Source organism: Croceibacter atlanticus HTCC2559, from assembly GCF_000196315.1.
Classification (GTDB): domain Bacteria; phylum Bacteroidota; class Bacteroidia; order Flavobacteriales; family Flavobacteriaceae; genus Croceibacter; species Croceibacter atlanticus.
The window spans coordinates 2,766,885-2,824,555 of record NC_014230.1 but is presented as its reverse complement, the minus strand read 5'-3'; the positions used below and the strand labels follow the sequence as shown (position 1 = coordinate 2,824,555).

The window sequence follows — 57,671 nt, the reverse complement described above, 5'->3', positions numbered from 1 at the left end:
ATTACATAAGGTTATAAAAAACCCAAAATTTCTGATTTATTTACCCACTAAATACAATTTATATAGACTTTATAGTAAGCTATCTATTGCCCCAAGTTTAAGTAAGAAATATATTATTTTCTTTCTACATTTTCAACCGGAAAGAACATCAATGCCAGAAGGTTTGGCCTTTTCTAATCAATGGTTAATAATTAGAATGATTTCAAACACTTTACCGAAGGGATGGAGGTTGCTTGTAAAAGAGCATCCTTCTATATATACAAACCATTTAGATTTTAGGTATAGAAATTCAAAACTATATAAAGACATTAATTCTTTGCACAATGTTGAATTAATTAATTTAAGTTTTGACACCTTTAAGTTAATTGATAATTCACAAGGAATAGCAACCATTACAGGTACTGTAGGTGTACAGGCTCTTATTAGAAACAAACCAGTTTTAACATTTGGTGTGGCTTCTTATCGTAACATTAAAAATGTATATTCTATACAATCAAATAATGATTTAATTTTAGCTTTTAATAAGATTATGGAATACGTACAGGAAGATAACTTTAATAAATTAAATGAAATAAATAAAAAAACTATAAGTGGAATCAATAAAGAAATATTTGAAGAAAATAACTTTTATAAAGCGGAATATAGAATTATTGGGCATCTAAAATTAATTAAGCTCTTATTAGAAACAAACCAATAATGGGCTTTATAAACTTAACAATAAAATGGAATGTAATTAAATATACTTTATATTTTTTGTTAATTCCTATTGGATACTTAAATGCTTCTTTAAATTGGTTAGTTATACTATTAGGCCCTTTTTTACTATATAGAATTCCAAAATCGTTAAAAGTATTTAGGCTTGAGAAAAATTTCCTAATAGCATTATTATTTTTTCTAAGTATAGTTATATTTAGTGGTATAATTTCAATAGATCCTTTATATCCAGTTAAAAATGCATTAAATATAATTTCTATAATATTAGCATGTTATTTTGTTGCCTTACGATTAAAAACTAAAAGTGAACTTTTTGATTTTTTAAATAGTATCTTTTATACATGTGTAGTATTTGCATCTATACTTTATTTTATATCATTTGATGGTTTTACATTTAATTTTATTGAGTCAGACTCCTTTGGTAAAAATTCTTCAGCAGTAATCTTATTCATTGGTTTAGTTGTTAATTTATTAAGAGATCAATTAATTAAATCTCATTTAATTTCCATAGTATTTACGTTATATTTTTATGTTTCTATTTTTTTTACTGCTTCAATTAAATCCATTGTAGTTTCTACGATTTTAATCCTTTCATTTTACGTTTTAAAATCTTCCATAAGTTTAAAAAAAATATTCTTAAATAGTTTTTTTACAGTACTATTTATAATAGTATGTATTTACTTTTTAAAAGATACTGAGTATTTAAATAACTATTCAGTTTTAAGAATAACTTCTAGATTATCTGTGCTTTTTGGAGGTAGTTCTGAAATAGGTTATATTGATTCTGAATACATGACTGGATATAGAAGCTACTTAATTAGTAAGGGGTTGTCAATATTTTATGAAAATCCAATAATAGGTATTGGTTTAGAGAATACAAGAGCTTACCTTGGAACTTATACACATAATAATTTTGTAGAAATTTTAGCTGGAACGGGTATTTTAGGTTTTGGCTTTTTCCTTTATGCAATCTTAACAATATTCTGGTCTACTTTAAAGATTTATAATATCCAATTAAAGGTAATATTAATTATAAGCTTATTTTGTTTTATGTTAATTGCTAATGCCCAAAGAATTTATGATAATAGATTTTTGATGATTTTTATGTTTAGTTTTATATCAATACAAAACGTTATAAATAATGAAAAACAGTAAACACATTGCAATTTTTGTACCTTCATTTCTAGGAGGTGGTGTTGAGAAAATGATGGTTTATCTAGCCAATAATTTTGTCGGCAAAAACTATACTGTTGATTATATAGTAATAAACAATTCTGGGCCTTACAAAAAATTATTGTCAAGTCAAGTTAATATAGTTGACTTAAGAAAAAAGAGGATTTTGAATACAATTTTTCCTCTAACAAAATATTTAAATAATAATAAGCCTGATGCTTTACTTACCGCTATGAATTATGTAAATATTATAGCTATAGTATCATGTATTTTATCCTATAATAAAATTAATATTATTATAAGTGAAAGAGCGATTACATCATTGAATATAATACAATCACGATATTCTTTTTTAATGAAAATATTAATAAAGTTATTTTATAAATATCCTAAAAAAATTGTAGCTATATCTACTGATGTAAAAACAGATTTAGAGAATAATTTTAATGTCAAATCAAAAAAAATTAAAGTGATTTATAATATGGTTAATATTAATAAAATAAATAAAGTTATTCCAGATGAATCGATAAGAAAACAACTAGGAATCAAAACCACTAATAATTTATTAATTGCTATAGGGAGATTAGATAAATATAAAAACTTTCAATACTTAATTAGCTCTTTAGTACATTTAAAAAACTTAAATAATACCCATTTAATATTATTAGGTGACGGTGAAGAAAAAGAATCATTAGTTAATCAAATTAATTTATTGAATTTAAATAAGAACGTTAGTTTGCTTGGATTTGTTGATAACCCAGAATCATATTTAAAAGTATCTAATTTATTTATATCAACGTCTACTCAAGAAGGTTTTGGGAACGTTATAATAGAAGCAATGGCTGCTGGTGTGCCAGTTGTTGTAACTAATTGCTTAGGAGGACCAAGAGAAATCCTGTGTAATGGAAAATTTGGTGAATTGGTACCACTAAATAAACCTCAAATTTTAGCTAAAGCTATAGAGAAATCATTGAGTAGAAAAAAACATCCAGACATTAAAAAAAGATCTAAAGATTTTAGCATCAATATTATAAGCCAACAATATCTTAATTTTTTATTTCAATAATATGTGCGGTATATACGCTACAAATATGAATTTCAAAAATTCTGAAATTCAAGCCAAATTAAAGTCAATTGAATTTAGAGGGCCAGATAATTATGAGATGAAAACTTTCAATAAAGTTAAACTTGCTCATTTAAGACTTTCAATATTAGATTTAGATTCTAGATCGAATCAACCATTTAGTTATAAAAATTTATCAATTTCATACAATGGAGAAATTTATAATTTTAATGATTTAAAAAAAGAACTAGCAAATATTGGTTATACTTTTTACACTGAAAGTGATACTGAAGTATTATTAATTGGTTACTATGAATGGGGTGAGAGAGTTTTAGATAAACTAAATGGTATGTTTGCCTTCGTTATATATGATAGTATAAAAGATACTATTTTTTGCGCCAGAGATAGGTTAGGTGTAAAACCATTTTATTATAAATATTTGGATAATAAATTTGAAATATGCAGTCAAATTCAACCTCTGTTAGATTCTAATAATAAACTTTCTGAAATTGCTATTTCGGTTTACCTAGATTGTGGATACGTTCCATCTCCTTTTTCAATATTTGAAAATATTTTTAAATTAGAACCTGGGAGTAAAATGATTATAGATTTAACAAAAAAGGCAATACTTATAGATAAATATTGGGATATAAAAAAAACTGAGACTTTAAAAATATCCTATAATGACGCAAAAAATAAATTGCATGAATTGCTTGTTGATGCAACTAGAATTAGAATGCAATCAGATGTACCTTTAGGAACTTTTTTATCTGGTGGTATTGATTCAGCATTAGTCACTAGTATTGCAGCAAGTATTTCAGAGAGAAAAGTTAGTTCTTATACAATTGGATTTAATGAAAAGAGATTTGACGAAAGTAGTACTTCTACTGCATTTGCAAAGGCTTTAAAAACAAAACATAAAGTCAAACATTTGGTTACTAATGACTTGTTGGATTTAATACCTAAATTAATTGAAGTGTATGATGAGCCTTTTGCAGATAGTTCTGCATTGCCGTCACTTTTATTGTGTAAAAACACTAAAGAAGATGTAACAGTTGCACTTTCTGGAGATGGTGGAGATGAAAGCTTCATGGGGTATAGAAATTTTGATTACCTATCAAATAAAATACAAGTAAATAAATTACCCAAATGGTGTAGGGCTGCGATGGCTCGACTTCCTTTAGATTATATATTTAGATATAATAAAGCTAGATTAAAATCACTTTTTAAATCTAGTACTGATGGTTTTACGGAAAACATTTTTATAAGTTTTAAAACTTTACAAAAAAAAGATTTAAAAACTAAATGGTTTAGTCATTATGAAAACTATAAATTAAAATCCAATAACCCTTATCAAAAAATGGCCGATTTAAATATAAAACTTTGGCTTGAAAATGACAGTAATGTAAAAGTTGACAGGGCCAGCATGGCTTACTCTATGGAAGTGAGAAGCCCTTTTTTAGATTATAGAGTTATTGAATTTGCAAGGTCCTTGCCTGTTGGTTATAGATATTATAAAGGGAATAAAAAGAAAATATTAAAAGACATACTAAGCGAATACTTACCAAAACATTTATTTGATTTACCTAAAAAAGGTTTTGGTATTCCCCTTTTTAATTGGCTTCAAGGTGATCTCAAGGAAAATGTTCTCAAAGAACTAAATGATGAATTTCTTTTAAGGGTTCCAAATTTAAATGTAAAACTTTTTAAACATCAATTAAATCAATTTTATCAAAATAAAATTGATCATTCAAGTAATATATGGAAATTATATATTTTAGCTCTTTGGTTCAAACGTTACTATAAACAAGAAGATTTATGATTAAAATAATAAACTTTTTAAAAAAAAAGATTTTAAGCCATGAGAATTATGCAAAATCTTTAGGTGTTAAAATAGGTGCAAATTGTAATATTCAAAATGTATCATTTGGTTCAGAACCATACCTTATTGAAATAGGAAATCATGTTCAAATTACTAATGGGACAAAAATCTTTACACACGGTGGCGCTTGGCCCTTAAGAAAGAAATACCCGGATCTAGATTTTTTTGGAAAAGTAACTCTTAAAAATAATATTTATGTTGGTAATAATTGCTTAATTATGCCTGGCGTTACTATTGAATCAAATGTAATAATAGCCTCTGGTTCTGTTGTAACAAAAAGCGTTAAAGAAAATTCCATAGTCGCTGGGAATCCAGCTAAAGTTATCGGTAATCTCAAAGAATTTGAAATTAAAGTTTTACCATACAATCTAAAGTCAAAACAACTAGATTATAATTCTAAGAAAAAACACTTACTTGAGCAAAATGAAAATAGATTTATTAAAAAATAAAATTTAAAGCTATTAAAAAAAACGTATCAATTCTTTTAATAACCTTTGGTAGTGGTGGAGCAGAGAAGTTTGTTAGTTTATTATTACCTAACCTGATAAATGATTATCAGGTTAATTTAGTTTTATTTAATGAAATAATTCACTTTACAATTCCAAAGGAAGTTAATGTTGTTGTATTGAATTCTAATACTAACTTGAATTTAATTAGTAAGATATTTTTATTTCCAAAATTAGTTTTTTTATATAATCGTTTTTTACAACAAAATAATATAGAAATATCATTATCCTTATTAACAAGGCCTAATTTATTAAATGGTCTTATTAAGTTATTTAATAAAAATGTAAAAGTTATTATTAGCGAACGCTGTTATCCTTCTATCGCATATAGTTCAAAATCTTATAGATTAAAACTCTATAAATTTTTAATACCAAAGCTTTATAATAAAGCTGATGTGTTATTTTCTAATTCTTATGAAATAAATAAAGATCTTAATGAAAATTTTGGAGTAAAGTTACCGATGAATGTAATTTACAATCCAGTTATTAAAAAAACATTCAAAACCTCACATAGTACGGAGGCACCAAGTGATTATACATTAATAAATGTAGGGTCATTATATGCTATAAAAAATCAATCTTTATTAATTAATGCTTTAGCGAATATAAAATTTAATTGTAAACTTTATTTTGTTGGTAATGGGGTTGATATGGAAAAACTAAAATTTAAATCTAAAACATCAAATCTTGATTCTAAAATAAATTTTGTTGGAAAGGTTAAGAATGTAGATGATTATTTACTTAAATCAGATTGTTTTATTTTAACATCAAATTCAGAAGGCTTTCCTAATGTTTTACTCGAAGCTATGTCTGTAGGCTTACCTGTGATATCAACAAATTGTAAATCTGGTCCTTTAGAAATTTTAAACGAGAATGAAACAATTGTAATTAAGAAGGGAGAATTTTATTTAGCGAAATATGGAATATTAATTAATATTAATGATTCAATTGCATTAGCTAAAGCAATCGAATATTTTTATGATAATAAATCAGAGAGAGATTACTATGCTAAATTGGCGTATGATAGATCGAAAGATTTTAATTTAGAGAGAATATACCCACAATTAAAAGACATATTATGTTAGATAAAATATATGATTGTTCACCACACTTCATTCAGAATTTATTTGTCAGTGGTTATAATATTTTAGCTTACAAAAAACGTTATGGAGGGAAATATAAAGCCTTTAGAGACTTATATAAATTGAATAGGAGCTTATCACGTGAAGATTTATTAAGATCTCAAAAATCTCGCTATAAAAATTTTATTGAACAAGCTATAGCAAACTCAGAATTTTATAGAAAACTTTATAGTGATATAGAAAATCCTCAAGATTTAGATAATATACAACGCTTGCCTATAATTGATAAAGAGCTATTTCGAACTAATATTAATGATATCACAATTAAGTCAAGGAAAAAACTAGTTAGTTCAAAAACAGGTGGTACAACTGGAAAATCTTTGGAAGTGCATTATAAAGAAGTAAACCTACAAGAACGATTTGCACTTTTGGATGATTTTAGATCTAGATTTGGTTATAAATTAGGAAAAAAGACTGCTTGGTTTTCAGGTAAAAAAATTCTAACTATAAAGGATGTAAATGAAAAAAAGTTTTGGAAATATGATTATTTTAATAAAACGAAATATTATTCAACATTCCATTTAAAAAATAATTTTTTACAATATTATGTAGAAAATTTAATAAAATTTAAACCCAAATATCTTGTTGGGTTTCCATCAACCATAGCAGAAATAGCACGTTATGGTTTAGATAATAATTACTTATTTCCTGATAATACAGTTAAAGCAGTTTTTCCTACTGCAGAAAACTTGACTAAACAAATGAGAGAGTTAATTGAAAAATTCTTCCATACTGCTGTTTATAATCAATATGCATCTTCCGAAGGAGCACCATTCATTTTTGAATGTAAAAATGGTAACTTACATTTAGAATTACAAAGCGGTGTATTCGAAGTATTAGACGAATGTAATAACCCTTCAACCACAGGAAGGTTAGTAGTAACTTCTTTTACTACAGAAGGTACGCCACTAATACGTTATGATATAGGTGATTCTATTACCTTGAAAAACCAAAATTTAATCTGCAGCTGCGGAAATAACAATCCTATCGTAAAGTCAATTAATGGGAGAGTAGCAGACTATGTTTATTCACCAGAAAATGGTAAAATAAATATTGTAAATATAGCAAACGCTATAAAAGATGTTAAAGGCATTATTTCATATCAAATTATTCAAAATGAAATAAACTGTTTGAATTTTAACATTATTATCGATAAGAGTATTTATAACAACGAAGAAGAAAAACTGTTCAAAAAAAATTGGAGAGATAGAGTTGGTGATAACATGGAATTTAATATTAATTATGTCAATAGTATAAATGTTGAGAGTAGCGGTAAACATAGAGTTGTATTAAATAATATAAAGGATTTAATCGAAAAAACTGTATAGTAATGCATAAATTAATCCGTATTACTACAGTCCCTATATCCTTAGAAAAGCTACTAGAGGATCAGCTTAACTTTATGTCAGATTATTTTGAGGTAACTGCTATTTCTTCAGATAAAAACCGTTTAAAGAAGTATGGTGAAAATCAAAATGTGAAAACGTTCTCCATAAATCTTACAAGAAAAATAACGCCGGTTAGAGACCTTTTGGCGGTTTGGAAACTTATTAAATTTCTCAAAAAAAACAAACCATATATAGTACACACACATACACCTAAAGCTGGTATTGTAGGAATGCTTGCAGCGTATATAGCTAGAGTGCCTCATAGGCTGCATACTGTTGCAGGGTTACCATTGATGGAAGCCACTGGCATTAAACGAAAAGTTCTAAATGTTGTAGAAAAATTGACTTACGCTTGTGCAACAAAGGTGTATCCGAATTCTAAAGGACTTCAGGATGTTATTTTAAAAGAAAATTTCACGAAACCTTCAAAATTAAAAATAATTGGTAATGGGAGTTCAAATGGTATTGATACAACTTATTTTGACCCCGATCGTTATACAAAGACGTTTAAAAACGAACTCAAACTAAAATTAGGAATATCAGAAACTGATAAAGTATTTATTTTTGTCGGTCGTCTAGTGTCAGATAAAGGGATTAATGAACTGATAACCGCTTTTAATAAACTTCAACAAAATCATCAAAATATAAAATTATTATTAGTAGGCCCTTTGGAGTCTGATTTAGACCCATTGCACAAGCAAACATTAAATATAATAAAGAGTAATCAACATATAATCAGTTTAGGGTTTCAAAAAGATGTACGTCCATGGTTTGCAATTAGCGACATGCTAACATTTCCAAGTTATAGAGAAGGCTTTCCAAATGTAGTATTACAAGCTAGTGCCATGGGGTTACCTTGCATTGTAACTAATATAAATGGCTGTAATGAAATCATTACAGATAATTTAAACGGAATTATAGTTCCTAAAAAAAACACTGATGCTTTAGCAGATGCAATGATCGTTCTAATTAAAAATCCAATACTATTTAATAAATTAAGAGTCAACGCTAGAAAATTAATACAAGAGAAATATGAACGAAAGGTGTTTTGGAAGGCATTACTACAAGAGTATAAAAGTTTAGATAAACAATAAATAGAGGATATCAAAAATTTTAATAATAAGTGTATAGTAATAATAGTAAGTATCGTGTGCGGTACACTACAATCATTTGGTCAAACTGGTGAGCACGCAGTAATCTCTCAAATCAAAAGTTTTTATTCAAATACAGAGGAATTGCCATATTGGTTTACGCACAACCAAAGAGGAAGAATAAGTGATAGCACTAATGTTTTGGTGTCGACCGATTATAAATTTAACTATGATACTGCTACAAAACATAATTTTTCAGGTGGTGCCAATGTCCAATATGTAAATCAAGCAGCGAGTAAATTTCAAATAGATCAGTTGTACATAAATTATAGTAACAGATGGCTTAATGCAACATTAGGTGCAAAACATCCAAATATTAAGTATAATGGCTTATCATCTAGTAACGGTAATATATTATGGTCAGGAAATACTAGAGCAATTCCTGGGCTACTTTTAAAAGCAAACACACCAATAAAAATCACGAAGGCTATAGCTTTAAATTGGGGGATAGGTCATTATGAGCTTGGTAATGATAGGTATGCTAAAGGTGCTAAAATTCATTACAAAAGTTTAGGTGCTTTTATTAAATTTAATAAAAAAAGCCAATTACAGTTAGGAATTAAACATTATGTACAATGGGCAGGAGACACTGAAGCTTTTGGAAAAGCACCAAGTGGGGTTTCCGATTTTATAGATATATTTTTTGCAAAGAAAGCTGGAGACGAAAATGCAATAGATGGAGAGAAAGTAAACGCCCTTGGAAACCATTTAGGGCTTTATGATATCAAATACAGCTATAAATTTAAAAATTCTAAATTAGAGTTATACCATCAACATTTATTTGAAGATGGTTCTGGGTCTGCATTTAAAAATTTTCCTGATGGCATTTGGGGTGTTAATTTAACGAACAAAGCGTCTTGGTTATCATCAATATTATATGAGTATGTGTATACACTAAATCAAAGTGGTTCAACTGGAATAAGTGGTCGGGATAATTACTTTAGTAATAGTTTTTACAGAACAGGGTGGCGGTATAAAAATAGAGTAATTGGGATACCATTTATAACACCTAACACAATAGAAAATGGCTCGGGAAATAATCGAGTAAAAGCCCATCATATTGGTGCTAAGTTAGATTTTAGAAAATTAGAAATAACAATTAAAGGATCTATTCTAGAACGATTAGGCACATATAGTTCACCAATTAACCCTAAACAAAAAAGTTTATATTCTTATATAAATGGGTCGTACCTAATTTCTAATAAGTTTTTAATGTCCTTATCAGTTGGTGTCGATTATAATTCATATAAAAAAAATGTCTATAGTATTGGAGGTGCTTTGAAATACAATATATTTTAAAATATTGAAATATATTCAAGAGTATTTCCAGGGTATGTAAACACATAAAAATAAGGGATGACAATGGGAAATCAAAAACTAAATATTTATGGCGCAAGCGGTCACGCAAAAGTTATAATAGATATTATTAAATCTATAGATAATAAAACTATAGGTTACATATTTGATGATAACGAAAAGTTAATTGAACTTTTAGGTTGGCAAATCAAAAGGAGTGTAAATACTAAGTTACTTACTAAACATTCAGCAATTATTGCTATTGGAAATAACAAAATCAGAAAAGAAATAGTAGAAAATAAACAAGTGCAAGTTGCAGAGGCAATTAGTCATATCTCGGCCATTATATCTAAGTTAACGTCTATAGGTAAGGGAACTGTTATAATGCCCAATGCTGTTATTAATGCAGATGCTACTATCGGAACGCATTGCATTATAAATACAGCAGCTGTAGTAGAACATGATGTAGTAATTGAAAATTATACTCATATTTCGCCAAATGCAACGGTTACTGGCGGTGTAAAAATAGGAGAAGGTACACACGTGGGAGCAGGTGCAGTAATACTACCAAATTTAAATATTGGTAAATGGGTTACTATTGGCGCAGGAGCTGTAGTAACCAAAAATGTCCCAGATTATAGCACTGTGATAGGGAATCCAGCAAAACCATTACAGAAATAGCGTAAATTATAATGATATAAAATTTCTAGTGTTAAGAAAATCTAGCCATCCCCAATCTAAACGCTTATTTCTAAATAATATTCTAAAGTAGTTGCGAAAACCTAAAACCTAGAGTTTTATAGAAATAATGTATCTTCAGTACTAATAGTACGTTTTAAGACACACGCAATTAGCTTACGATGGAAATAAAATACATTGAAGAAACAACTCTTGAGGACCGCTTAAAATACTTGCCGGAGAATAGTAATGAATTCTGGTCATTTTATATGATTGCATTTGTAAATAAGGCATATAAACAAAATGATTTCGAAAAATACTTTAAAGATTACAAAGACATAGGGAGGTTTGGGCTAGAAGATAATAAGATCGTTCAGCAACTTTTTGACAGCGTAATGCAACGAAGAAATGTAGAGTATTTCCGATATTATAGAGATGATGAAGGCGCTAGTTTTAAATTCTGGGATGTATTTTATGAAGATGAAAAAAAGCAAGCCGAGTTATTAAAAGAAAAGAGTGACCAATTATACTCTTATTTTAATTTCTTGGTAATGAGTGATGTTAAAATTAAAAACATTAGCTTTTTCTTTTATAACAATTCCTATAAAAACAAAAAATCAAATATTGATTTTAAAAATTATGCTACCCCTAAAATTGGTAGCGATTTTATCAATATTGATACCTATCAAAAAACATTCTATACGGTTTTTATAGACATCGATAAACTGTATTATGAAAGTTTATTACAAAATAAAATACCTAATAGTGTAGAGGTCATTGAGATCATTAATAAGTCACTTGACCTTCAAGAGTTGGCATCTCCAATTATTTTTATTGAGTACCCAAAGGAATTGGTAGTATATAAAAAACTGATTAAAAATTGGTTGTTAATGGAAGTGGAAAAGCGCAAACGGCAGTTTATGTGGGAAGAAGGCTACATTCCAATGCCGTATTTAGAAATAACAAAATTTGCCAACCGATTACTAGATCCTGCTGAGAGAGACTACTTAATTAAAGACAGCCCAGAGTATTTTCAATATCCAAAACATATATTTTCAGGGTATAAAGGCTATAAATTATTCAAATATTATAGTAAAGGCATTTACAACCAAACCATGTTAACCTTTATTTATAGAAATATGAGAAGTAATGAAAGAGAGGAGTATAAAATTTTGGCAGATCCTGCACCATTTTTAGAGTGGTATAATAGCCAACGTGAACACGATAATATCTTTCAAATCAATCAACCATTAAGTAAAGTAAATAGTAAAGAACGCCAACAAAATTACAAAATCATCAAATCCCTTATAGAAGAGCTATATCCCACAACCTAAACACTGTTTATTTCAGATCCTTAATGTAATCTTCTTTTACATTTTAAATTTTGAGTTTTACATTTTATATTTCAACTAATCCCAAATCCCCAATCCCAAATCCCCAACCCCCAACCAACAACCAACAACCAACTAATCCCAAATCCCTAATCCCCAATCCCCACTTACCACTCCCCAATCACACCCCATTTAAAATTCTCTCAAACGCTCTAACTTCAATTCCAAGATATGCAGCGGCTTCAGTATTTAATACAAGCTGATGTGATTCTTTACCATAATGCTTTCTTATCGATTTTAATAGCGTATAGGCAGTTGACATGCTAGATTTGGTCAAGTCAGCCAAATCTCGAGCATCTATAATGCGTAGTGCAATGTCAGTTGTTGTTGCCATACTAAAGGGTTAGTGATCTAAGGAAGATTCAAAAAGGGAGAGAGGTATACCATAATAATCTGCGGCATCAAGGTTAGTAACCTGCTGATGTTTTAATTTATTATGAAAATCTTTTATTCGAACCATTTCTTTTTGAGCGGCTCGTAATTTAACGTGCTTGTATAAGCATAAATCGTGGGTGGTAATTAAACGCAATTTAGATGCCATATCAGTTGTTTTTCCAAACCTACAAATCTCCTTTAAAATCAACAACTCGTAGAATTACAGGGATTTATGAAAAATAGAAGATTACATTGTCTAATATTCATAAACAACTAATAATTAATAAAATACAGAATTAGTTATTAACTAGACTGTTGAAAACTAGCAACACTCTACATTTATAAATAATACAATCAACAATCAACAATCAACAATCTCTAATCCCTAATCCCTACTCCCAAATCCCCAATCACCACTCAACTATCCCCAATCAACAATCAACTAATCCCTATTCCCTAATCCCCAACCCTATCTCAAGTATACCTTAAGTATGGGAACTGTATATAAGACATAGGCGTGTAGTTGTAATAAAACGAACTCAAGTGTTTAAAAACGTACAGAAATGGTAAAAACCTAAAATAGCACGAAGATTATAAAAGTTTAGCGGTCAGTATAATAAGCGAATATGGCACTAAAAAATACCCCTAAGTTTGTAAACAAGAAGTAAGTCTAAAAATGCTTAGGCGGTTTTAAAAGGACGAATTAGGTATACCACTTTTTAAACGGCTAGGGCTAAGGCAAACTTTTAGAGTTGATTAATAATTAGAGACAAAAGTCTCATAAAACACAAAAACATGGCAAAGTTAAAATCGTTATTAAAAATTGAAGGCACGTTAGATGGAATGACCTTCTACAAAGGACCAGATGGGAGTTACTTAGTGAAAACCAAAAGTGGTGTTTCTAAAAATAGAATCGCAAACGATCCGGCATTCATAAGAACACGTGAAAACGGGCAAGAGTTTGGGCATGTGGCCACAAGCGGTAAATGGTTTAGAAGAGCAATAGCTACATTACTGTTCGATGTTAAAGACAGGTATAAATCGTCTAGATTAACACAAGTATTGGCTAAGGTTAAGAACTTAGACACCACATCTGTTCGAGGTGAGCGTAAAGTTAACATCGGATTGCAGACTACAGAAGGTAAAGAGCTATTAAAATTCTTTGACTTCAATAAAAATGCAAAGTTGAATAGCATCCTCAGAACTAACTATAGTTTAGATACCGCTACATCTGAGGTGCAAATTCCAGAGTTCAATCCCTTACAACATCTGGGTGTTCCTCAAGGCGCAACCCACGTAGAGATAAGCGCAGCACACCTCAAATTTAATTTTGAAGATGGAGTAGGTGATGTGGTTGTCTCTAATGTAGAGAATTTGCAAATTGAAAATATAGAAACCTCATTAGTATTTACGTTTCCAAATACTCCTGGAGGTACAGGTAATGACTTCTATTTTTTAAAAGTAGCATTCTTTCAAACTATTAATGCCACACAGTACCCACTTAACAATGGTGTCTATAATGCTGTGCAGCTAATTGAAATTGTGTAAATCAGGAATTATAATTTATGGGTGACATTGTAATATAAGTTGCCCATTACTTATAGTTAGTATTAACAATAAAGTGATAAAACAAAACCCCTAACAACTGTTAGGGGCTTTGTTAATTAAAAGAGGTGAGTCTTTAAACCACACGAACATCTATAGCATTTAACCCTTTTTTGCCGTCTTTAAGATCAAAAGCCACGTGATCGCCTTCACTAATACGGTCTATTAAACCTGAAACGTGAACAAAATACTCTTCGCTAGTTTCAGAATCTGTAATAAATCCAAAACCTTTGGTATCGTTAAAAAATTTTACTCTGCCGTTTTTCATTTTAAAAATAATAATAGTTAACACATAAATTTAAAATAAATCTTAAAGAAAAGTCTTACGAGTAAGTTAAATAAATATAATGAAAGTGGTGCGTGTTAGAGATTTACACATTAACATGTGTTATAACTAAGCGTTAAATCCTTACTAAAGTGAAACACATATTTGGGGCGTGCTGTTTATTCATTTAAATTAGATGTTAAACAATAATTAACGAACTAAAATTTTTAAACATGCCATATATAACAAACAAACGCGAAAAAGAAACAGTAGATATATTTTATGAAGATTACGGCGAAGGACAACCTGTAATATTAATCCACGGTTGGCCTCTAAGTAGCAAAGCTTGGGAACAACAACGTTGGAAGATTATTGAAGAAGGTTACCGTTGTATATCTTATGACCGTCGTGGTTTCGGAAGATCATCTGCACCTTGGGACAGTTATGATTACTCAACACTAGCATCAGACTTAGCTGAGTTAATCAATCAATTAGATTTAAAAGATGCAGTACTTGTAGGTTTTTCAATGGGTGGCGGAGAAGTTGTAAGATATCTTACAGACTTTGGTTCAGATAAAATTGCGAAAGCAGCATTAATAAGTTCTATCATTCCGTTGGTAAAGCAAAAAGACGATAATCCAGATGGTGTTCCAGAAGAAGATATTCAAGGAATTTTAGACGCTCTGCAAAGCAACCGTGTAGCATTTTTGAATGATTTTCATAAAAACTTCTACAACTATGAAGATAATAAAGACACTGTGAAAATTCAAAACTTAGGCTATGATTTTAACATAGCAAGCAGTGCGTCTCCTAGAGCAACCATACAAGCAGCAATTGCTTGGGCAGATACAGATTTTAGATCAGAACTTAAAAATGTAACTGTGCCTACGTTAATTGTTCACGGTGATGCAGATAATATAGTTCCTATTGAAACTGCTGGTAATCAAGCAGCAAAAGGTATAAAGGATAATACATTTAAAGTTGTAAAAGATGGTCCGCATGGATTAAATCTTACACATGCTAATGAGTTAAATACATATCTTATTGATTTTTTAAAGTCATAGGGTAAACGCTTAACAAACTAAAAGTCAGACATAAGCCTGGCTTTTTTTATGTCTTTATTTAAAATAATTTAATAGCCAAAAGGACCTAAAACGAATAAAATGCTGTAATTTCGCGCCCTTATTTACGGCTAGAATTAAGATAACGCATCATGAAAAAAATCATCAATTTATTCGATTTTTCACAGAAGGTAAATTATAAGACAGAAATTCTTTCAGGCTTAACAGTTGCTATGGCACTAGTTCCAGAAGCAATAGCGTTTGCCCTTATTGCAGGACTGTCTCCTCTAACCGGACTATACGCAGCATTTGTTCTTGGGTTAATAACCTCAATTTTTGGAGGAAGACCAGGAATGATTTCTGGAGCTACTGGTGCAGTAGCAGTGGTTATAGTATCCTTGGTGCAATCTCATGGTGTTGAGTATGTTTTTGCTACGGTAGTTTTGGCAGGTCTTATACAGGTACTTGCAGGCGTTTTTAAATTAGGTAAACTAATGCGATTAGTACCGCATCCTGTAATTTTTGGATTTGTAAACGGTTTAGCCATAATCATATTTATGTCTCAGCTTACGCAGTTTAAAGATGCTAGCGGAGATTGGCTTACAGGAACGTCTTTATATGTGTTACTTGGATTGGTACTACTTACAATGCTAATTATTTGGGGGCTTCCAAAGCTAAGTAAAGCTATTCCTGCTGCACTTGTAGCTATTTTGGTAGTCTTTGGTTTAGTGGTGGTGTTTGGGTTAGATACGCGCACTATTGGTGATATTGCATCAATTGAAGGTGGTTTTCCGCCGTTTCACTTACCTGCAGTTCCTTTTAATATAGAAACTTTAGCTATTATATTTCCATATGCTGCTGTAGTTGCTGGTGTTGGACTTATTGAAAGTCTATTAACACTAAATATCGTTGATGAAATTACAGAAACTCGTGGTAGTGGTAATAAAGAAGCCGTAGCGCAAGGTGCTGCAAATATATTATCTGGTGTATTCTCAGGAATGGGTGGTTGTGCTATGATTGGACAAAGTTTAATTAACATTTCTAATGGTGCAAGGGCAAGATTGTCTGGAATTGTAGCGTCTGTGATGCTGCTTATATTTATTATGTTTGGCGCTGGTCTTATAGAGCGTTTGCCAATGGCAGCTCTTACAGGACTTATGATTATGGTATCTATAGGAACTTTTGAATGGGCCAGTTTAAGAACATTTAGACGTATGCCAAAATCAGATATTTTCGTGATGGTATTAGTAACCTTAGTTACTGTGTTTTTACACAACCTAGCACTAGCTGTAGTTATTGGTGTTATTATTTCTGCACTAGTGTTTGCTTGGGATAATGCAAAGCGTATTAGAGCTAGAAAGCACATTGCTAATGATGGTACAAAACATTATGAAATCTATGGACCTCTGTTCTTCGGAAGCGTTCAAGCCTTTAATGATAAGTTTGACATTCTTAATGATCCTGAGCAAATTGTAATAGATTTTGCAGAGAGTAGAGTTGTAGATATGTCGGCTATTGAAGCTTTAAATAAAATTACAGAGCGTTATCAAAAGGTAGGGAAAAAGGTACACCTTAAGCATCTTAGTGAAGATTGTAGAACACTTCTTGCAAACGCAGAAGATCTTATTGAAGTGAATGTGTTAGAAGATCCTACGTATAAAGTCCTTACAGATAAGGTTTAAGTATACTATTGGCTTACATATGCTTTTAAACGCTCATTTATAAAATACTGCCAGCCTCCAATGCAACTTTCACGTTTAAATTCTGGAATGTCTTGAGGAAAGTCTTCTAGTGTTTTTGCAGTTACTGTAAGCTTGCAACCTGTTATGGTGGGCGTAATATTAAAGGTTACGGTTGAGTCGCCTTGGTGTTCTTTGTAGTTCCATTGGTAAACTATGGTGTTTGGCTTATCCACTAGGATTATTGTCCATTGGTGTGTAAAACGCCTATTCTCATGTTCAATTAAAAAAGTGGTGCTAAACCCTTTTTCAGCTTTAAAATCTTGTATCTGTTCAAAAAACCAAGATCTCATAAGTTTTGGGGTGGTAATAATTTCCCATAGCTTTTCCGTAGGGATATTAAATTCCTGTGTGGTGATAATTGGTGGGTCTTGAGTTGTCATAGTGAGGGTTTACATATGGTTACCAAAAAAGATAGCGTTCATCAATAGTTTGTTTGTTCCGTACCAAAATGCTCTAAAATTGGTGTTGTCTGTAAAAAGTATGACGTGACCACTACCTAATCTATTGTGTTTAAATGGGACAGTTTCTGCTAAAGCATCTAAATTCTTATCATTAATATAACCGCTTAATAAAGGCGATTTGGTGTATTGTAACGGATTGTTGTAGCTGTCTTTATCGGCTTCAATAAAAATAGTGCTGTTTCTAAATAATGGAATTGTAGTGTTCTTGTATCCAAAATTTATAGGATGACTTCTGTCTTGTTTAGCTTCAAAGATAGCACCGCCAATTCCTTTTGCTCCAAAATAATTGTTACGGTCTTCAAATGAAATATTGCTTGCTGTGTCTTCTACTCGTTTAAACTTAAGAGACATAAATTTTTCAGAATTATAGAAGCGAGCCGCATTTTTAAATCCTATTAACGTACCACCATCCTTAACCCAATCTTTAAGGTGTTGTGCATCTTTAGGCGTTAGTGCTCGACCCCAAGAATTTGGTAAAATAATATCGGTATAGCTACTTAAATCATAGCGGTTAAAATTTTTCACATCTAATTTTGTGATGTTCATAGCGTAGCGCGTATCAAACAAATGCCAAATCTCTCCAGCATCATAAGGAGTAATGCCTTCACCTACAAGTAAGGCAACCTTAGTTTTAGAAATCGGCTTAAATTGTCTGCTGCCTAAATCTATTCCTTCAGTTAATCCTGTAGGTACTCCTGTTAGGGTAAGGTGACTTTTCTTAGAAACATCTGAAAGGAATGTGAAGAGTTCTGTTGAATTTAATTCTTGATTTTGAACTGGAATAAAAATGGTACCATAATCATAGTCTTTGCCATTTAGACTAAATGGTTTCATGGCAACTTTCGCCCTTAGGTCCTTATCTAATAGTTGCTGAAGCGCTTTTGGTGCATAGTAATGATGCCACTGCATAAGATAGCCATAGTTACTTTTTGTAACTACACCTTTTGGCATTTCTAAACTATCTATTTTAGGCCCCAAATGAGAGGTTGAAGCTTCTTCAATAAAATCTAAATTAAAAGCTAACGGAAATGTCCAAGCAGAAATATCATAAAACAAGCTGTCTTGAAATGTTGTACGCGTTTCAAACATAGCTTCAAGCAAGCGTTGTTGTCGCTGATTTTTAGGGACTACATAACTATGTGCTTTTTTAAAGGTTTTGCCGTTCTTAGAAAAGTTTTCTTTAAGTTCATAAACATCAATGTTATGACGTTTTAAAATTTCAGCCAAATGATAGCCAGATGCAGCATCTTTTTCATTCCCGAAAACATAAGAACCCTTAGTAGATTTTGATCTAGCGGTTTTGTAAAAATCACGTTGGTAATCTAAAAGTTCAGTTCTCATGCCAACAGCAGCATCTAAAGTAGATAAGGCTGCTGTAAATTGGTTTCTTATTGTGAATGGAAACGTTAGGACACCATTATCTGTTTCTTGTGCATGACCTCTAGAACTTGCTTGTTCAAACAATATACCTATACTACCATTTATGTCTGGAAATGTAGAGCCTTTACCATAATAAAAGTCATCATAATCCTCTTCGGTATAATATAAAGAACCAATATTATCTAATGCTTTAGCATGATAATTACCAATATTCTTAGTGAGCTCTTGGTTTAATGCTGGCGTGAGTGGATGTGTCCTACTAGGGATACCTGGTTGAAAGAAAAATGATGAATTACTTCCCATCTCGTGATGGTCTGTAAGTATATTAGGATGCCATTTATGAAATGTAGCAATGCGTGCTCTAGATTCTGGAAGTTGTACGGGTAACCAATCTCTATTCATATCAAACCAATAGTGATTGGTACGTCCGCCAGGCCAAACTTCATCATATTCTCTATCTTGAGGGTCTGTATTTATATGTTTGCTTTTATTGGTATTTGCCCAATACGCAAAACGCTGTAAACCGTCTGGATTTAAACTAGGATCAAAAAGTATAACAGTATGTTTAAGAAGTTCATTAATCTTAGGGCCTTGTGCTGCAGCTAAATAGTAGGCGGCAACTAAAGCTGCATTACTACCACTTGGCTCATTACCATGAATTGAAAATCCTTGATACACCACTACAGGCAATTCATTAGTGTTTAGGCGCTCCGAAGCTGTTTCAGTTAATGCTAAATGGTCTTGTCTTATAGTTTCTAAACGATTATGATTTTCTGGTGAAGTAATGGTTAATAAAAGAAGTGGTCTGTCTTCATAGGTGAGACCTTGTTGCTCAATATGAATTCTATCTGAAGCTTTTGCCAAGACCTTCATATACGACACAAGCTTATCATGACTTACATGCCAAGTGCCAGGTACATAGCCTAAAACGTCTTCTGGTGTAGGTATTGCCGTATTGTATGTAACGTCTTCAGGTAAATAATAATCTAATGAAAGTTGATTCTTTTGGGCTTGTAGAGTAATTGATGTAAATAATACTAATAGTAGGATTGAGCGCATATAATAGGTTTATGAACTTTAAAGATAAAAAAAACCGCCTCTGTAGCAGAAGCGGTTTTTTAATATTTTATAGCCTTTTGCAATTAAGCAATATCATCAAAGCTAACGTCTGTAAAATTCTTTACTGTAGACTCTGAGTTTGAAGTGGTTTCAACAACCTCTGTATCTTCTTCATAATCCTTTTTAAAATCACTTTGGTGACGCTCGCTTATTACTTCTTCACCTTTTTCACGTACAATATAGTCTGTCATATCTTCTAAGTTCTCACGGAACCCATCAAAATCTTCTTTGTACAAGTAAATTTTGTGTTTTTTGTAGTGAAATGAGCCATCGTCATTTGTGAATTTTTTACTCTCTGTAATAGTCAAGTAATAATCGTCTGCTTTTGTAGATCTTACGTCAAAAAAATAAGTGCGTCTTCCTGCTCTTAATACTTTAGAATAAATGTCTTCATGGTCATTCTTTCCGAAATCGCTCATAGTATAGTATGGATTGTTTTATTTGTCTCAAAAATCTTAAAAAAAAGCTAACGTGCAAAAAAAAACTTAGATTTCTTTTTCGCTTAGTTGTTTCTCATAAAGCTCCTTGTAGTAGCCATCTTTGTTAATAAGCTCACTGTGAGAGCCTTGTTGCTGTATTTTACCGTCTTCTAAGACTATAATTTGGTCTGCATTTTTTGCTGAAGATACTCTGTGGCTTACTATAATTGTAGTCTTATCTTTAGATATATCGTATAAGTTAGATAAAATTGCTTCTTCGGTTTCTGTATCTACCGCAGATAAGCAGTCATCAAACAATAAAATTTTAGGATCCTGTATAATAGCTCTTGCTATAGAGACACGTTGCTTTTGGCCACCAGAAAGAGTAATACCACGTTCACCCAGAACAGTATCATAGCCATTACTAAAGCCTACAATATTTTTATGTACACTCGCATTTTTAGCAGCTTGCATTACTTCCTTATCTGTAGCTTCGGCTTTTCCAAACTTTATATTCTCTTTAATAGATTCACTAAATAGAAATGCATCTTGTGGTACATACCCTATAGATTTACGTAAACTATTAAGGTTAAGCTGTCTTATATCTGTTCCGTCTATGGTTAAAACACCGCTTGTTACATCATATAGTCTTCCTATAAGTTCAAGTAGGGTAGACTTTCCTGATCCGGTTTTACCAATTATTGCTAGTGTCTCATTTGGACTAACTTTAAAGGAAATATTTTTTAATGCTTCAATCCCAGTATCATCATAAACAAAGGATACATTTTTAAACGCAATGGCACCTGTAATTTTTGAAGGTGCTTCATTAAGGTTTTTAATTTCAGGTTCTTCAACTAAAAACTCATTAATACGTTTTTGTGAAGCTTCTGCTTGTTGTATCATGCTGGTTACCCAACCAATTACAGCCACAGGCCATGTTAGCATATTTACATATAGAAGAAACTGAACTAAGATTCCAAAATTTTCTATAGTACCATTAATAAGCATACGGCCACCAATATAAATCACTAATATGTTACTTACACCAATTAGTAATACCATAAGTGGAAAAAAGAAGGCTTGTACCTTTACAAGGTTTATATTCTTCTCTTTACTGTCATTTGCTAAAGTTGTAAAACCTGTATTGGTTTGCGCCTCTAATCCATAAGACTTAATCACAGAAATACCACTAAAACTTTCTTGTGTAAAAGTGTTTAGTTTGGATAGGTATTGTTGCACCACAGTACTGCGCTTATGAATTGCTTTACTTAATTTGTAAATAGCAAAAGATAAGACAGGTAGTGGTATTATAGTATATAAGGTAAGTGTAGGAGAGAGATAAATCATATAAGGAATAGCCACTAAAAACATCCCGAATGTAGATACGCTATACATATAAGCAGGACCTGCATACATTCTTACTTTAGAGACGTCTTCACTTATTCTGTTCATTAAGTCTCCAGTCCTGTTTTTCTTATAAAAGTTTAAGGATAGGTTTTGGTATTGTCTAAAAACTTCATTTTTCAAATCATACTCTATATGCCTAGACACAACAATGATTGTTTGTCTCATAAAAAATGTGAAAAGAGCAGATAATAATGCTACGCCAATAACTAAAAGAATATTGGTTAAGAGCGCATCATAATAGGTTGAGTCTGATGAAAAGCCACCATTTATACGTTGTTCAATAACATTAGATATATTACCGATAAATCTTGGGACTAATACAGCAAAGACTTTAGCTACCAAAGTAATTATAAGGCCTAAAATAAGCTGCCATTTGTACTTGTAAAAATACTTGTTAAGGTGTTGAAGTTCTTTCATGAAAGGATTTGAAACGAATTCAGAATGAGAATATTGTAAATTAACACATCAAATAAAGCTATACATTGAAATATTCATTATTTTTGCGTGCTATTTTTTTAAATACAATAATTTAATATCTATATATGACTCACGATATCATCTCTGCTAGCGACCTAAAAAAAGTCGCACCAGTATTTGGACAACTTTCTTTTGACGATCACGAACAAATCGTGTTCTGTAATGACAAAGATACGGGTTTAAAAGCAATAATCGGGATACATAGTACGGTACTTGGTCCTGCATTAGGAGGAACTAGAATGTGGAATTACGAAAGCGAATGGGATGCCCTAAACGATGTACTAAGACTATCTCGTGGTATGACATTTAAGAGTGCTATTACAGGCCTTAATTTAGGTGGAGGTAAAGCGGTTATCATTGGCGATGCTAAAACTCAGAAAACACCAGAGCTTATGAAAAGTTTTGGAGAGTACGTTCACTCTTTAAGTGGTAAGTACATTACTGCAGAAGATGTTGGTATGGAAACAGTCGATATGGATTTAGTAAGAGAAGTAACACCTTATGTAACTGGAATTTCAGAAAGTAAAGGTGGAGCTGGTAATCCTTCTCCTATAACTGCATATGGAGTATTCATGGGAATGAAAGCTGCTGCAAAGTATAAATTTGGAGATGATAACCTAGAAGGTAAGCGCGTACTTGTTCAAGGTATTGGTCATGTTGGAGAATCTTTAGTAGAACACATTACCAATGAAGGTGCAGAAGTAATTATAAGTGACATTAACCAAGAACGCTTGGAGTATGTAAGAGATACTTATGGTGCTTCAATTTATGGTGGTTCAGATATTTATAGTGAAGACGTAGATATTTACGCACCTTGTGCTTTAGGAGCAACTGTTAATGATGAAACTATACATAAAATAAAAGCTAAGGTAATTGCAGGTGCAGCAAACAACCAACTTGAAGATGAAAATAAGCACGGTAAGATATTGCAAGATCGCGGTATTGTCTATGCTCCAGATTTCTTAATTAATGCTGGTGGTATTATTAACGTGTATGCAGAACTAGAAGGGTACGATAAAAAAGAAATTATTCGTAAAACAGAAAACATTTTTAATACAACATTAGAAATACTTAACTCTGCAGATGTTAATAAGATAACTACCCATACAGCTGCATTGCAAATAGCGCAACAAAGAATTGCGACTAGAAAAATGGAAAACGAAGGGTAAAATCTTCTAAAAATACATAATTTTGCAGGGCGAAATTCACTAAGGATTTCGCCCTTTTATTTATTAATGCTCTTTTGAATTATTATGCTTACAAGACGTCACATTCGGGTAAAAGTTATGCAATCCTTATATGCATACGAGCAGTCTGAAAATCAAAATTTAAATGCTGAAGAAAAGTTCCTGAAGAAAAGTATGGAGGATATGTACGACCTCTTCCTTCTTATGTTGAACTTAATGATTGAAACCCGAAACCACGCAGAATCCTATTTAGAAAAAACCTCTAAAATGCACTTGGCGACAGAGGAAGAGAAAACACCAAACAGAAAGTTTATTAATAATGAACTTTTAAAGCGATTAGATGCTAGTGAGTATTTTAACAATCTTATTACAGACAGAAAACTTACCAACTGGTCAAGAGATGATGAGTATAAAACCATTATTTGGGAGTCTCTAAGAAATAGCCAGATTTATCAAAACTATATTGAGTCTGATAAGCAGTCTTTTAAAGAAGATAGAAATTTTGTTGCAGAGTTTTTTAGTGAAATCATAGCGCCTAATGAAAAGTTATACGATTACCTAGAAGATCATAAACTTACTTGGCTAGATGATTTGCCAATTGTAAACACAACTATTTATAAGCTTATAGAAAAAGCTAAAAAAGACGATGTAGCCTTTGGTATCCCAAGATTGTTTAGAAATACAGAAGATAGAGATTTTGCTGTGGAACTTATGCAGAAAACCATTCTTAATGATGTTGAATACACATCAGAAATTTCTAAAAAAACACCAAATTGGGATAAAGAACGTATAGCAGAGTTAGATGCTGTTCTTATGAAAATGGCAATATGCGAGTTTGTTAAATTTCCATCGATACCAGTAAAAGTTACAATAAATGAATATCTGGAAATTGCCAAAGAATATAGTACTCCAAAGAGTAGCATATTTATAAACGGAATTTTAGATAAAATAAGTAAAGAGTTTAAAGCAGATGGAAAATTGAATAAAATGGGACGCGGTTTAATGTAGTCTGATATTTTTAGTATTTTTACATCTTAAACAAACTTAATTTAATCATTAAAAGAATACCTAATTATGAAAAAAGGAATTTTAGTAATGTTTGCAGCAGCAGCAATGGTGTTTACATCTTGTAAAGAAAATGCAGCAGACAAAGTAAACGAAGAGAACGTTGCAGCAGCAGCAGAGCGTGATGCACAAGCAGGAGATTTTCCAGTTATGGAATTTTCTAAAACTGAGCACGACTTTGGTACTATAAACGAAGGTGATGTGGTAGAGCATGAGTTTACATTTACTAACACAGGAAAAGCACCATTAGTAGTAACAAACGCTAAAGGTAGCTGTGGTTGTACTGTACCAACTTGGTCTAAAGAGCCTATTGCTCCAGGTGCAGAAGGTAAAATGTTAGTAAAGTTTAACTCTAACGGAAAGCCTAACCAGCAAGTTAAGACAGTTAACATTACTGCTAACACAGAAGCAGGTAAAGAATTAATTAAAATTAAAGCGTTTGTAACGCCTAAGAAAAAAGCAGCTGGTACTCCAGAAGCTAAATAATTATAAATGGGAGATTTAGGAAGTTTTTTGCCAATATTGGCAATGTTCGCTGTAGTGTATTTCTTTATGATTGCACCACAGATGAAAAGACAAAAGAAAGAAAAGGCATTTGCTAAAGAATTAAAAAAAGGAGACCGTATTGTTACTAAAAGTGGTATGCACGGTAAGATTCTAGATTTTAGTGATAAGCTAGGTGCTGTAGTCATAGAAACCGGTGCAGGTAAAATAACTTTTGACCGCTCTGCAATTTCAATGGAAGCAAGCCAAAAGCTTAATGCGCCGCCAGCAGAGAAAAAATAAATCTCTATTATTCTATTTAGTTAGAATATGAAACATAAAAAAAGAGCCTTCAAATTTTGAAGGCTCTTTTTGTATTTAAGAAGCTTAGGTTTTAATCTTCACCTAAGAAAGGATATCTGTAATCTTTAGGAGCAACAAAAGTTTCCTTAATTAACCTTGGAGATACCCAACGTAATAAGTTAAGCTTACTACCAGCTTTATCATTAGTACCACTTGCTCTAGCACCACCAAATGGTTGTTGCCCAACTACAGCACCAGTACACTTGTCGTTTATGTAGAAATTACCTGCGCAGTTTTGTAATGCTTTAGTAGCGTGTGCTGCAGCATGTCTATCTGTAGAGAATATAGATCCTGTTAAAGCGTAGATAGATGTTTCATCAACTAACTTTAAAGTGTCATCAAACTCTTCATCTTCGTATACATAAATGGTAACAACAGGTCCAAATAATTCTGTTTGCATTGTTGTATACTTAGGGTTGTCTGTTACAATTACTGTAGGTTCAACAAACCAACCTTTACTCTTGTCGTAGTTTCCGCCAACAATTATCTCTGCATCTTTATCTTCTTTAGCTTTATCTATATAACTAGCTAGTTTATCAAAAGAGCCTTCGTGTATAACCGCAGTTACAAAGTTCCCCATATCTTCCGGAGATCCCATTTTAAATGATTTTACATCTTCAACAAGATATTTTTTTACATCTGCCCATAAACTCTTAGGGATGTAACATCTTGAACATGCACTACATTTCTGACCCTGAAATTCGAATGCACCTCTTGCAATTGCTGTTGCAACTTGTTTAGCATCTGCAGATTTGTGAGCCATGATGAAATCTTTTCCACCAGTTTCTCCCACAATTCTTGGGTATGTTTTATAAGTATGTATATTGTTTCCAATTGTTTTCCATAAATCTTGAAAAACATTAGTACTTCCTGTAAAGTGTAGGCCTGTAAAATCTGGGTGACTTATTGCAACATCAGAAATCATAACAGGATCTCCCATTACCATATTAATAACACCATCTGGTACACCAGCCTCCTTAAATACTTCCATCACAACTTGTGCAGAGTATACTTGGCTATCACTTGGTTTCCAAAGTGCTACATTACCCATTAATGCTGCACTTGCAGGAAGGTTTCCTGCAATAGCAGTAAAGTTAAATGGTGTAATTGCATATACAAAACCTTCTAATGGTCTGTACTCAACACGATTCCAAGCCTCAGATGTAGATTCTGGTTGATCGTCAAAAATCTGTGTCATATATTCTACGTTAAATCGTAGAAAGTCAATCAACTCACAAGCTGAATCTATTTCTGCTTGAAATATTGTTTTAGACTGCGCTAGCATGGTAGCGGCATTTATTTTTGCTCTATATGGTCCTGCAATAAGCTCGGCTGCTCTTAAAAATACAGCTGCACGTTGTTCCCAAGGAAGATCTGCCCATTCTTGGCGAGCTTTTAAAGAACCTTCAATAGCTTCTTCAACGTTTTCCCTTGTTGCTTTGTGGTAGGTACCTAATGTATGTTTATGGTCGTGAGGCGGATGCATAGTAGCAGTATCTCCAGTTTTAACCTCTTTTCCGTTTATATAACAAGGTACTTCAACAGTACTGTTATATAACTCTTTGTAGGTGTTTAAAACCTCTTCACGCTCTGGCGATCCAGGAGCATAACTCTTAATTGGTTCATTTACCGCTGGCGGCACATGAAAAAATCCTTTTCCCATAATAATATATCTATTTTATTGGTTATTCTTTATCTCTTACAAATGTAAGGATTTGAACTTGTTTTACTATAGAAACACTAGTGTTTAACAAGAATTTACAGGTCTAAAAGTTGAGAGCAGGAAATCATTTATTAATTTTACATAAAAATACGACTATGGGATTCTTCGATAAATTTAAAAGCTCAAGAGACATTGCAAAAGAAGAAATTAAGGAAGTGCCTTGGAAACTACTTTCTGATGTTTCTCAATTGGATAAAATACTAGAGGAATCTAAATCGAAACCTGTAGGCATTTTTAAGCATTCTACACGTTGTGGTATTAGTAAAATGGTTCTTAGAGGATTTGAGCGTGAGTATGATTTAGATGATGAGAAAGCAAGCATCTATATGTTAGACCTGTTAAACTACAGATCTATCTCTAATGAAATTGCTGCTAAATTTCAGGTGTTTCACGAGTCGCCACAATTTATTGTACTTGAAAACGGACAAACTAAGAATCACGCTTCTCACCAAAGTATTTCTGTAGATCAACTAAAATAAATTTAACAATCTTTGTCTAACAGCTCAACTGAAACATCTTCAGTCTCTATTTTAGAAAGAAGTTGTAATTGGTTGTTTTTAAATAAAGAATCTATAGTAGTAATAGAGTAGTCTTTAGTTTTTGGTTTGTAATTTTTGTAGTCTACAAATCTAAGACCATTAACAGTCCTTGCATTATATGCTTCTCTAAATCTAATACCACCACCATTAACCTCATAGGTATACGCTAAATAGTCTATAGTAAAACGTTTTTTATTTATCCAATACATATAAACGTCTTGGTAGTCTGTACCGCCACCATCTTGATTAAACCAAACTTTAATTTTGTAATACTCTGTATCTTTTAAACTAGTTTCTTCTACCAACTCTTTATTTACAGAAGCATCATTTAAGCCATATGGTAAGTGTGCGAAGTAATGAACTGAGTTAATACCGTCACTAATTTTTGCTATAAGAGTATCGTGAACTTTATCTGGTTTACCATCTCTTAAACGCATTAAACCATCATTATCTAGCATATCATGTGTGATTTGCCCTGTAGAGTCTGTAGCAAAACGCTCTAGCATGAATTTGTTGCATTGTCTTGTGCTTTTATACACATTGTCCCTAAAATTAAATGTAATCTGTGCACTCTTATAAAGCTCACCTCCAGAAACTTTTATAGTTTTATCAATTATTTCTTGAGCGGTATAATTTGGTTCGTTATTACATGAAGTTAAAATAAGAGCTAATACACAAAGGAGTAGAGAAGTGCGCATGATATGGTATAGAGTTTTTACAAAGAACGTAAATGCGACTAAAACCAATTGTTAAGCCTAGTATAAATCTCTAAAGATTTTTGTTTCTTCTTTCTTTGTATCGCTCTCTAAAGGTTCTGTTTTTAGTTTGGCTTAGTTTGTTTTTATTCTTTCTATTATTGGCTAATATGATTAGGAATAAAAATGCAAGACCAACAAATACTAAGATGAGTTGGGTAAGTGGCGATAAGTTTTCAAAAAAATCTAACATAGATTAAAAGTACAACCTAAGAACTATAAATTAAAATGATGTGGTTTAAATTACCTATTTCTTGTGTCACTTTCAATAATACCGTCACGAAGTCTTATAACACGATGCGCATGTTCTGCAATATCTTCTTCGTGAGTTACTAAGATTACTGTGTTTCCAGCTTTATGTATATCATCAAAGAGTGCCATGATTTCTACAGAAGTTTTAGAATCTAAGTTTCCTGTAGGCTCATCTGCAAGTATAATAGAGGGTTTGTTAACTAACGCTCTACCAACAGCAACACGTTGACGTTGCCCTCCAGAAAGTTGGTTAGGCTTATGATCCATACGGTCTGCTAAACCTACATCTGTAAGAACCTCACTAGCGCGTTCATTTCGTTCAGATTTTGTGGCGCCTGCATAAACCATTGGCAATGCCACATTGTCTAAAGCAGTGGTTCTTGGTAAGAGATTAAAGGTTTGAAATACAAAGCCAATTTCTCTATTTCTTATATCTGCAAGCTCATCATCTGTCATTTGGCTTACATCTTTTCCGTTAAGTGTATAAGAACCATCTGTAGGAGTGTCTAAACAGCCTAAAAGATTCATAAGTGTAGATTTTCCAGAACCAGATGGTCCCATAAACGCTACATATTCACCTTTCTTTATGTCTAGGTCTATGCCTTTTAAAACGTGAACAGTTTCTTGACCTAATTGAAAATCTCTAATAATATTCCTAATCTCTATGACGTTGGACATGCTTTAGTTTTTTTAATAGGACGCTAGCCTATAATATTTGTTACAATAGGATGTAAGTAAATTTACAGCTTTCAATAATCATACTGTATATTTGTACTTCTGCATAATGCAAAACTATTTTAGCTACTATGGATTCTTCAACACTTTATCCACTTAAATTTAAACCACTTTATAAATATAGAATTTGGGGTGGTGAAAAATTAAGAACTACATTAAATAAAAATTTTGAGGAATCTAATATTGGCGAATCCTGGGAGATTTCTGATGTTAAGAATAATCAAACTTTAGTAAAAGATGGAAGCCTAAAAGGAATGAGCCTTCAAGAACTTGCTGAAACCTTTACTACAGAGTTTTTGGGAACTCATGTATATAAAACATTTGGAACAAACTTCCCTTTACTTTTAAAATATATAGACGCAAAAAAACCATTGTCTATACAGGTGCACCCTAATAATGAGCTTGCTGAAAACCGTCATGATTCTTCTGGGAAAAATGAGATGTGGTACATTATGGATGCCGAGGATGATGCTGAAATAATAGTGGGTTTTAGTAAAGTAGTAACAAAAGAAGAGTATCAAGACGCTCTAAAATCATCTAGCATAACTAAAATCTTAAATAAAGAGTCTGTCACTAGAGGCGATGTATTTAATATTCCTACTGGTCGTGTTCACGCAATAGGTGCAGGTGTATTGTTAGCTGAAATTCAACAGACATCTGATGTTACCTATAGAATTTATGACTACGATAGAGTAGATGCTAAAACTGGAGAGCTAAGAGAATTACATACCGAGCAAGCTTTGGATGCTATTGATTTTGATGTAAAAGATTCTTATAAAACGAGCTATTCAATTAAAGAAAATGCATCTTCTAAATTAATACATACGCCATACTTTAAAACCAACATCTTGGCAATGAATGGAAATCTAAAGAGAGATTTCTCTAATTTAGACTCCTTTGTAATACTTATGAGTGTTGAAGGTTCTTTTATAGTTACTTACAAAGAATATAACTATTCTATAAAATTTGGTGAGACCTTATTAATTCCTGCTTGCATTACAGATATAGAGATAGACGGAAAAGGAAAGCTATTAGAGGTTAACCTTTAAGAAGCATTTACTAAGGCTTCAATTTTTGTAATCATTTCTTTAGCATTTGTTGCGTTAGGATCTAGAGACAATGCTTTTTTATAATTTTTTAATGCCATTTGATAATTTCCTTCTTCTAAATATGCTTCACCTAAACTATCAAAAGGATTAGATGACTCAGGAAACTCTTCAGTATTAAGGGTGAATATTTTAATGGCACCTTGAGTATCTCCACTTCTAAGCACTCTATATCCTAAACTATTTAATGAATTTTCATCTGAAAAGTCATAAACTTCAGGTTTGTTTTCTTTTAATTCTTTATAATAAGTCACACCATCGTTTACATTAGTATTAATGCTATCTTCTATAGCATAAGTGATAGATTTTTTTCCAAAAGGCTTAAGATCATCTACCAAACCTAAAACAACATTATCTAACACATTAGATGCCTTTGCGCCACTAGTATTGGTTGTAACTACAACACCCATATTATATTTAGGATATACATAAACAAAAGTGTTAAAGCCAAAAGCGCCACCATGATGTTCATAATAAATACCGTGGATAGGATGATTTTCTACAGGCCAGAAATAGGCCATATACTCAGCGTCACTAAAGGTGTAAACTTTTTCGTGACTTTTTTGAGCTAATACGTTTGTACTATCTAATTGAAACTCGATATAATTTAAAATATCTGGCACAGTAGATTTAACGCCACCTTCTGCACCCCAAAGATTTTTACCTAATGGTAAAAATGGCATTTTTGTACGTTTATCATTATAACCTTGAGCTAAATTTAAAGAGTCTAGCTTAGTTAACTTAAGCTTACTGTTATTCATATTAAGATTATCAAATAAAACATCTTTCAACAAATTATCATAAGACTTATGATTTACTTGCTCTAAAATATGACCTGTAAGATTAGCGCCAAGATTAGAGTAACTGTAAATATGACCAGGCAACGTATCTAATTTTATCTCGTGTAGATAATTGAAGAAATCGTCTTGGGAATACCCCATTTCAATAGCATTAAACTTAAAAGCAGTACTATCATTAATTGTCTGCATAATTTCAGCAATGCCTTTATTGTTGCCAGGTAATCTTGAGGTATGAGATAATAAATCTCTTATTCTAATAGGAGTGCCGTTGTACTCTAGGTTTGGATAATCTTCATCTAAAAACGTTCTTATATCATCATCTAAAGAAAGTTTACCCTCTAAAACTGCTTGAGCTACTAAAGCACCAGTCATTGTTTTAGTAACAGAAGCTATTTCATAAAGTGTTGAGTCGTTTGGAGTATTGCCAGTATTTGGATCTAGCTCACCATAATGAGAAGTATATTTATTACCATCTTTAAAAATGCCTATTGATATAGCAGTAACAGATTCATCCTTCAGAAATCGAGAAGCATTAGTATTCATAGATTTTTGAACAGCAGTAGCATTTTCATTCTTAGAAGTAGTTTTAGGCTTGTCTTTACAGCTAAATATAAAAAGTGTCATTAATGCTAAAAGGAAAGATGAAGATTTCATAGGTTGGGTTTTGGTAGTAATTAATAGACGTGCCTAATTTAAATATGTTACACTTATCTTTAAATGAGGTGTTTAACTATTACTAAAAAAACACTTACTTTAGCAATTGTAAAACTTAGCCAATTTTGAATACACTCTCTATAGTTGTACCAGCTTACAACGAATCTGCCACCATAGATATAATTTTAAAAGTTCTTGTTAATGTATCTCTTCCGGAAGGCTTAGATAGAGAAATTGTAATAGTGAATGATTTTTCTACAGATGATACTTCTATTAAGATACAAGAATTTATAGAGAACAACCCGCAGACAAAATTTCAATTCTTCAGCCAACCTAAAAATATGGGGAAAGGTGCAGCGCTTCATAAAGGAATTGAAATGGCTAATGGTGATTTTATCATTATACAAGATGCAGATTTAGAGTACGATCCAGAAGAGTATAATAAATTACTTAAGCCTATATTAAATGGTAATGCAGATGTTGTATACGGTTCTAGATTTATGGGTGGTAATCCGCATAGAATCTTGTTTTTTTGGCATACAATAGGTAATAAATTTCTTACATTTTTAAGCAATATGTTTACCAATCTTAATTTAACAGATATGGAAACTTGCTATAAACTCTTTAGAGCAGATATGCTCAAATCTTTAACACTGAAAGAAAGACGATTTGGATTTGAGCCTGAGGTTACCGCTAAAATCTCTAGAATTCCTAAGGTTAGAATTTATGAGGTTGGAATTTCCTATTACGGAAGAACTTATGAAGAAGGTAAAAAGATAAATTGGAAGGATGGTATAAGAGCATTGTGGTGCATTTTGAAGTATAATATTTGGGCTAGATAGTTACACCCTTATTACAAAATGCTCCTTAGCTTGCTCTTTTCTTAAAAATACAAATCCCCACTTAAACGTATCTATAGTTACTGTAACGCTTTCATGATTTTTGATAAGCTCCCAAGCCTTTGTCATATCTTTATTAAGATAAATATCATCAAAAATAAATACAGTGTCGTTGTGGCTTAGCGGTAAAAGTGCTTCAAAATAACGTAGTGTAGCATTTTTGGTATGGTTGCCGTCAATAAAAACTAAATCGAATGTGGATTGTAGTTTTGGTAACACGTTATCAAACTCACCATTTATTAACTCTATGTTCTCAAAGTTAAAGCTGTTAAAATTGTCTTTCGCTAGTTTGGCAGTTTCTGGGCAACCTTCAATAGTTAATACAGATGTATTTTCATTTCCTGCTGCAATAGCAACAGAACCTAAGCCAACTGATGTGCCTAACTCCAATGCTTTTAAAATATTGAGATATCTAACTATCCTGTTTAAAAGTTTGGCGCGTTTTAATTTTGTACCTGCAAACTTTCCTATTTTAGAAACCTTACGCTCTGAAGATTTAAATATGCGAGATCCTGAACCTAAATCTGAAACGCTTATAGTTGCCTTATTCTTTCGAATACGCTTTTTGTAAGACTTTATAATTTCATAAGCTGTATGCTGTTGGCGTTTATAAAAGCATTGTGTTACTAATTGATACACAAATGGTGAATGAACGCCGTGCTGATTTCTAGATGTTCTTAGAAACTTTAAGTAAGATTTAGATTGGTGTATCATAAAAACGCTAGTCTATTCCCAATAAATTTAAAACTTTAAGTCCAAAGATAAAGGCACTTTCTTTATTACCATTTATATTGCTAGTAACGTAATCTACCCGAAAAAAACGAAATTTCCCGAAACCAACATTATCAAACCCAACAGAGTATTCTGTATAAGGTTTATTTTGAGTTGTATTTAGTGTGTGCGCGCCTAGTACCAAGCTAAAGCCCAATGTGTTTACTAAAGGTATTTTATTTAAAATATAGCCTTTAAAATCGTGCTCTAAGTGACCTTCAAAATATGTATCATTAGTGCTTAAAGCATAATATGGTAATAGGTTAAAATTATTAAGATATGTATTACTGGTACCTATTCTTGTTTGGTTACCATTAAAATGTTTAAAATCTAAATAACTAATAGCTTCACCATTTAAAAATGTACCTGTTCTTAGGTTATATCCAAATCTACCTTTATTTCCAATATTAAAAGCTTGTGCAAGTCTGGCTTTAAGATGATGAAAATTATAATCACTTACAGTAGCTCCATAACCACCTTCGTAGCCAAGAAACAAAACGGGATATTTGTCTGGTCTAGTATTGTATTTGCCATCAGGATAGCTGTAGTATTTCTGTCCAAAAACTAGTTGGGCATTAAGGCTTGCTTTTACAATATTATGTTCAACAAATGGAGCGGAATCTTCATTTAAAGGTTGTAATGGATTGTTACTTGTAAATTGCTCATCTTCTCTTGGGTAAAATGTTTGGTCTGTAGTATTAAATAGAGGTATTCTACGTTCATAACTAGCGCCTCCATAAAATCTTAATCCATTAATTAATTCTTGAGAATAACCAATTTGTGCATATTGCCTTTCATATGTTTTTAAATAATTGCGTTCAAAGAAAAGACTAGCAACATCATTTACTATAAGTTTAATAGGCTCTTCGGAGTTTATCTGTTGTGTCTCTGTTCCTGCTTCAAGTGAAAGAATAGGTCTCGATGTATTATTAAATTTTTGTTGATATCCTGCTTTTAACCTAAGTTTCTCATCTGATGTACCATAATTACCAGTTGTATACAAACGCCAATATTTTCGATTAAATTCCTCTTGATTTTTTTGAAAGCTAGCAGTGAGTGAGCCATTCCAACCTTGCACTGTATTGTAGTGTATATTTGTTATTGGAGCACTTATATCAAAATCATATTTTTTGAACGAATTCTTATAGTGATAGCCAAAAAGTACATCTGAAACTTTAAAACGGTTTTCTGCTCGATCTACAGAGTCTAAATAGGTTTTTGAACCACGTATTTCTTGTATGCTGTCTTTTTTAATGTAATCTGTTAGTTCTTCATCTGTAAGCGGTACTGGTCTTACACCTTTCCAGAAAATCGAATCCTTTTTGTTAGCTTCAGATTCATATGTTAATATTTCACTACCAAATGTTTTAGAATCAAATTGAGGTGAAAAATCATAATTACTATAAACAGCGGTAAACCTTCCATTTCCTTTAACCCCAAAAAAAGCAAAACTAAAATCGACTACTTGAGACGTTCTTAACCAAAGTGAATCAATAGTGGAATATTTAAAATTTTGTGTAAACACAAGGGTTTCAATAAAAGGAATTTGAATTGCTTTTCCTGTAATATTTAATGCTGTACCATAAATTTCATAAGTATCTTCAGAAATATAAATTAACCCAGAAAATACAGGATCATTTTGGCGTTTTGGGATAACTTCTATTTTATTAATTAAATGTCCTAAATCGTCATAAAATACACCAACTAGCTTGTAGTCGTAATAGTTAAAAGCATAGTCTGCAATTGGTGAAATTACTTGTGTGTTAAGATTTATAGTATTGTTATAAAAAGAAATATTACTTTCTTGAGCAGTGTTTAAACTAAATCCATTGTCATCTCCACTTACAATAGAGGCCACAATATTTTCCTTAAAATTATCTGGAGCTTTATATTTAATTTCACTAATGGTTTCACTTAAGTAAATAACGCCTTGTCTTGTAGAGTCTAAGCCACCATTAAAATCACCAATTTCCTGACCAAGTATTTTTTCTGGAGCATCTTCAATTCGCCATAAGCCTCTGGAATAAAAATCGGCAGTAAATTCATTTGTTTTAGCAAGGTTTGTTTTCCTGTTTGCTATAGCTTCTCGAATAATCCTATAGGCAGGATTTTCACCAGAGTTTAAAACAACTTCATCTAAACTTGTAGTTTCTTCCTGTAATGTAGCATTTAAAATATATGGCAGTTTAGAAACTTGTACAGTTTTCTTTTCTGGAGTATATCCTATAAATTGAAAACTTATGGTATATGTACCAAGAGCATCTATATTTAATTCATAATTACCATCTTTATTGGTAGTTGTGCCTGTACTGGAGTTATCGATATAAATATTTACAAAAGGAAGTGGCTCGCTCCTGGCATCTGTAACTTTACCAATAATCTGAGAAGAAGCTACCGTGTATAGCAATAAAAATAAAAAAGAGGTATATAGTTTCATAGTACAGATTATAAGTCACGAAAATAGCATAAATAGACTTAAAAATTAATAGACATTAACACAAGTGCTAATGTACTATTGTGCTTAATTATCATTAATTTTATCAAAAAAAGTAAGCAGATGAAGATTTTAAAATCAATTTTAACAGGAATAGGAGTAATAGCAGTAATTGGTGTAAGTATACAAGCTGTTCAAGATGCGCCTACAGCTCCTAAGAATGAAAATACAGAAGTAAAAGTTGTAAATGATTATAATGTATACGCTCTACCACTTCCAGATAATTTAAATTTTGCGGGAGAACCTGTTCCGGTTCAAAATCCAGATATTAAGGAGCGTATGGATAGAGAACTTTTAGTAAATACCTATTGGCAGTCTAACGGTCTTTTACTTTTTAAAAGAGCTAATAAATACTTTCCTATAATAGAACCAATATTAAAAGAAGAAGGTGTGCCAGAAGATTTAAAGTACTTGGCAGTGATAGAAAGTGGATTAACACAGGCTGTTTCTCCTGCTAGAGCAACAGGGTTCTGGCAAATTTTAAAAGAAACAGGTAAAGAATACGGTTTAGAAGTAAATGATAATGTAGATGAACGTTACCATATAGAAAAATCTACAAGAGCTGCGTGTAAATATTTAAAAGCATCTAAAGAACGTTTTGGATCTTGGACACTTGCAGCTGCAGCATATAATGCAGGTAATTATGGTGTTTCTAGAGAAATGGAGCGTCAAAATGTAAATGGTTATTATGACTTATTACTTGGTGAAGAAACTGGACGTTACGTTTTTAGAATTTTAGCATTGAAAGAAATTTTAAGCAACCCAGGAAAATATGGTTTCAATTTTCAAGAAAAAGATCTTTATACAGAAGTGCCTACGTACAAAGTTTCAGTAGATACTGCAGTTTCAGATTTTACAAAATTTGCTGAAGGTTTTGGTATAAACTACAAAATCTTAAAGATTCACAATCCTTGGCTTAGAGAGAAACACTTAAATAATTCTTCTCGTAAAAAATACTCTATAGATATTCCAGAAGAAGGATACTATACAACGCCTTAACTATATGCAATACATACAAGATAACATTTGGATTATTTTATTAATAGTAAATTATGCTGTGGCTTTGGTTACAGCATTTTTTGTCTTGCTGCATAACCGTAATCCTTCTAGGACGTTATCTTATTTCCTAATATTAATTGTGTTGCCGTTTGTAGGCATCTTTGTCTACTATTTTTTTGGTCAAGAGTACAGAAAGGAAAAACTGTTTGATAAGAAAAAAGTTATGAGTAACTCTATTCTTAAAAAATGGGAAAAGCGCCTTTTAGTAGATGATACAGATATTGAAGGAGAGAAAAATGATATTATAGAAAAGCAGTCTAAGCTTATAAAACTCATTCAAAACAAACCAAGAAAGCCACTTACATATAATAATAAAGTAGAACTGTTAATTAACGGTAATAACACCTTCGATGCTATTTTTGAAGCTTTAAGACAAGCTAAAGATCATATACATTTAGAGTACTATATCTTTTCTGCAGATAAGATAGGGAAACAACTTATAAATATACTTTGCGACAAGGCTAATGAAGGAGTAAGTGTTAAAGTCATGTATGATTACGTTGGTAATCAATTAAAATCTCCAAATGTAGAGCAGTTAAAAAGCTGTGGTGTAGAAATACACCCATTTATGCCGGTTTGGTTTCCTAACCTAACTAGAAAACTAAACTATAGGGATCATAGAAAAATTACAGTTATTGATGGTGTTGTAGGTTTTTTGGGAGGCGTAAATATTTCAGACGAGTATTGTAACGGGCAGAATGATGTATACTGGAGAGACACCCATTTAAAAATTGAAGGCGATGCTGTAAAGTCCTTACAGTCACAGTTTCTGTTAAATTGGAGTTTTGTGACAGATCAAGAAATAGATATAGAGGAGAAATACTTTCCATCTGTAAACTTTAAGGCAAATTTGCCAATACAGATCGTTGCTAGTGGTCCAGATTCAAGATGGCCATATATTATGGAAGCTATTTTTATGGCTATAAATAATGCTCAAAAAAGTATAAAAATTACAACACCATATTTTATACCTAATGATCAAATTCTTACGGCTTTAAAAACAGCGAGTAGAAGTGGAGTAGATGTACAGATAATAATTCCTAAAGAAGGCGATTCTTTTGCAGCTAAATATGCAACCTATTCTTATATAGAAGAACTTTTAGAATCTGGAATTAGAGTATTCTGTTATTGCAAAGGTATGGTGCATGCCAAAACCATTGTTATCGACGAGCAATTAAGCAGTATAGGAACAAGTAATATGGACTATAGAAGCTTTAATATAAACTTTGAGATAAATGCTTTACTCTTCAATGATGACTTTGGTAAGCAAATGACAGAGATGTTTGAGAGAGATTTGGAAGATACAGAAGAGTTAATTCTTGAGCAGTGGCGTGACAGAGCACTTTCAGAAAAACTTAAAGAATCATTTAATCGTCTTTGGGCTCCACTCTTATAATAATGTAGATAGAAGTAAAGTAGCGCACACCCATAATATTACAGAAAGAATACCTCCAACAATTAAGAAGTGCTTAAACTTATAAATACCTAAACCGTAAATTAGTGTGTTTGTTTGGTAACCAACGGGCGTGAAAAAACTAAAATTAGCAGCAAACATAATAGCAAGAATAAAAGGTTTTAGAGATAAGCCTAAGCCATTGGCAACAGAAATTGCAATAGGTAACATGATAATTGCTGTGGCATTATTGGAGATTGTACCACTTAATAACATAGTGACAAGAAAAATAAGGCCAAGTACAAATACATCGCCTTTCCCAACCATTATAGCTATAAGGTTTTCAGAAATCCACATATCTGCACCACTATTGCTCATAGCAACACCAAGCGGAATCATACCTGCTAGAAGAAAGATAATCTGCCAGTCAATTTTTTTATAGGTATTATTTAAGTCAAGACATTTTGTTCCCAGCATTAGTGCAACACCAGTAATAGCACTAGCTAAAATTGTAAGAACACCAGATGCAGCTAAGCCCACAACTAATAAGAAAATTATAAATGCTGTTATTCTTTTTTGTTTTGAAGCGCTGTTTACAAAATCATGTCTATCTATAACAGCAACATTTTCAATAGTATCTATCTCAGAAAGCGATTTGTCTGATGTTTCAATAAGTATACGGTCGCCTGGTTTTAAATTTATATCATTAAAGTCCTTTCTTATAAGGCGCTCCTTTGTATTTCTTAAGTTTTTACGTTTTTTAATAGCTATTGGTGTTGCACCTCTAAGTGAATAATTTCTTAGGTCCGTTAGCGTTTTTCCCAATAAAATTGAACCAGGTAATAACAAAAGCTCTGCATAGGTTGTTTTCGGTTTATTTAGTTCTGCTTTGTCCTGGTTGTCTTCATTTGTTTTTTCTGTGGTTTTTAATTTGCTATCGTGGATTATAAATTCCTCTTGTTCAGATAATTTTACAAGATTTTCAAAATCGCACATCACAATTAATTTGTCTTCTTCTCTTAGGGATATATACCTTCCAGGTTCATTTATAACATTGTCTTCTCGTATTAATTTTAAGACAGAAAGATCTTTATCACCATAAAAGATAGTGTCCTCAATACGTTTGCCAATCAATTTAGAATCTGGAGCAATTTCAACAGTTGCCACTAGAGAATCTAGACCGTATTCGGAGTCTATTTCTTCGGGTTTTGTTTTCGGTAAAAATTTTGAAGCAAACACCATATACACAATACCTATCACTAAAAAACATAAACCATAAATAGCAAACTCAAAAAAGCCCAAGCGTTCTGCGCCATATTCTTGAGCTAAACTATTTACAATTAAGTTTGTTGAGGTTCCCATTAGGGTGCAGCTACCACCTAAAATTCCTGCAAAAGAAATTGGCATGAGTAGTTTTCCTGATGGTATTTTAAAACGTTCGGATAGCTGGAACACAATCTTAATAAAGATTATAACTACTGCTGTTGTACTTATAAATGCTGAAATTCCAGCGGTAACCACCATAAATATTGGGGCTATTAAAATTAACGGTAGTATGCTAAGTTTTTTTAGGCCTTCGCTTAGCCATTTTATAACGCCATTTTCTTCTAAACCAATGGCAACTATCATTAAGCATAGTACTGTAATGGTGGCAGAATTAGAAAAGCCACTAATAGCTTCTTCTGGAGAAACGAGTTGTAACAGCGTAAGAGAGGCAATTAAGAAAAACGCAATTTTATCTACAGTAAAGTATTCTGTTACAAATAATACTATAGTAATAAATATGATGCTGAATACTAAGATAATGTCTAACTCCACTAAACCCCTTATTTAAATACCTATTAAAAATACATGGTATCTCAATTAGTTGTTAGGTCATTATAATAAATTTATGATTTAACTAAGTAGTATTAGCTTAATAAGGGAATGGGTTGCTTTAAAGGTTAATACCCATAAAGTGGTTGGTCTTGTTTTTTAGCTTCTTCAGAAAGTAATAAAGACAAACCTTGCGAAATTGTGTTGTAGTTTAGGTTATAAGATTCTGAATAACTAATATGAAGCGGATGAAATACAGTTCTCTTAATGTCGATTATCTTTTTATCAGATCCTAAATAAAAAGAAGTAGGAAAGCCCAAAGAGTGTTTCATCTTCTTTACAATATTGTCGTTGGAGTTTTCCAGCTCATCTACATATAAAATATCTACATGTTTATTATATTTTTTTGAAGACTTTCTAACATTAGTTTTCTTATCCCAAAATAGGACAACAAAGTCTATGTCTTTCTTATATTTTTTGGCAAGTTCATTTATAGCAGGAATTTCACCTTCTGTAGGGACACACCAAGAGGCATATGTAACTAAAAACATAGGCTTCTTATAATCATCAAAGCAATCTATACTTTTAGCAAGACAGTCTACCTTAAAATTATCTAGATAAGTACCGCGTAAATGATGTTTAACAAGAGAGTCAAACATAAACTCTGCGCGCTCGTAATCTTTAGCTTCGTAGGCTTTGTTTATTTTCTTGTTGTATTTGGTGAGGTGAGTAGCAATAGCTTCAGAAAATAAATTGTTTCTAGTCTGAGAAGCGGCAATAAAATGTGAGCATAAAATTATCAATACATAAAGTAATGCTCTGTTCATATACTAGGTTTTATAGCATAAAACTATGATATATAAACATCTTAACAAAATTTTAAAATAAGAAACGCAATAATTAGATGCGTTTCATTTGCTGTTTCATCATTTTAAGTTGTTCAGCAAGCATACCGTGTTTGTCTAGTTTCTTAGCTTCTGTCATTAACAGTTGTGCTTCTCGCTTACGGCGTTTAGTCATAGCTATTCCTGCAAGATTTAATTTTGCCATAGCTAAATCTTGATCCATAGATAAACCAAGTTTTATTGCTTTCTTAAAATACTTTTCTGCTTTTGTAATATTAGTTTGAGAAATCATTAACCCATGTAGGTAATGAAAATAACCTTGTTGTTTCTTTACAAGAGCAGCTTCAGGATTCTTTATTTTATCTAACCATTTTTTAGCGCCAGGAAAATCTTGCTTACGTAACCTTAAAAATGCTAGCAGAATCATTTCATTTTTAAAATATAAGAACACAAAAATACCAGCAAGTAAGATTAATAGTATACCATTACCAATATTGCCTTCAACCATTTGCCAAATTGCCCAAGCTACAATTGCAGCTGCTATAACGAGTTTAATGTTTTTATTGAACATTGCTTATATTTAAATTTTAAGATTGCAAAGATAACATTTCATATCTTTTATTAAGGCTGATGCTTACAAATACAATGCTCTTTTTAACAAGATTTCTTATTGAAAACCTTAAATTTGAATAGAATTTTATACTCGTGTAAAAAAGTTTAAAAAAATGATATTGAGGCTTGCTGAAGCGAAATAATATTGTATATTTGCACGCAGTTTTGAAAAGAGATAATTCCTAACGGAAGTTTAAAGATAAAGATTATACTACGATGAAAAGAACGTTTCAACCATCTAAGAGAAAAAGAAAGAACAAACACGGTTTCAGAGAGCGTATGGCTTCTGTAAATGGTAGAAAAGTTCTTGCTAGAAGAAGAGCAAAAGGACGTAAGAAACTATCAGTATCATCTGAGATGAGACACAAACACTAAGGTATTATGCCTTTAGTTTAAAAATATCAAGGCGTTGCTTTTTTAAAGTAACGCCTTTTTTTATACCCAATAGTCTGGTAAGAAAGCTTAAATTTATACCACCTTATAAATCAATACAATGCCAAAGAACACAAGCCTTAAAAGTATACTTATCATAGGATCTGGACCTATTATTATTGGACAAGCCTGTGAGTTTGATTATTCAGGAACGCAAGCCCTACGCTCTTTAAGAGAAGACGGCATAGAGACCATTCTTATAAACTCTAATCCTGCAACCATCATGACCGATCCGTCTATGGCCGATCATGTGTACCTGAAACCATTAACAACAAAATCTATCATTCAGATTTTAAAAGAACACCCTCAAATTGATGCTGTGTTGCCTACAATGGGTGGACAAACTGCTTTAAACTTATGTATTGAAGCAGACGAAAAAGGAATTTGGGAAGACTTTGATGTAAAAATTATTGGTGTAAATATAGACGCTATTAATATCACCGAAGACCGTGAGAAGTTTAGAGAGTTAATGATAGACATTGGCGTGCCAATGGCGCCTCAAAAAACAGCGACGTCTTACCTTCAAGGAAAAGAAATAGCACAAGAATTTGGTTTTCCATTAATTATTAGATCATCATTTACCTTAGGTGGTGCAGGCGCTTCTTTTGTATACAAAGAAGAAGATTTTGATGAAATGTTAACGCGTGGTCTAGAGGCATCTCCAATTCATGAGGTGATGATAGACAAGGCTTTAATAGGCTGGAAAGAATATGAACTAGAGCTTTTAAGAGATCATAATAACAACGTTGTTATTATTTGTACTATTGAAAATATGGATGCTATCGGTATCCATACTGGAGACTCTATTACTGTAGCGCCAGCAATGACTTTAAGTGATAAAACTTTCCAGAAAATGCGTGATATGGCTATACATATGATGCGTAGTATTGGAGATTTTGCAGGAGGTTGTAATGTACAATTTGCAGTAAGTCCAGATGAAAATGAAGACATTATAGCAATTGAGATAAATCCTCGTGTATCACGTTCATCTGCGTTAGCATCTAAAGCAACAGGATATCCTATTGCAAAAATTGCTGCAAAATTAGCTATTGGTTATCATTTAGATGAATTAGATAACCAAATTACCAAAACAACATCTGCATTATTTGAACCGACATTAGATTATGTGATTGTGAAAATTCCACGTTGGAATTTTGATAAGTTCGAAGGATCAGACCGTACACTTGGACTTCAGATGAAGTCTGTTGGTGAGGTTATGGGAATAGGGCGTTCTTTTCAAGAAGCGTTACATAAAGCCACTCAATCTCTAGAAATTAAAAGAAACGGATTAGGTGCAGATGGTAAAGGTTATAAAGATTATGATCAGATTATACAGAAACTTACCTATGCAAGTTGGGATCGTGTTTTTGTAATTTATGATGCAATACAATTAGGAATTCCGTTAAGCAGAATTCAAGAAATTACTAAGATAGATATGTGGTTCCTTAAACAATATGAGGAGTTATATTTCTTAGAAAAGGAAATTTCTACATATAAAATTGATACGCTACCTAAAGAACTACTTTTAGAAGCAAAGCAAAAAGGATATGGAGACCGTCAAATAGCACATATGTTAGGTTGCTTGGAAAGTCAAGTATACAACAAGCGTGACGAGTTAAATATAAACAGAGTTTATAAATTAGTTGATACTTGTGCTGCAGAGTTTAAAGCACAAACACCATATTATTACTCTACGTTTGAGGCGCCAATTGAAAAAGCAGATGGTACCGTTTATGTAGATAATGAAAGTGTAGTAAGCGATAAAAAGAAAATTATAGTTCTTGGTTCTGGACCAAACAGAATTGGGCAAGGTATTGAGTTTGATTATTGTTGTGTACACGGTGTTCTTGCTGCAAGCGAGTGCGGTTATGAAACCATAATGATAAACTGTAACCCAGAAACTGTTTCAACAGATTTTGATATAGCAGATAAACTGTATTTTGAACCTGTATTCTGGGAGCATATTTATGACATTATTCGTCATGAAAAGCCAGAAGGAGTAATCGTGCAACTAGGTGGTCAGACTGCGTTAAAGCTAGCTGAGAAACTAGACCGCTACGGAATAAAAATAATGGGAACTACTTATCAAGCCTTAGACTTGGCAGAAGATAGAGGAAGCTTCTCTAAATTATTACAAGAAAATAATATCCCTTATCCAGAATTTGATGTTGCAGAGACAGCAGATGAAGCTTTAGCAGTAGCAGATAAATTAGATTTTCCAATCTTGGTAAGACCATCTTATGTACTTGGAGGACAAGGCATGAAGATTGTAATTAACAAACAAGAATTAGAAGAGCACGTAGTTGATTTGCTTAGAAAAATACCTAACAATAAATTACTTTTAGACCATTATCTAGACGGTGCCATAGAAGCAGAAGCAGATGCTATTTGTGATGGTGAGAATGTATACATTATTGGAATAATGGAACATATTGAACCTTGTGGTATTCACTCTGGAGATTCTAACGCAACACTACCACCTTTTAATTTAGGAGATTTGGTATTAGAGCAAATAAAGGATCACACTAAGAAAATTGCTTTAGCATTAAATACAGTAGGTTTAATAAACATTCAGTTTGCAGTAAAAGAAGATAAGGTTTATATTATTGAAGCAAATCCTAGAGCATCTCGTACTGTTCCTTTTATTGCAAAGGCATATGGTGAGCCATACGTAAACTATGCAACTAAAGTTATGTTGGGTGCTAAAAAGGTAACAGACTTTGATTTTAAACCTCATTTAGAAGGTTATGCCATAAAGCAACCTGTATTCTCTTTTAATAAATTTCATAACGTGAACAAGCAATTGGGACCAGAAATGAAGAGTACAGGAGAAAGCATCTTGTTTATTGATAGTTTAAGAGATGATCAATTTTATGACCTATATTCTAGAAGAAAGATGTATTTGAGTAAATAAATCTAATTATTGTATGAAAAGTGTTAAAATTTAATTAATTTTATATCCGTACAATATATTATTTAAGCTTATGAAAAAATATCTACTTATTCTTTTAGTTTTTGCTGCATTTCAAATTTCAGCGCAAACTACTTATACTATTCAATGGAATACATCTGTTGGAGATAATGCATCTCTAACTGTTGAGTTAGGTGATACGGTAGAGTGGGATTGGAATGGAGGTTTTCACGATGTAGTCTCAGATGCAGGATCTCAACAATCTTTTCAAAGCCAGCAAACTAGCGATAGTGATTTTGTGTTTAGTGTTTTGTTTGATGAATTAGGGACTAACGATTATCGTTGTACTATTCACCCTTCAAGTATGAACGGAACAATAACCGTTGTTGAAACTTTAAGCACACAAGATAAATTTAGATTAAACCTTAATTCTTATCCTAATCCGGTTCAAGATGAGTTAACAATAACATCTTTATTAAAGATTTCTAAAATTGAGGTGTTCTCAATGTTAGGTAAAAAGGTGTTAACTACTCAAGCAGGTAGTGTAAATATGACCAACATTAAAATGGGAGGTTTACAAAATGGTCTTTATTTCGTGAATGTAACTTCAGAAAGTGGAGAAACTTCTGTACTTAGAGTTATGAAGAAATAAATTTTTAATACGTAATTGAAGAAACGCCCAAGCAAATTGCTTGGGCGTTTTTTTATCTTCTAAAGTGAGGTGATTCAGATAGTTTAACATCTGTAATAAAATATTTAGAATCTCCCCAAAAGAAAATAGTGCCAAAGCGTTCTATATAGGTTAGCTCTACGTATTCTCCTTGAAAATCTTTAAGGTTTGCTATAACCTCTTCTTCTTGATCTAATACACTAAAAGAGAATATCTGTGCACCACTTATACCTTGGCTTATCTCACCTTCCCAAGTTTTAATAATGACTCCTTTATTGCTAAACTTTATAAGTTCACCAGCACGAGTACCTTCACTATAAGGCACAAAATATAAAAATGCATACCACAAAATTGCAATAGCCAAAATGCCTCCAATTATAATTCCTAATAGTTTTTTCATCTGTTTTAATTTCAGTGTTATTATAATTTAATCCTCGTCACTGTCTTCTGCTCTGCTCAATAATTTGGCATCAATAGCTTTGCTTGCTTTAGCGCCTAATTTTTTCAGCTTTTCAACACGCTTAATTAAATTACCTCTTCCGGTAAGTTTTTTCATTGCACCTTCATAGCTGTTCTGTACTGTACCAATTTGCTTTCCTACCTTAATTAATTCATCTGTCAAGTTTGTAAAACTATCATATAGAGCACCAGCTTGTGTTGCAATTTCAATAGCATTTTGTTTTTGCCTATCATTTTGCCATAGGTTATCAACCAATCTTAATGCAGCTAATAATGTTGAAGGTGTTACAATTATAACCTGCTTATCAAAAGCAATTTCATACAAATTAGGCTCATTTGCAGATGCTATTGCAAATGCAGGCTCAATAGGAATAAACATAAATATAGTGTCCGGGCTTTCATCTATAAGGTATTGGTAATTTTTAGCACTTAATTGTTCAACATGACGTTTAATTGAAGCTATATGTGATTTTAAATGCCTGCGTTTATCATCTTCATCTTCAGAGGAAACAAAGCGTTCAAAGTCTGTTAAGGATACCTTGCTGTCAATAATCATTTTTTTACCATCTGGTAAATGTATTAGCACGTCAGTTTGTAATCGTCTGCCTTCAGGGTTGTCATGACTATCTTGTACTGTATATTCTCTATCTTTTTCGAGACCAGATTTTTCTAAAATACGGGTAAGAATTAATTCTCCCCAATTACCTTGAATTTTACTATCACCCTTAAGTGCTTTTGTAAGATTGTCTGCATCTTTACTCATTTGTTGATTAAGTTCAGACAGGCCTTTAATTTGTTCCTTTAGTTCGCTATGTCTTCCGTACTGTTCTTTGTTACTGTCTTCTACACGCTTTTCAAATTTTTCAATTTTTTCCTGAAGCGGTTTTAAGATGATATCTATATTGGTTTTGTTTTGCTCGGTGAATTTTGTCGATTTCTCATCTAGTATTTTATTGGCAAGATTTTCAAATTCTTTGGTGAATTTTTCTTGAAGTTGCTCCATCTCACCTTTTTGCTCTTTGGTTTTACGTTCAAGAGCATCATACTCAACTTTCATTACCTGCATAGTAGCATTAAGTTGTTCTTTTTCAGAACGTATTGTTTGCTTTTCAACTTCTGTACGCCCTAAACTTTCCTCAACACGTTCTAATTGGTGTTCTGTTTGGTTTATGCGTTCCTGTAAAGCGCTAGTTTCAGACTTATTTTTTAAGCGCGCAAAAAGATTACCCAAATACGCTCCAGAAAGTGCAGAAATTAATCCGACTAAGAGAAATACAAAAAAGTTTTGATCCATTATAAATATAACTTGTGTTTTGTGTAAAGTTAGCAAGTAAATTACAGACTTAATTTGAATTAATGATGAATTGTTTTGATGTTTCATTGAAGCTTATAAGATCTTCTGGAAACAATGTGTTTAAGTGTTTATTAGTAATGTGATATTCTGGAGTCTCAAAGCTAACCTTGCCGTCTTTTACTAATAAAAGCTTATCACAAAGCGGTAACGCTAAATTTATTTCGTGAGTAGCAAAGACAATACAAGTGCCTGTTGTTTTAGCCAGTTTACTTAATAATTGAAGTACATATGCTTTATGATACATGTCTAAGTGAGATGTGGGCTCATCTAAAATAATAAGTTTGGTATCTTGGGCAAGTGCTCTTGCTATTAAAACATTTTGTAACTGGCCATCACTTAACTCATAGCAAAATTTATCTGCTAATTCTTCAATACCTACCAACTGCATAGCTTTTTTTATAGCAGTCTTGTCTTCATTTGAAAGTTTACCAATCCAATTGGTATAGGGTTGTCTTCCTAGAGCAATTAATTCTTTAACTGTCAGGTTTTTTGAGATAGGTTGATCTGTTAAAACCAAGCTTATTGCTTTTGCTATTTCTTTTGGGTTTTTATGTTGAAGCGCTGTATTATCTAAATAAATATCGCCTTTTAGAGGTGGTTGTAAGCCGCTTAATGTTCTTAATAGCGTAGATTTTCCTGAGCCATTTACACCAATAACTCCTATGAGTTCTCCTTTATTAAATGAAATTGAAATATCTGAAACAATAGTTGTCTCTGCCTGCTTAGAACGATAGCCGACAGACAAGTTAGATGCACTTAATATTGATTTATTTTTAATCATTACACCTCTTTATTTAACTCCCAAGTATAGTGAAGAACATCTGTATCCTTTTTCCAACCCAATCGCTCATATAAATGTTGAGCCGGATTGTTAATATCTGTTTCTAAAGTTAATCCTCGTGCCTGTTCTGTTTCGCAAAATTTCTTTGCAGTATTTAGCAATAGTTCTCCTACACCATTTTTACGATGTGTTTCTGAAACATATAAATCATTAAGAATAAAAGTACGCTGCATTTTAACAGATGAAAAACTTGGATAAAGCTGTGTAAAACCAACAATATTTTGGTTTACAATTGCTATAAAAATTACAGAATCTTTTAAATTAAAACGCGACATTAAAAATGCTTTTGCACCTTTAATGTCGCTGTCTTGTTTGTAGAATATGCGGTAGGCATCAAATAATGGTGCCAATTGATTAATGTCTTCTACGTATGCTCTTCTGGTAATCATTTTTACAGTGTTAGAGAGGTAAAGATACCAAAACTAAGACTGTTTTATGCGGGTTAGTTTATTACGTTCGTCTTGAAGCATTCTTCCTAATTTCTGTTCTTTTTCCAAAGCTTTACGTCTTAATTCTTCAAGCTCATCTTCTGCAATTTTTAAATTTTGTTTTGCAACCTGTGTTTGTGAGTTACTATTTTTAAACTGCATAATAAAGAAACCTAAACCAACAACCAACAAGGCTATAATAGACCATACAATACCATTGTAAGTTCCTTTTTCTAAAGGTATTCCTAAAAATGATATAGACCCTTTTTCTTCATTTACTTTAGCCAATTCGTTTTGGGTGTTTGTAAGATCTTCTTCTAAAGAATCTATCGATGCTTTTTGAGAATTAATATTATTCTCTAAATTTTGAATTTCTTCATTTAGTCCATTAATATGGTTTTCGGTATTTCTTTGAAGCTCGTTTAATCTTACCTTTTTAACAACCTTGTAATCTTGGTAATTATTAGATTCGTTTATAATTGATTCAAACTGGGCATCAATAGGATTTTTTTGGTCGGTTTGTATGCTGTCTTGAGCATAACTAAAGCTGACGAGGCTTAAAAGTAGTACTGTTATAAATATTCTCATTCTATTCTTCTTTTGTTAGGGTTTATAGGACAACGTGGCGCAGTTAGCCTTATTGTTGGTATTGTGCACTAAAACTATAAAGTTTTGTTAAATGAATATTGTTAATTCTCTTCATTATCTTGGCGTTCTTCACGCTTTAATTTTCGTTCTGCTCTACGTTTTTCTCGTCTTTCTTTTCTAGATAGTTTTTCAGCATTTTTATCTGCTTCTTTTGCAGTGTCTTCAAAATTTATATTTCCGTCTGTTTCTCCTTTAAATGCATTAAACCATGCATTTTCGAAAATATTAAATACAGTTGCCCAGACATTTGCTTGTGTAGCACTTAAATCTCCTTCAAAAGGCACATTTGTAGCTAGGTTGTCTGTACTAGGATTGGTAAGTATAAAGTCGAAAAAGCTTACAAAGCCTTCCCAGATAGTTTCAAAAATGCCATCTTCTTTACCTATATATTTTGCATCACTTATTAACGGTTTTACATATCCTTTAAGATAGCTGTCTGCTATTGCAAATTCACTATAAACATCAAAAGTCCCACTTTCAAAGTCGATACCTGCAAGTCCAGATGTCATGGAGTTTATTGCGGGTAAATTTGCATCTTTTAAGGAAAGCGTTATATCCATATCTGGTATTTGCTTTAATAAATTTATCTTTCCTTTTAAATCTACTTTTCCTTGTCCTATTGATATCGCATTGGCAGTAACATCTGAAGGTAAGATGCGTTGCTTTTCTTTTACATTTCGCAAGTTTGTAGCACTTAGGTTAACTTGATCTAAGTATAAATCTATATTAGGCTCTGTGGCTAATTGTACAAATGCTAATTTACCATTTGTTACTTGCAATCTGTTAACATCAATTGGGACTAAATCTGTTAAGGCCTTGGTCCAATCATCTATATCTGCATCACCATCTTCACTCGTCGCCTGCTGATCTTCAAAGACATAATTTATGTGCGGGTTTGTCATTTCTATTTCACTAACAATTTTACCATCTAAAATTGCATCCCATTCAATAGAAATATCGGTCTTTTCAAAGTTTAGAAACGGAACTTGTGTTACACCATCTAACTTATTTAGGTATAAACCGTGTATAACATATGCACCACGCCAAAGCGCAATATCTATATCTTCAACCTGTCCATAATACCCAGGAATATTTGCTAGTGTTTTGTTTACATAATTTTTTACAAAGTAGGGTAGTAGCAGTCTTGCTACAATTAATAAAACAATAATTGTTATAGGTAACCAAAGACGTTTTTTCTTTAAGTGTCGTCTTTTCTTCTTTTTATTTGCTTCTGTTGTCATATTCATTTAGTTAAAGCAAAGGTCGTAAGTATATGAGTTAGCCTATGTTAACGTATAGATAAAAAACATTTTGGTTTTAATTAGCTAAATGATCTAACTAAAAAGCCAGAGCAAAAGCTCTGGCTTGAAAAAAATATAATTGTAAACTATTGTCTAGTAATAGCTAAAGCGTCTTACTTTAGAGATATATTTTGCAAGTCTTATAACTTGATGGCTATAACCGTATTCATTATCATACCATACATAAATTACCACATTCTTACCGTCTTTTGCTACGATTGTTGCATTGCTATCATAAATTGATGGAGCAGAAGATCCAACAATATCACTACTTACAAGCTCATTATCGATAGAGTATTTAATTTGTTCAACTAAATCTCCTTCTAGCGCATATTTCTTCATTACAGCATTTAAACCATCAACAGATGTTTCTGTATTAAGCTCAAGCTTTAAGATTGCTAAAGAACCATTAGGAACAGGTACTCTAATTGCGTTAGATGTAAGTTTACCTTCGAAAACAGGAAGAGCTTTAGAAACAGCTTGTCCTGCTCCAGTTTCTGTAATTACCATGTTTAAAGCAGCAGCACGACCTCTTCGGTATTTCTTGTGCATATTATCTACTAAATTCTGGTCGTTTGTATAAGCGTGAATAGTCTCTAGGTGTCCTTGTTTAACACCAAAGCTATCTTCAATTGCTTTAAGTACAGGTGTAATAGCGTTAGTTGTACAAGATGCTGCAGAAAAAATATCTAATTCATCTGGATTGTTTTCTAACTGGTTTACACCGTGCACAATATTAGGAATACCTTTTCCTGGTGCAGTTAATAATACTTTAGATGCGCCTTTAGGAACTAAATGTCTGCTAAGTGCTTCTTTATCTCTAAACGCACCTGTATTGTCTATAATTAAAGCATCGTTAATACCGTATTCTGTATAGTCTATATCTTCTGGAGCATTAGCAGAAATAATATGTACTGTTGTACCATTTATTATTAGTGCTTTCTTTTCTAAATCTATAGCTACCGTTCCGGCAAAATCTCCGTGAACAGAGTCACTTTTTAATAAAGATGCTCTTTTTTCTAAAACATTTTGAGTAATCTCACCACGTGTTACAATTGCACGAAGTCTCATTTGACTTCCGCTTGCTGTACGTGTCATTAACTCTCTAGCTAACAACCTACCAATACGACCAAAACCATATAGTACTACGTCTTTAGGCTCTATTTCTTTGTAAGCTTTTGCGTTAGCAAGTTTATCTGCTACAAAGGCTGTAGCATTAGTAAACTTATTATCTTCTAAATGATATTCAAATGTTAATTTACCGATATCCAATTTTGCAGGAGGTAAATCCATATCCTTAATAGCTTGTGCAATTTCTACAGAATCGAAAATAGAAATAGGTTTTTGTACAAACTCTCCAGCATATTCATGAAGGTTTAATATCTCGCTTACATTGCGATCTATCAATTGGTTTCTAAATAACACAAGCTCTATAGACTTGTCGTACCAAAGGTCACTCACAATTTTAATAAACTCAACTGTGGCACGTCTTCGGTCTGCTTGAAATGCTAATTCTTTTTCGTAAACGGTATTGAAACTCATATTGAAACGATTAAGGTGTAAATTTTGGTTTTAAAAATTTGTGCAAAAGTAAAGGTTTCAAACGTTTTCGTAAAGATTTATGTCATGAAAATATTCTAAAACAGAAATTACGATCTGGCAAAAAATATAAAAGCACATTTATCATAAGACAAATGTGCTTTTATAAATCGATTAAAATATTGTTACCTGAAATTATAACGTTCTCTTTCTCCTTTAGTATTTATTAAAGTAATGATAATAGGTTCATTTGATGATTTATCATTTATAATTCGTTCAACATCTGAAACACTATTTACAGGAGTGTTGTCAATTTCAACAAGCAACCCACCAACTAGATTATAATAAGCCATATCATTAGTTAGTGCTCTACTAATTTTCACTCCATTTTTAGCGTCAAACTTTTTTAGGTCTTGTGGATTTGCGTTGCTTACCTCTAAACCAACATCTTTAATCTGAAAGACTTCATACTTTGTAAGCGTAACATTAATATTACGTTCTTTTCCGTTTCTTAATAATTTTACAGCCACGATATCTCCAGGACGTTTAGAGCTTACGTAACCAGTGAGGTCTGCAAACTTTCTTATTTTCACATTATCAATCATTTGTATAATGTCTCCTTCTTTTAGTCCTGCTTTTTCTGCACCGCTACCAGCTTCTGTACCACCAATGTAAAATCCTTGAGTTACATCTAAACCAAGTTCTCCAGCAATGGCAGAGTTTACATTTGTTCCTCTAATACCTAAAATTGCATTTTGTACGTCTCCAAATTCCAAGATGTCTTCTACAATTTTCTTGGCATTGTTTGAAGGTACAGCAAAAGCATAACCTACATAGCTTCCGGTTTGTGATGTTATAGCAGTATTAATTCCTATTAGCTCTCCATTTACATTAACTAAAGCACCGCCAGAATTTCCTGGATTTATGGCCGCATCTGTTTGTATGAAAGATTGATAGTTACTATCTCTAACATCTAAATCTCTTGCTTTGGCACTAATAATACCAGCTGTAACAGTAGATGTTAGATTAAAGGGATTACCAACTGCTAATGCCCATTCTCCAATTTTTACGTTGTCTGAGTCTCCAAAAGGAATATAGTCTAAGTTTTTTCCGTCAATTTTAATAAGTGCAATGTCTGCTTTTGTATCTACACCAATAACCTCTGCTTTATAGGTTTCATTATTATTTAGTGTTACATCTACCTCACTAGCACCGGCAATAACATGGTTGTTAGTTACTATATAACCATCTGGTGTAATGATAACTCCAGATCCTGCACCTCTAATAGCTTTGCTTTGCTCTCCAGTTGCGTTACCAAACATATATTCTCTTAAGTTTCTAGGCTGTTTAAAAACAGCTAAATTCTTAACGTGTACCACACCGTTAACTGTGTTTTCTGCAGCGGCAGTAAAATCTGCATTCATACCAAAGTTAGAGGTGTTGGTATAATTGGTAGGAATAACATTAAAGTCGTTTTGAGCGTGTTGCTCAACTATCGTAGGATCTTCTTCTAAAAATACTTTATAGGCGCCAAGCGTTAAGGCTCCACCTAAAATAGAAACGACTAATAAACTTGCAATTTTCTTCATAAGTTTTAAAATTTAGTGTTCATATTATATACTCTTCCTGTAAAGTAATGTTGCAAAATTTACAGCGTAAATTCATAACTTCTTTTCAGCATCAATATTGTATATTTGTGGCTGTTTTAAAGCAAATATGACTGTAGAATTCTACAAATATCAAGGAACAGGAAATGATTTTGTCATTATAGATAATAGACGTTATAATCTTTCCAAAAATGATACCAAAACGATTAAATTATTATGTGATCGTAGGTTTGGTATTGGTGCAGATGGTCTCATTTTTCTCGAAAACTCTGGAATAGAAGGTGAAGATTTTAAAATGGTTTATTTTAACTCTGATGGTAATGAAAGTACAATGTGCGGTAATGGTGGCAGGTGTCTAGTAAGCTTTGCGCACTACCTAAATATCTTTGAAAAGGAAACTTTATTTTCTGCAATAGATGGGCAACATGAAGCTTCAATTACAAATGGTGTAGTTTCATTAAAAATGCAGGATGTCTCTAATATTGAAACTTTAGAGAATGCGTTGTATTTAAATACAGGATCACCTCATTATGTTACTTTAACTAGTGATATTTTAAATAAAAACATTAAAGTAGATGGTGCAGCAATTAGATATAACGATAGGTTTAAGAAAGAAGGTACTAACGTAAATTTTGTTGAGCCTATTACAGCTAATTTATATAGAGTTAGAACATATGAGCGTGGTGTTGAAGATGAGACACTTTCTTGCGGTACAGGAGTTACAGCAGTTGCTATTGCAATGCATGCGTTAAGTAAAACTGACAAAAATTCAGTTGACTTAATAGTTCAAGGTGGCAGTTTAAATGTAGCTTTTAATACAAATAATGGCACGTATACAAACGTATGGTTAACAGGTCCTGCAGAACAGGTATTTAAAGGCGAAGTCTCATGGTAACACTCTCTGGCACTAATATAGATTTAAGAGCTTTAGAGCCAGAAGATTTAGATTTCATTTATTATATAGAAAATAATGAAACGTTTTGGGAACTAAGCACCACACAGACACCTTATTCTAAATTTTTAATTAGACAATATCTTGAAAACGCACACCGCGACATATACGAGGTAAAACAATTGCGTTTAGCAATTTGTGGAAAAGATGAAGCTTTATTAGGTCTTATTGACTTGTTTGATTTTGATCCAGTACACAAGCGTGCAGGCATCGGAATTTTAATTGCGGAGAAAGAAGATAGAGGTAAAGGCTATGGAAAAGAAGCTCTAAAACTTCTAATTGCGTATGCATTTACCCACTTAAACCTTCATCAACTTTATGCTAATATTTCTGCAGAAAATATAAACTCACAGCATTTGTTCGAAACATGTGGATTTGAGAAAATTGGTGTTAAGAAAGATTGGACTTTTGTTTCAGGAACTTATAAGGATGAATTATTATATCAGATAATACAAAATAATGTACATTAAAAAACTCTTGGCTATAACGGCTTTACTAGGTATTGTAATACTTTCAATATTTAGTTACAATATATATACTGCTGTATTTTCAGCAAACACTTCTTTTTCAAAAGATACTCACACTGTATATGTAAAAACTGGTTCTACGTATAAAGATGTAAGATCTCAATTACAACCGGTTCTAAAAGATATTGAAAGTTTTGATGCTATAGCTAAACGTAAAGGTTATATAAGTAATGTAAAGGCAGGTAAATATGTGCTTACATCTGGTATGAACAATAATGAAATTGTAAATACTCTTAGAATCCAGAATAAACCTGTAAAATTAAGATTCAACAATCAAGAGCGTATTGAAAACTTAGCAGGAAGAATAGCATCACAAATTGAGGCAGATAGTATTTCATTATTAAAAGCAATGAAAGACAAAGCCTTTTTAGAAGAGCATAACTTTACCCAAGAGTCTGCTTTAGGCATGTATATTCCTAACCAATATGAATTTTTCTGGAATACCACAGCAGAAGATTTTAGGGCAAGAATGTTAAGAGAATACAGAAACTTTTGGAATGAAACCCGCACCAAAAAAGCAGAAGAAATTGGTCTTACACCGCAACAGGTAACTGTAATAGCTTCAATTGTACAAAAGGAAACTGCTAAAGTAGATGAAAGGCCTACGGTTGCTGGTGTTTATCTTAATAGGTATAAAAACGGATGGAAATTAGATGCAGATCCTACTGTAATTTATGCAGTTAAAAAATCTAATAATTCTTGGGATTCTGTTATTAAGCGAGTACTATATAAAGATCTAGAAATTGAATCTCCATACAATACTTATAAAAATAAAGCGTTACCACCTGGTCCTATAGCTATGCCAGATATAACATCTATAGATGCTGTGCTTAATTATGAAAAGCACGACTATTTTTATTTTGTTGCTAATGTGCAAAATATAGGATACCATAAATTTGCAAAAACATTAATGCAGCATAATCGCAATAAACAGGAGTATGTAAGGTGGATAAATAAGCAAGGAATAAACAGATAGTGTATTCCTAAAAATAACGAATTTTATAAGAAATATTCTTAAAAATTAGTCCGTTTTTAAATTATTCATAATTTTTTGCAAATTTAATAGATTAATTAGCAGATGAATTATCTTAAAAAGGAATTCATTCTCATAAAATTGTAATAAAGTCTGTTAAAAACACAAAACTTAACCTATTGTTTTTTAGTTAGTTAAGTTGTGTCGTATATTTGCACCCGATTTCAAAAGCACGCAGTTTTTAGTGTTTGCTTAAGAAAACAAAACTTATGAAGAAAAGGAAGTTACTAAGATTAAGTGCGATTCCAATTATAGGCGCAACGATCCTGTTTAGTTTTTCAACTGAAGAGGCATCATTCGATTATAATTACTCTACCAAAGGTTTAGATCTTTTTTACACAGTGCCAAACCTGTCTGATATGGTTAAGGGTGCTTCTAACCTTAACGTTTATCCAGAATTAGGTAAGGGTTATTTAGGCTTTAAAGAAGCTTTAGCATTTAAAGAATCTAGAGGAGACTACTCAATTATAAATCAATTTGGTTATTTAGGGAAATACCAGTTTAACAAGAACACGTTAAAAATGGTAGGTGTTTATGATACCAATGAGTTTATGAATAATCCTGAGTTACAAGAAAAAGCATTCTTAGCGTATACATCTCGCAATAAATGGGTGTTACGAAGAGATATAAAACGTAGTGTTGGTAAAGTTATTAATGGCGTTAAGATTACAGAGTCTGGAATTCTTGCTGCCGCACATTTATCTGGTCCAGGAAGTGTAAAAAA

The 57,671-nt window shown here is 32.1% G+C and carries 55 protein-coding genes (2 of these 55 cut by a window edge); 30 read left to right on the top strand and 25 right to left on the bottom strand.

Annotated elements, in window-relative coordinates; genetic code table 11:
- From CA2559_RS12860 to CA2559_RS12810, 11 genes are all read left to right on the top strand, one after another.
- Window positions 1–697: the 3' portion of a capsular polysaccharide export protein, LipB/KpsS family gene (locus tag CA2559_RS12860; RefSeq protein ID WP_013188347.1), read on the top strand. Its footprint begins 683 nt before the window's first position; the window shows 697 of its 1,380 coding nt (coding positions 684–1,380); its start codon lies beyond the left edge, outside the window; it ends in the stop codon at window positions 695–697.
- Window positions 697–1,869, top strand: coding sequence for an O-antigen ligase family protein (locus CA2559_RS12855; RefSeq protein ID WP_013188346.1), 1,173 nt, complete (start codon window positions 697–699; stop codon window positions 1,867–1,869). The genes CA2559_RS12860 and CA2559_RS12855 overlap by 1 nt, the downstream gene beginning before the upstream one ends.
- Entirely contained in the window at window positions 1,856–2,953 is a 1,098-nt protein-coding gene (locus CA2559_RS12850) for a glycosyltransferase (protein ID WP_013188345.1), read from the top strand. Before CA2559_RS12855 ends, CA2559_RS12850 begins: the two co-directional genes overlap by 14 nt.
- 25 nt (window positions 2,954–2,978) lie before the next feature.
- Entirely contained in the window at window positions 2,979–4,772 is a 1,794-nt protein-coding gene (gene asnB / locus CA2559_RS12845; RefSeq protein ID WP_013188344.1) for an asparagine synthase (glutamine-hydrolyzing), read from the top strand.
- The gene (locus CA2559_RS12840; protein ID WP_013188343.1) at window positions 4,769–5,281 is read left to right on the top strand and encodes an acyltransferase; all 513 of its coding nucleotides are present in this window, start codon (window positions 4,769–4,771) and stop codon (window positions 5,279–5,281) included. Before asnB ends, CA2559_RS12840 begins: the two co-directional genes overlap by 4 nt.
- Before the next feature lie 176 nt (window positions 5,282–5,457).
- Window positions 5,458–6,423 (top strand): glycosyltransferase, encoded by a 966-nt coding sequence (locus CA2559_RS12835; RefSeq protein WP_013188342.1) that lies wholly within the window; start codon window positions 5,458–5,460, stop codon window positions 6,421–6,423.
- Entirely contained in the window at window positions 6,417–7,808 is a 1,392-nt protein-coding gene (locus CA2559_RS12830; RefSeq protein WP_013188341.1) for a phenylacetate--CoA ligase family protein, read from the top strand. The genes CA2559_RS12835 and CA2559_RS12830 overlap by 7 nt, the downstream gene beginning before the upstream one ends.
- Window positions 7,809–7,810: 2 nt before the next feature.
- The gene (locus CA2559_RS12825) at window positions 7,811–8,962 is read left to right on the top strand and encodes a glycosyltransferase family 4 protein (protein ID WP_013188340.1); all 1,152 of its coding nucleotides are present in this window, start codon (window positions 7,811–7,813) and stop codon (window positions 8,960–8,962) included.
- Window positions 8,963–9,016: 54 nt separating this feature from the next.
- Window positions 9,017–10,318 (top strand): capsule assembly Wzi family protein, encoded by a 1,302-nt coding sequence (locus CA2559_RS12820; protein ID WP_013188339.1) that lies wholly within the window; start codon window positions 9,017–9,019, stop codon window positions 10,316–10,318.
- Between the two features lie 63 nt (window positions 10,319–10,381).
- A complete protein-coding gene (locus CA2559_RS12815; protein WP_013188338.1) occupies window positions 10,382–10,996 on the top strand; it encodes an acetyltransferase in 615 nt (204 codons plus the stop codon).
- A 179-nt stretch (window positions 10,997–11,175) separates the two neighbouring features.
- Window positions 11,176–12,327, top strand: coding sequence for a hypothetical protein (locus CA2559_RS12810; RefSeq protein ID WP_013188337.1), 1,152 nt, complete (start codon window positions 11,176–11,178; stop codon window positions 12,325–12,327).
- A 178-nt stretch (window positions 12,328–12,505) separates the two neighbouring features.
- Here the strand turns inward: CA2559_RS12810 and CA2559_RS12805 are convergent, their stop codons facing one another.
- On the bottom strand, window positions 12,506–12,718 hold the full coding sequence (locus CA2559_RS12805; RefSeq protein ID WP_013188335.1) for a hypothetical protein: 213 nt from the start codon (window positions 12,716–12,718) through the stop codon (window positions 12,506–12,508).
- 9 nt (window positions 12,719–12,727) lie between these two features.
- Entirely contained in the window at window positions 12,728–12,925 is a 198-nt protein-coding gene (locus tag CA2559_RS12800) for a hypothetical protein (RefSeq protein WP_041241032.1), read from the bottom strand.
- Window positions 12,926–13,554: 629 nt separating this feature from the next.
- Between CA2559_RS12800 and CA2559_RS12795 the strand changes: the two genes are divergently transcribed.
- On the top strand, window positions 13,555–14,307 hold the full coding sequence (locus tag CA2559_RS12795) for a hypothetical protein (RefSeq protein ID WP_013188333.1): 753 nt from the start codon (window positions 13,555–13,557) through the stop codon (window positions 14,305–14,307).
- A gap of 133 nt (window positions 14,308–14,440) precedes the next feature.
- On the opposite strand, the gene CA2559_RS12790 is transcribed toward CA2559_RS12795, so the two are convergent.
- Complete coding sequence (locus CA2559_RS12790; RefSeq protein ID WP_013188332.1) at window positions 14,441–14,632, bottom strand: cold-shock protein; 192 nt, start codon at window positions 14,630–14,632, stop codon at window positions 14,441–14,443.
- Window positions 14,633–14,862: 230 nt separating this feature from the next.
- Between CA2559_RS12790 and CA2559_RS12785 the strand changes: the two genes are divergently transcribed.
- Both CA2559_RS12785 and CA2559_RS12780 read left to right on the top strand, forming a co-directional pair.
- Window positions 14,863–15,693: an alpha/beta fold hydrolase gene (locus CA2559_RS12785; protein WP_013188331.1), complete on the top strand. Its 831-nt coding sequence runs from the start codon at window positions 14,863–14,865 to the stop codon at window positions 15,691–15,693.
- A gap of 149 nt (window positions 15,694–15,842) precedes the next feature.
- A complete protein-coding gene (locus CA2559_RS12780) occupies window positions 15,843–17,372 on the top strand; it encodes a SulP family inorganic anion transporter (protein WP_013188330.1) in 1,530 nt (509 codons plus the stop codon).
- Between the two features lie 5 nt (window positions 17,373–17,377).
- On the opposite strand, the gene CA2559_RS12775 is transcribed toward CA2559_RS12780, so the two are convergent.
- The 4 genes from CA2559_RS12775 to CA2559_RS12760 form a co-directional block, all read right to left on the bottom strand.
- Complete coding sequence (locus CA2559_RS12775; RefSeq protein WP_013188329.1) at window positions 17,378–17,812, bottom strand: SRPBCC family protein; 435 nt, start codon at window positions 17,810–17,812, stop codon at window positions 17,378–17,380.
- A gap of 9 nt (window positions 17,813–17,821) precedes the next feature.
- On the bottom strand, window positions 17,822–20,332 hold the full coding sequence (locus CA2559_RS12770; RefSeq protein ID WP_013188328.1) for a M14 family zinc carboxypeptidase: 2,511 nt from the start codon (window positions 20,330–20,332) through the stop codon (window positions 17,822–17,824).
- 83 nt (window positions 20,333–20,415) lie between these two features.
- Window positions 20,416–20,811 (bottom strand): PUR family DNA/RNA-binding protein, encoded by a 396-nt coding sequence (locus CA2559_RS12765; protein WP_013188327.1) that lies wholly within the window; start codon window positions 20,809–20,811, stop codon window positions 20,416–20,418.
- 66 nt (window positions 20,812–20,877) lie between these two features.
- Window positions 20,878–22,635, bottom strand: a complete 1,758-nt coding sequence (locus CA2559_RS12760; protein WP_013188326.1) for an ABC transporter ATP-binding protein — start codon at window positions 22,633–22,635, stop codon at window positions 20,878–20,880.
- Between the two features lie 125 nt (window positions 22,636–22,760).
- Between CA2559_RS12760 and CA2559_RS12755 the strand changes: the two genes are divergently transcribed.
- From CA2559_RS12755 to yajC, 4 genes are all read left to right on the top strand, one after another.
- Window positions 22,761–23,864 (top strand): Leu/Phe/Val dehydrogenase, encoded by a 1,104-nt coding sequence (locus CA2559_RS12755; RefSeq protein WP_013188325.1) that lies wholly within the window; start codon window positions 22,761–22,763, stop codon window positions 23,862–23,864.
- A gap of 117 nt (window positions 23,865–23,981) precedes the next feature.
- Entirely contained in the window at window positions 23,982–24,890 is a 909-nt protein-coding gene (gene nusB, locus CA2559_RS12750) for a transcription antitermination factor NusB (protein WP_013188324.1), read from the top strand.
- Between the two features lie 66 nt (window positions 24,891–24,956).
- Window positions 24,957–25,433: a DUF1573 domain-containing protein gene (locus CA2559_RS12745; RefSeq protein WP_013188323.1), complete on the top strand. Its 477-nt coding sequence runs from the start codon at window positions 24,957–24,959 to the stop codon at window positions 25,431–25,433.
- A 6-nt stretch (window positions 25,434–25,439) separates the two neighbouring features.
- A complete protein-coding gene (gene yajC / locus CA2559_RS12740) occupies window positions 25,440–25,733 on the top strand; it encodes a preprotein translocase subunit YajC (RefSeq protein ID WP_013188322.1) in 294 nt (97 codons plus the stop codon).
- 91 nt (window positions 25,734–25,824) lie between these two features.
- Here the strand turns inward: yajC and pruA are convergent, their stop codons facing one another.
- The gene (gene pruA, locus CA2559_RS12735; RefSeq protein ID WP_013188321.1) at window positions 25,825–27,456 is read right to left on the bottom strand and encodes an L-glutamate gamma-semialdehyde dehydrogenase; all 1,632 of its coding nucleotides are present in this window, start codon (window positions 27,454–27,456) and stop codon (window positions 25,825–25,827) included.
- 155 nt (window positions 27,457–27,611) lie between these two features.
- Here pruA and ytxJ point away from each other — a divergent pair, with 155 nt between their 5' ends.
- Window positions 27,612–27,995, top strand: coding sequence for a bacillithiol system redox-active protein YtxJ (gene ytxJ / locus CA2559_RS12730; RefSeq protein WP_013188320.1), 384 nt, complete (start codon window positions 27,612–27,614; stop codon window positions 27,993–27,995).
- Window positions 27,996–27,997: 2 nt separating this feature from the next.
- Here the strand turns inward: ytxJ and CA2559_RS12725 are convergent, their stop codons facing one another.
- The 3 genes from CA2559_RS12725 to CA2559_RS12715 all read right to left on the bottom strand — a co-directional run bounded on the left by CA2559_RS12725 (window position 27,998) and on the right by CA2559_RS12715 (window position 29,740).
- The gene (locus tag CA2559_RS12725) at window positions 27,998–28,753 is read right to left on the bottom strand and encodes a DUF6503 family protein (protein ID WP_013188319.1); all 756 of its coding nucleotides are present in this window, start codon (window positions 28,751–28,753) and stop codon (window positions 27,998–28,000) included.
- Window positions 28,754–28,823: 70 nt separating this feature from the next.
- Window positions 28,824–29,003, bottom strand: coding sequence for a hypothetical protein (locus tag CA2559_RS12720; protein WP_013188318.1), 180 nt, complete (start codon window positions 29,001–29,003; stop codon window positions 28,824–28,826).
- A 50-nt stretch (window positions 29,004–29,053) separates the two neighbouring features.
- Entirely contained in the window at window positions 29,054–29,740 is a 687-nt protein-coding gene (locus CA2559_RS12715; protein WP_013188317.1) for an ABC transporter ATP-binding protein, read from the bottom strand.
- Window positions 29,741–29,868: 128 nt separating this feature from the next.
- Between CA2559_RS12715 and CA2559_RS12710 the strand changes: the two genes are divergently transcribed.
- A complete protein-coding gene (locus CA2559_RS12710; RefSeq protein WP_013188316.1) occupies window positions 29,869–30,846 on the top strand; it encodes a type I phosphomannose isomerase catalytic subunit in 978 nt (325 codons plus the stop codon).
- On the opposite strand, the gene CA2559_RS12705 is transcribed toward CA2559_RS12710, so the two are convergent.
- Window positions 30,843–32,357, bottom strand: coding sequence for a serine hydrolase (locus CA2559_RS12705; protein WP_013188315.1), 1,515 nt, complete (start codon window positions 32,355–32,357; stop codon window positions 30,843–30,845). The two genes, CA2559_RS12710 and CA2559_RS12705, sit on opposite strands and share 4 nt — an antisense overlap.
- Window positions 32,358–32,482: 125 nt before the next feature.
- On the opposite strand from CA2559_RS12705, the gene CA2559_RS12700 reads away from it, so the two are divergent.
- Window positions 32,483–33,199, top strand: coding sequence for a glycosyltransferase family 2 protein (locus CA2559_RS12700; RefSeq protein WP_013188314.1), 717 nt, complete (start codon window positions 32,483–32,485; stop codon window positions 33,197–33,199).
- Here the strand turns inward: CA2559_RS12700 and CA2559_RS12695 are convergent, their stop codons facing one another.
- Together CA2559_RS12695 and CA2559_RS12690 are read right to left on the bottom strand one after the other, a co-directional pair.
- Complete coding sequence (locus tag CA2559_RS12695; protein WP_013188313.1) at window positions 33,200–33,970, bottom strand: O-methyltransferase; 771 nt, start codon at window positions 33,968–33,970, stop codon at window positions 33,200–33,202.
- Window positions 33,971–33,977: 7 nt separating this feature from the next.
- The gene (locus CA2559_RS12690; RefSeq protein WP_013188312.1) at window positions 33,978–36,464 is read right to left on the bottom strand and encodes a DUF5686 and carboxypeptidase regulatory-like domain-containing protein; all 2,487 of its coding nucleotides are present in this window, start codon (window positions 36,462–36,464) and stop codon (window positions 33,978–33,980) included.
- A 120-nt stretch (window positions 36,465–36,584) separates the two neighbouring features.
- Here CA2559_RS12690 and CA2559_RS12685 point away from each other — a divergent pair, with 120 nt between their 5' ends.
- Together CA2559_RS12685 and cls are read left to right on the top strand one after the other, a co-directional pair.
- Window positions 36,585–37,520, top strand: coding sequence for a lytic transglycosylase domain-containing protein (locus CA2559_RS12685; protein ID WP_013188311.1), 936 nt, complete (start codon window positions 36,585–36,587; stop codon window positions 37,518–37,520).
- 4 nt (window positions 37,521–37,524) lie between these two features.
- Window positions 37,525–38,976 carry a cardiolipin synthase gene (gene cls, locus CA2559_RS12680; RefSeq protein ID WP_013188310.1) on the top strand — a complete coding sequence of 484 codons (1,452 nt, stop codon included), beginning with the start codon at window positions 37,525–37,527 and terminating at the stop codon, window positions 38,974–38,976.
- On the opposite strand, the gene CA2559_RS12675 is transcribed toward cls, so the two are convergent.
- The 3 genes from CA2559_RS12675 to CA2559_RS12665 all read right to left on the bottom strand — a co-directional run bounded on the left by CA2559_RS12675 (window position 38,971) and on the right by CA2559_RS12665 (window position 42,204).
- Window positions 38,971–40,791 (bottom strand): SLC13 family permease, encoded by a 1,821-nt coding sequence (locus CA2559_RS12675; protein WP_041241029.1) that lies wholly within the window; start codon window positions 40,789–40,791, stop codon window positions 38,971–38,973. The two genes, cls and CA2559_RS12675, sit on opposite strands and share 6 nt — an antisense overlap.
- A gap of 125 nt (window positions 40,792–40,916) precedes the next feature.
- Window positions 40,917–41,615, bottom strand: a complete 699-nt coding sequence (locus tag CA2559_RS12670) for a TlpA family protein disulfide reductase (RefSeq protein ID WP_013188307.1) — start codon at window positions 41,613–41,615, stop codon at window positions 40,917–40,919.
- Between the two features lie 73 nt (window positions 41,616–41,688).
- Window positions 41,689–42,204: a membrane protein gene (locus CA2559_RS12665; protein ID WP_013188306.1), complete on the bottom strand. Its 516-nt coding sequence runs from the start codon at window positions 42,202–42,204 to the stop codon at window positions 41,689–41,691.
- A gap of 257 nt (window positions 42,205–42,461) precedes the next feature.
- Here CA2559_RS12665 and rpmH point away from each other — a divergent pair, with 257 nt between their 5' ends.
- The 3 genes from rpmH to CA2559_RS12650 all read left to right on the top strand — a co-directional run bounded on the left by rpmH (window position 42,462) and on the right by CA2559_RS12650 (window position 46,240).
- Window positions 42,462–42,620: a 50S ribosomal protein L34 gene (rpmH, locus tag CA2559_RS12660; protein WP_013188305.1), complete on the top strand. Its 159-nt coding sequence runs from the start codon at window positions 42,462–42,464 to the stop codon at window positions 42,618–42,620.
- A gap of 118 nt (window positions 42,621–42,738) precedes the next feature.
- Window positions 42,739–45,591, top strand: coding sequence for a carbamoyl-phosphate synthase large subunit (gene carB / locus CA2559_RS12655; RefSeq protein ID WP_013188304.1), 2,853 nt, complete (start codon window positions 42,739–42,741; stop codon window positions 45,589–45,591).
- Window positions 45,592–45,661: 70 nt separating this feature from the next.
- A complete protein-coding gene (locus CA2559_RS12650) occupies window positions 45,662–46,240 on the top strand; it encodes a T9SS type A sorting domain-containing protein (RefSeq protein ID WP_013188303.1) in 579 nt (192 codons plus the stop codon).
- Between the two features lie 52 nt (window positions 46,241–46,292).
- Here the strand turns inward: CA2559_RS12650 and CA2559_RS12645 are convergent, their stop codons facing one another.
- The 8 genes from CA2559_RS12645 to CA2559_RS12610 all read right to left on the bottom strand — a co-directional run bounded on the left by CA2559_RS12645 (window position 46,293) and on the right by CA2559_RS12610 (window position 54,417).
- Entirely contained in the window at window positions 46,293–46,658 is a 366-nt protein-coding gene (locus CA2559_RS12645) for a hypothetical protein (protein WP_013188302.1), read from the bottom strand.
- 27 nt (window positions 46,659–46,685) lie between these two features.
- A complete protein-coding gene (gene rmuC, locus CA2559_RS12640; RefSeq protein ID WP_013188301.1) occupies window positions 46,686–48,098 on the bottom strand; it encodes a DNA recombination protein RmuC in 1,413 nt (470 codons plus the stop codon).
- Window positions 48,061–48,852 (bottom strand): ABC transporter ATP-binding protein, encoded by a 792-nt coding sequence (locus CA2559_RS12635; RefSeq protein WP_013188300.1) that lies wholly within the window; start codon window positions 48,850–48,852, stop codon window positions 48,061–48,063. Before CA2559_RS12635 ends, rmuC begins: the two co-directional genes overlap by 38 nt.
- Window positions 48,852–49,301, bottom strand: a complete 450-nt coding sequence (locus tag CA2559_RS12630; RefSeq protein WP_013188299.1) for a GNAT family N-acetyltransferase — start codon at window positions 49,299–49,301, stop codon at window positions 48,852–48,854. The genes CA2559_RS12635 and CA2559_RS12630 overlap by 1 nt, the downstream gene beginning before the upstream one ends.
- A gap of 33 nt (window positions 49,302–49,334) precedes the next feature.
- Window positions 49,335–49,928, bottom strand: a complete 594-nt coding sequence (locus CA2559_RS12625) for a hypothetical protein (protein WP_013188298.1) — start codon at window positions 49,926–49,928, stop codon at window positions 49,335–49,337.
- Between the two features lie 101 nt (window positions 49,929–50,029).
- A complete protein-coding gene (locus CA2559_RS12620) occupies window positions 50,030–51,235 on the bottom strand; it encodes a DUF748 domain-containing protein (protein ID WP_013188297.1) in 1,206 nt (401 codons plus the stop codon).
- Between the two features lie 147 nt (window positions 51,236–51,382).
- Window positions 51,383–52,831 carry a glyceraldehyde-3-phosphate dehydrogenase gene (locus CA2559_RS12615; RefSeq protein ID WP_013188296.1) on the bottom strand — a complete coding sequence of 483 codons (1,449 nt, stop codon included), beginning with the start codon at window positions 52,829–52,831 and terminating at the stop codon, window positions 51,383–51,385.
- A 182-nt stretch (window positions 52,832–53,013) separates the two neighbouring features.
- Window positions 53,014–54,417: a S1C family serine protease gene (locus CA2559_RS12610; protein ID WP_013188295.1), complete on the bottom strand. Its 1,404-nt coding sequence runs from the start codon at window positions 54,415–54,417 to the stop codon at window positions 53,014–53,016.
- A gap of 127 nt (window positions 54,418–54,544) precedes the next feature.
- Between CA2559_RS12610 and dapF the strand changes: the two genes are divergently transcribed.
- The 4 genes from dapF to CA2559_RS12590 all read left to right on the top strand — a co-directional run.
- Window positions 54,545–55,330 (top strand): diaminopimelate epimerase, encoded by a 786-nt coding sequence (gene dapF / locus CA2559_RS12605; RefSeq protein ID WP_013188294.1) that lies wholly within the window; start codon window positions 54,545–54,547, stop codon window positions 55,328–55,330.
- A complete protein-coding gene (locus tag CA2559_RS12600; RefSeq protein ID WP_013188293.1) occupies window positions 55,324–55,857 on the top strand; it encodes a GNAT family N-acetyltransferase in 534 nt (177 codons plus the stop codon). The genes dapF and CA2559_RS12600 overlap by 7 nt, the downstream gene beginning before the upstream one ends.
- The gene (mltG, locus tag CA2559_RS12595) at window positions 55,847–56,890 is read left to right on the top strand and encodes an endolytic transglycosylase MltG (RefSeq protein WP_013188292.1); all 1,044 of its coding nucleotides are present in this window, start codon (window positions 55,847–55,849) and stop codon (window positions 56,888–56,890) included. Before CA2559_RS12600 ends, mltG begins: the two co-directional genes overlap by 11 nt.
- Window positions 56,891–57,156: 266 nt before the next feature.
- Window positions 57,157–57,671 carry the 5' portion of a hypothetical protein gene (locus tag CA2559_RS12590; RefSeq protein WP_013188291.1) on the top strand. Its footprint extends 130 nt past the window's final position, so the window shows 515 of its 645 coding nt (coding positions 1–515); the start codon lies at window positions 57,157–57,159; its stop codon lies beyond the right edge, outside the window.

Coding starts and splice junctions, on each gene's coding strand:
- CA2559_RS12855 (WP_013188346.1), top strand. CDS start 697: ATGGGCTTTATAAACTTAACAATAAAATGGAATGTAATTAAATATACT.
- CA2559_RS12850 (WP_013188345.1), top strand. CDS start 1,856: ATGAAAAACAGTAAACACATTGCAATTTTTGTACCTTCATTTCTAGGA.
- asnB (WP_013188344.1), top strand. CDS start 2,979: ATGAATTTCAAAAATTCTGAAATTCAAGCCAAATTAAAGTCAATTGAA.
- CA2559_RS12840 (WP_013188343.1), top strand. CDS start 4,769: ATGATTAAAATAATAAACTTTTTAAAAAAAAAGATTTTAAGCCATGAG.
- CA2559_RS12830 (WP_013188341.1), top strand. CDS start 6,417: ATGTTAGATAAAATATATGATTGTTCACCACACTTCATTCAGAATTTA.
- CA2559_RS12825 (WP_013188340.1), top strand. CDS start 7,811: ATGCATAAATTAATCCGTATTACTACAGTCCCTATATCCTTAGAAAAG.
- CA2559_RS12815 (WP_013188338.1), top strand. CDS start 10,382: ATGGGAAATCAAAAACTAAATATTTATGGCGCAAGCGGTCACGCAAAA.
- CA2559_RS12810 (WP_013188337.1), top strand. CDS start 11,176: ATGGAAATAAAATACATTGAAGAAACAACTCTTGAGGACCGCTTAAAA.
- CA2559_RS12805 (WP_013188335.1), bottom strand. CDS start 12,718: ATGGCAACAACAACTGACATTGCACTACGCATTATAGATGCTCGAGAT.
- CA2559_RS12800 (WP_041241032.1), bottom strand. CDS start 12,925: ATGGCATCTAAATTGCGTTTAATTACCACCCACGATTTATGCTTATAC.
- CA2559_RS12795 (WP_013188333.1), top strand. CDS start 13,555: ATGGCAAAGTTAAAATCGTTATTAAAAATTGAAGGCACGTTAGATGGA.
- CA2559_RS12790 (WP_013188332.1), bottom strand. CDS start 14,632: ATGAAAAACGGCAGAGTAAAATTTTTTAACGATACCAAAGGTTTTGGA.
- CA2559_RS12785 (WP_013188331.1), top strand. CDS start 14,863: ATGCCATATATAACAAACAAACGCGAAAAAGAAACAGTAGATATATTT.
- CA2559_RS12780 (WP_013188330.1), top strand. CDS start 15,843: ATGAAAAAAATCATCAATTTATTCGATTTTTCACAGAAGGTAAATTAT.
- CA2559_RS12775 (WP_013188329.1), bottom strand. CDS start 17,812: ATGACAACTCAAGACCCACCAATTATCACCACACAGGAATTTAATATC.
- CA2559_RS12770 (WP_013188328.1), bottom strand. CDS start 20,332: ATGCGCTCAATCCTACTATTAGTATTATTTACATCAATTACTCTACAA.
- CA2559_RS12765 (WP_013188327.1), bottom strand. CDS start 20,811: ATGAGCGATTTCGGAAAGAATGACCATGAAGACATTTATTCTAAAGTA.
- CA2559_RS12760 (WP_013188326.1), bottom strand. CDS start 22,635: ATGAAAGAACTTCAACACCTTAACAAGTATTTTTACAAGTACAAATGG.
- CA2559_RS12755 (WP_013188325.1), top strand. CDS start 22,761: ATGACTCACGATATCATCTCTGCTAGCGACCTAAAAAAAGTCGCACCA.
- nusB (WP_013188324.1), top strand. CDS start 23,982: ATGCAATCCTTATATGCATACGAGCAGTCTGAAAATCAAAATTTAAAT.
- CA2559_RS12745 (WP_013188323.1), top strand. CDS start 24,957: ATGAAAAAAGGAATTTTAGTAATGTTTGCAGCAGCAGCAATGGTGTTT.
- yajC (WP_013188322.1), top strand. CDS start 25,440: ATGGGAGATTTAGGAAGTTTTTTGCCAATATTGGCAATGTTCGCTGTA.
- pruA (WP_013188321.1), bottom strand. CDS start 27,456: ATGGGAAAAGGATTTTTTCATGTGCCGCCAGCGGTAAATGAACCAATT.
- ytxJ (WP_013188320.1), top strand. CDS start 27,612: ATGGGATTCTTCGATAAATTTAAAAGCTCAAGAGACATTGCAAAAGAA.
- CA2559_RS12725 (WP_013188319.1), bottom strand. CDS start 28,753: ATGCGCACTTCTCTACTCCTTTGTGTATTAGCTCTTATTTTAACTTCA.
- CA2559_RS12720 (WP_013188318.1), bottom strand. CDS start 29,003: ATGTTAGATTTTTTTGAAAACTTATCGCCACTTACCCAACTCATCTTA.
- CA2559_RS12715 (WP_013188317.1), bottom strand. CDS start 29,740: ATGTCCAACGTCATAGAGATTAGGAATATTATTAGAGATTTTCAATTA.
- CA2559_RS12710 (WP_013188316.1), top strand. CDS start 29,869: ATGGATTCTTCAACACTTTATCCACTTAAATTTAAACCACTTTATAAA.
- CA2559_RS12705 (WP_013188315.1), bottom strand. CDS start 32,357: ATGAAATCTTCATCTTTCCTTTTAGCATTAATGACACTTTTTATATTT.
- CA2559_RS12695 (WP_013188313.1), bottom strand. CDS start 33,970: ATGATACACCAATCTAAATCTTACTTAAAGTTTCTAAGAACATCTAGA.
- CA2559_RS12690 (WP_013188312.1), bottom strand. CDS start 36,464: ATGAAACTATATACCTCTTTTTTATTTTTATTGCTATACACGGTAGCT.
- CA2559_RS12685 (WP_013188311.1), top strand. CDS start 36,585: ATGAAGATTTTAAAATCAATTTTAACAGGAATAGGAGTAATAGCAGTA.
- cls (WP_013188310.1), top strand. CDS start 37,525: ATGCAATACATACAAGATAACATTTGGATTATTTTATTAATAGTAAAT.
- CA2559_RS12670 (WP_013188307.1), bottom strand. CDS start 41,615: ATGAACAGAGCATTACTTTATGTATTGATAATTTTATGCTCACATTTT.
- CA2559_RS12665 (WP_013188306.1), bottom strand. CDS start 42,204: ATGTTCAATAAAAACATTAAACTCGTTATAGCAGCTGCAATTGTAGCT.
- rpmH (WP_013188305.1), top strand. CDS start 42,462: ATGAAAAGAACGTTTCAACCATCTAAGAGAAAAAGAAAGAACAAACAC.
- carB (WP_013188304.1), top strand. CDS start 42,739: ATGCCAAAGAACACAAGCCTTAAAAGTATACTTATCATAGGATCTGGA.
- CA2559_RS12650 (WP_013188303.1), top strand. CDS start 45,662: ATGAAAAAATATCTACTTATTCTTTTAGTTTTTGCTGCATTTCAAATT.
- CA2559_RS12645 (WP_013188302.1), bottom strand. CDS start 46,658: ATGAAAAAACTATTAGGAATTATAATTGGAGGCATTTTGGCTATTGCA.
- rmuC (WP_013188301.1), bottom strand. CDS start 48,098: ATGAAACATCAAAACAATTCATCATTAATTCAAATTAAGTCTGTAATT.
- CA2559_RS12635 (WP_013188300.1), bottom strand. CDS start 48,852: ATGATTAAAAATAAATCAATATTAAGTGCATCTAACTTGTCTGTCGGC.
- CA2559_RS12630 (WP_013188299.1), bottom strand. CDS start 49,301: ATGATTACCAGAAGAGCATACGTAGAAGACATTAATCAATTGGCACCA.
- CA2559_RS12625 (WP_013188298.1), bottom strand. CDS start 49,928: ATGAGAATATTTATAACAGTACTACTTTTAAGCCTCGTCAGCTTTAGT.
- CA2559_RS12620 (WP_013188297.1), bottom strand. CDS start 51,235: ATGAATATGACAACAGAAGCAAATAAAAAGAAGAAAAGACGACACTTA.
- CA2559_RS12615 (WP_013188296.1), bottom strand. CDS start 52,831: ATGAGTTTCAATACCGTTTACGAAAAAGAATTAGCATTTCAAGCAGAC.
- CA2559_RS12610 (WP_013188295.1), bottom strand. CDS start 54,417: ATGAAGAAAATTGCAAGTTTATTAGTCGTTTCTATTTTAGGTGGAGCC.
- dapF (WP_013188294.1), top strand. CDS start 54,545: ATGACTGTAGAATTCTACAAATATCAAGGAACAGGAAATGATTTTGTC.
- CA2559_RS12600 (WP_013188293.1), top strand. CDS start 55,324: ATGGTAACACTCTCTGGCACTAATATAGATTTAAGAGCTTTAGAGCCA.
- mltG (WP_013188292.1), top strand. CDS start 55,847: ATGTACATTAAAAAACTCTTGGCTATAACGGCTTTACTAGGTATTGTA.